This window comes from Polynucleobacter wuianus, from assembly GCF_001659725.1.
GTDB classification, from domain to species: Bacteria; Pseudomonadota; Gammaproteobacteria; order Burkholderiales; family Burkholderiaceae; genus Polynucleobacter; species Polynucleobacter wuianus.
On the sequence record NZ_CP015922.1, the window covers coordinates 1023363 to 1081033 of the forward strand.

Below are 57671 nucleotides of genomic sequence, written 5' to 3' on the forward strand. Positions count from 1 at the left end.
GTGGTGCGAGGAGGGGGACTCGAACCCCCACACCATTTCTGGCGTCAGGACCTAAACCTGGTGCGTCTACCAATTTCGCCATCCTCGCGAATATCCGCAAACACTGCCAAGCCTAGACTTCACTCTAAAGACCATAATTCTACAATGCTTAGGGTTTTAGAGGCTTTTTAGGCCTTGTAGAGCAAAGCTACTGCATGTACGGCTATGCCCTCACCCCGCCCCAAATGACCTAAGGTTTCGTTGGTTTTTGCCTTTAGGTTCACATGGCTTGGGGTAACAGCCAAATCAGCGGCAATGTTTTTAACCATTTCGGGCAAAAAATCAGCCAATTTAGGCTTTTGGCAAATGATAGTGGCATCCACATTTCCAACATGATAGCCAGCAGCTTGAACCTTCTGCAATGCAGCTCGTAGCAAGATTCGGCTGTCCATATCTTTGAACTGGGGATCAGTATCAGGAAATAGCTGCCCAATATCATTCAAACCAGCAGCCCCCAATAAAGCGTCAGTTAAGGCATGCAATAAAGCATCGGCATCAGAGTGACCTAACAAACCCTTTTCATAAGGCACATGAAGGCCACCTAGGATTAATTTACGGTCAGCAACAAGAGCGTGAACGTCATAACCTTGACCAATTCGAAATTGTGGAATGTGTGGGTTAGCTTGAGTCATGTTGAAATCTTTAGTTAATTTATTTTTACTTACTTGCACTCAAAAGCAATTGCATTAATTCCCAATCGGCAGGATGAGTGACTTTGAAATTTCGCGTAGCACCTTCAATGAGTAATGGCTTAAAGCCCAATAATTCCATTGCGCTTGCTTCATCCGTGACATGTGCTTCAAGCCTGATAGCGTCTTCTAAGGCATCGTGTAATTTTTTCAATGCAAACATTTGCGGTGTTTGAGCCTGCCAAAGATGATCACGAGGAATCGTTTTTTCAGCATGCGGTAGATTTCCAGCAATGGCTGCATCGAGGTCTGCTAGCTTTAAGGTATCTGCTAGTGGTACAGCTAGCAAGCCTCCCGCGGTAGATTGATGAACAGCTTGAATTAACTTTTCAATAAGTGTGGGTGTGATTCCCGGTCTGGCGGCATCATGGACCAAGATCCAATCGTCCACTGCAATCCCAGCCTTCATTAATTCACCCAGGGTATTGCGAACGGTTTCTTGCCTAGTTGGGCCACCTGTTGGTAAAAAATGAATGGGTTTATTGCCCATGGCTAAGCTTTTGAGAATCGGGTTGTCGATAAAATTAGGTGAAACACCAACCCAGATAGACTCAATCTGAGGGGATTGCACAAAAGCCTCAAGGGCATAGGCCAACATCGGCTTACCAGCTAGCTCTTGAAATTGCTTTGGCAATTCACCGCCAAGACGAGAACCCATTCCTGCCGTTGGCAAGAGTGCATGGCACTTCCTAGGTGATTGGTTTGCTGAGCCCATGCCTGATTCTATAATGAGCCTAGATGTCTGATGCATTAAATCTAGCACCCCCCATACCCGCGCCACGGGCTGGGCAGCGCTTTACCTTTACGGGGCTAGTGGGATCAGCTGATGCGGCCCTCCTCGCTCAATCCGCCCTGCGTTATCGCAATGATTTCTCCGTCATGGTGGTTTTTTGTGCCCAAGCCCAGGAAGCCCAAAGACTTGTTGAAGAAATCCCAGCATTTGCTCCGCAACTGAAGGTTCGCTTGTTGCCTGACTGGGAAATCCTGCCTTACGATCATTTTTCACCGCACCAAGATTTAGTCTCAGAACGATTGGCTACGCTTTATGAATTGCTCAATGGAAGCTGCGATATTGTTTTGGTTCCAGTGACAACTGCTTTGCAACGATTAGGACCGCCGCAATTTTTATCCGGCCACACCTTTTTCTTTAGGCAAGGCGACAAACTTAATGAATCTGCACTAAGACTTCAGTTGCAACAAGCGGGATATGATCCCGTAAGCGCAGTAATACGTCCCGGTGAATACAGTATTCGCGGTGGACTCATTGATTTATTTCCAATGGGCTCAAGCCTTCCCTATCGCCTCGATTTATTCGGCGATGAGATTGAGCAAATTCGTTCTTTCGATCCGGATACCCAACGCAGTTTGTATCCAGTCAAAGAAGTTCGCTTGCTACCTGGACATGAGTTCCCTTTTAATGATGAAGCTCGCACTGCCTTTAGAGGTCGTTGGCGCGAAGTATTCGAGGGCGACCCAACAAGATGCGCAATCTACAAGGATGCCAACCTAGGTATTCCGAGTGCTGGTATTGAGTCCTACCTGCCATTGTTCTTTGAAGGGCAATCCAATTTATTTGATTACTTTCCTAGATCAGGCGATCCAGTCTGGTTAGTCAATATTGGCGATGCAGAAGAAGCGATTCGTGGTTTCTGGAAAGATACTGTATCGCGTTATGAGTTTCTTAAGCACGATTTAGATCGGCCCATTCTTCCGCCAAAAGAATTATTCCTCGATGTCGATGAATTCTTCAGCACATCTAAACCTTATGCGCGTCTTGTTTTGGATAACGAGACCAATGAAGCAAAGCAATTTCTGCCAGTACCGGATATTGCCGTTCATCGTCGAGATGCCGATCCAATTTCCCGTCTGCGTAAGGTAGTTTCTCAAGAGAAATTACGCGTTCTCATTTGTAGTGATAGTGCAGGTCGTAAAGAATCGATCCGCCAACTTCTTGAGGAAAGCAATGCTGTTGCAGGCCAAGATGGGAAGCCCTTGTATCAACTCCAACCTGAGGGCTTCGAAGGCATTGCTGATTTTATTAAGAGTGCTGCCTTATTTGGGCTGGTGACCGCCCCACTGTTTAATGGCTTCTTATGGGAAGCTGAAAACTTACTGGTTCTAACAGAGGCGGAACTATTCACCTCAACAGCTAGACAAAGGCGCAAAAGTAAGGGGTCTGAGAGTGCCGATCCAGACATGCTCTTTAAGGACTTGTCTGAACTCAAGATTGGTGACCCTGTAGTTCATACGGAGCATGGCATCGGTCGTTATCAAGGTTTAGTGCTCCTCAATCTAGCACCCCCTAAAGAAGCGCCTATTTTTGAAGAGTTCCTGCATTTGCAATATGCAGGACAAGCCACTCTTTATGTACCTGTGCAACAGTTACAAATGGTTACCCGTTATGCAGGTTCCGATCCAGATTCTGCGCCATTACATCAGCTTGGATCTGGTCAATGGGATAAGGCTAAGCGTAAAGCTGCGCAACAAATACGAGACACGGCTGCAGAGCTGTTAGGCCTTTACGCGGCTAGAGCCATTCGTAAGGGCCATGCATTTGAATTCTCGGCTCATGACTACGCGGCATTTGCAGAGAGCTTTGGCTTTGAAGAAACGCCCGATCAAGCCAATGCGATTGCAGCAGTTATCGGTGATATGACCAGCGGGACACCTATGGATCGATTGGTCTGTGGTGATGTTGGTTTTGGTAAGACTGAAGTTGCCCTACGCGCCAGCTTTGTGGCTGTCATGGGCGGAAAGCAAGTAGCCATTCTTGCACCAACCACTCTGCTTGCTGAACAGCATGTTGCAACCTGGAAGGATCGCTTTGCAGATTGGCCAGTGCGCATTGTCGAGCTATCACGCTTTAAAACTACCAAAGAAATTAATGCTGCTCTTGAGGCTATTGCTAAAGGTGAGGCCGACATCATCATCGGCACACATAAGCTGTTATCAAAAGAAACTCAATTTGCCAATTTAGGATTGGTCATCGTAGATGAAGAGCATCGCTTTGGGGTGCGCCAAAAGGATGCCCTAAAAGCCTTGCGTGCGGAGGTGGATATCTTGACCTTAACAGCCACCCCTATCCCGAGAACTCTGGGAATGGCAATGGAAGGCCTTCGCGAATTTTCTATCATTGCCACAGCACCACAAAAACGCCTAGCAATTAAAACTTTTGTTAGACGAGAAGGCGATGGCGTGATACGTGAAGCCGTCCTTCGTGAAATTAAGCGTGGTGGTCAGGTCTACTTTTTACATAATGAAGTTGAAACGATTCAAAATCGCAAACATGCCCTTCAAGAACTGATTCCTGAAGCTCGTATAAGCGTGGCACATGGTCAAATGCATGAGCGCGAACTCGAGTCTGTCATGCGGGAGTTCGTCACACAACGCACCAATATTCTCTTATGTACAACCATTATTGAAACCGGTATTGATGTGCCTACCGCAAACACCATCATCATGCATCGTGCTGATAAGTTTGGTTTGGCACAGTTGCATCAATTACGTGGTCGTGTTGGTCGCTCTCATCATCAAGCATATGCTTACCTCCTAGTGCCCGATCCTGAAGCATTAAGCAAACAAGCCCAATTGCGTTTGAATGCAATTCAGGCTATGGAAGAGTTGGGTTCTGGATTCTATTTAGCAATGCATGACCTTGAGATTCGTGGTGCTGGCGAAGTCTTGGGCGATAAGCAGTCTGGCGAGATTCATGAAATTGGCTTTCAGTTGTATACCGAAATGCTGAATCGCGCAGTTAAATCATTACGCAGCGGCAAAGAACCAGACCTGCTATCTCCATTACAGGCAACAACCGATGTCAATTTAGGGGTTCCCGCCCTGTTACCTGAAGATTATTGCCCTGATGTTCATGAGCGATTATCTCTATACAAGCGCTTTGCTGGATGCAATGATTTTTCCGAACTCATGGGTCTGCGTGAAGAATTGGTCGATCGTTTCGGTGATTTGCCAGACCAAGCGAAATCCTTTTATGAGACCCATCGCTTACGTTTAGAAATGGCTAGCTTTGGTATTAAGAAAATTGATGCTACTACAGCAGCCATTCAGATTCAATTTATACCGAATCCACCGATTGATCCGATGAAGATCATTCAATTAATTCAAACATCAAAACACATTCAATTAAATGGTCAGGATAAATTAAAGGTTCTGCCACAAAAAGACCGGGAGTTTGAGAAGCTAGAGCAACGTCTTGATGCCATTAGACAGGTTTTACGTCGTTTAAATGAGTCTGCAGTTCTAACTATCGCTAAAGCCGACTGAGCATTAGCCGAACAATCTACTATCATTTACTTATGCAAATGTATCATAAGCACCTAACTATAGTCGCCCTATCTCGAGAGCCCATTGCTGACAAGTTCATTTTTGAACTTAAAGATCGCGCTTTGCAGTTCGGTGCGACCTTGCATAGTCTTGGCGGTCAATTATCAAATGGCACCTATCAATTTGAGCGCTGGAGCTGCAATCAAGATCTTGATATAAACCAAAGAGAATCTCTTCGATCCATTGCCAATGGCTACAGAATAGATCTGTGTTTTCTAAATCCTGATCTTGTGCCACAAGATATTCGTGTTTTGGCTATAGATATGGACTCCACCTTAATCAATATTGAATGTATTGATGAGATTGCAGACTTCACGGGTAAAAAATCTGCAGTTGCACAGATTACCGAAGCCACGATGCGCGGCGAGATTAAAGATTTTAAGGAAAGTTTGCGTAAACGCGTTGCCCTGCTTGAGGGTGTTCATGCTGATGCATTAGAGGCGGTCTATCGTGAACGCTTGCGCCCCAATCCTGGGGCAATTGAGCTTTTGGCTGGTGCCAATGATCGTGGTCTCTACACCCTACTCGTCTCTGGTGGCTTTACCTTCTTTACAGAAAAGTTGCGCGAACGTTTGGGTTTTAAGCAGACCCAAGCTAACACTCTCGAAATCATAGACGGCAAGCTGACAGGTAGGGTTCTCGGAGACATTGTCGATGGGGCAGCTAAAGCAGCACACTTAGATGAAGCATGCCGTAGCCTAGGTTATTCAAAAACCAATTCAATCACTGTGGGCGATGGCGCTAATGATCTGATCATGATGAGTGGATCTGGCATCAGCGTTGCTTACCAAGCTAAACCCGTAGTCAAAGAAAAAGCCGACGCGGCTTTTGACCATGTCGGCTTAGATGCAGCCTTGCTACTAATTACTTAGTGCAATTACATGCGTTCGAAGATTGTCGCGATACCTTGACCACCACCAATGCACATTGTGACCAAAGCATATTTGCCCTGAACACGCTGTAACTCATGAATCGCTTTAGTGGCGATCGCTGCACCTGAGCAACCAATTGGGTGACCCAATGCAATCGCACCACCGTTAACGTTAGTTTTCGCAGGATCTAAACCCAAGCCTTTTGTTACCGCTAAAGCCTGTGCCGCGAACGCTTCATTCGATTCAATCACATCCATCTGATCCAATTTCAAACCGGCACGCTCTAGAGCAAGTTTGGTTGCAGGAATTGGGCCTTCACCCATGATGTGGTTAGGAACGCCAGCCACCGCATAAGAAACTAGACGTGCAATTGGCTTATGACCAGCCTTCTTCGCTGTTTCAGCATCAGCCAATACAAAGAATGCAGCGCCATCATTAATACCAGAAGCATTACCAGCCGTTACTGAGCCGCCCTCTTTTTTGAATACAGCCTTCATCTTGCCCAAGGTTTCCATTGTGGTGTCAGGCTTGCAATGCTCATCAGTATCAAACACGATATCGCCCTTGCGAGACTTAATGGTGATGGGCACGATTTGTGATTTAAAGCGACCTTCCTTAATGGCATGCGCTGCACGACGGTGAGATTCCACAGCTAAGGCATCTTGCTCTTCACGAGTCAGCTTCCATTTTTCAACGAGGTTCTCTGCAGTGACGCCCATATGACCAACACCAAATGGATCGGTCAACACAGCTACCATCAAATCGAGCATCTTCGTGTCGCCCATACGAGCACCACTACGCATTGCTGGTGAACCGTACATACCGCGAGACATCACCTCTACGCCGCCGCCAACACCATAGTCACAGTCACCCAACATAATTTGCTGGGCCGTTGTCACAATCGCTTGCAAGCCGGAGCTACAAAGACGGTTCAAAGCCATCGCTACAGACTCCATTGGGAGGCCAGCTTGAATTGCTGCAACACGGGCAACGTAAGCGTAACGACTATCCGTTGGAATCGTATTGCCAACAGTGACGTAATTAATTAATGCGGGGTCTACACCTGAGCGAGTAACCGCTTCTTTCATGACGATTCCGCCAAGTTCAGAAGGCTCAAAACTGCTCAAAGAGCCGTTGAAAGCACCAATTGCGGAACGTACTGCACTTAAGACAACAACATCACGACTCATATCAATCCCCTTATCTATGCCTAAAATTTAGGCAGAATTTGTACTTACTAAATGACACAAACAGTATTTTTATAACAATCGTCAAGTTTCGGCTATTAGGTCATGCCCTTGGGAGCTAATAACCGTTGCGCGGATGATTTCGCCTGCCCGATAGCGTTTAGAGGGCTTGCTGGGCGGTAAAACCCGCACTAAACCATCAATTTCTGGGGCATCACCGATACTTCGACCGATTCCACCCGATTCATCAACGCGATCGATGATGACCTGAATACGCTTACCCACTTTTTTAGCCAAGCGCTTAATAGAAATTTCTTCAGCCTTGGCCATAAACCTGACTCTACGATCTTCTCGTACTTGATCGGGTACCGGATTATCGAGTTGATTGGCAAGTGCACCATCGACTGGAGAGTATGCAAAACATCCCGCGCGATCAATTTGAGCTTCGTCCAAGAAGTTGAGTAGATAGTCAAACTCCTCCTCAGTCTCACCCGGAAATCCAGCAATGAAGGTGCTACGAATCACTAAATCAGGACATGCCTGGCGCCAAGCTAAGATACGCTCTAAATTTTTCTCACCGCTTGCCGGACGCTTCATTCTTTTCAAAACATCTGGATGTGCATGCTGTAATGGGATATCCAAATACGGCAAGACGCCGTAGCCATGCTCAGAGAACTGGGCCATCAACGGCAGGATGTCATCAACATGGGGATAAGGATAAACGTAATGGAGCCTTACCCATGCTTGATGTTCACGTGCAATTTGATTTAAGGCATTTACCAAATCAAACATTCTAGTTTTGACAGGCTTACCATCCCAAAAGCCCGTGCGATATTGAATATCGACACCATAAGCACTGGTGTCTTGCGAGACTACTAGCAATTCTTTTACGCCAGATTCAAAGAGGCGCTTAGCCTCTAACAGCACTTCACCGATAGGACGTGATACTAGATCACCGCGCAAATTGGGAATGATGCAGAAAGTACAACGGTGGTTGCAGCCTTCAGAAATTTTGAGGTATGCGTAATGCTTGGGTGTAAGTTTCACACCAGCAGGCGGCACCAAATCCGTGAATGGATCATGCGGTTTAGGCAGGTGCAAGTGAATGGCTTGCATTACCTCCTCGGTGGCGTGTGGGCCAGTAACGGCAAGTACCTTAGGGTGAACACTCTGAATCAGATCACTACCATCCGCATTCTTGCGAGCGCCCAAACAGCCTGTCACAATCACTTTGCCATTTTCAGCAAGTGCTTCACCAATAGCAGAGAGACTTTCCTCTACCGCTGAATCAATAAAACCACAGGTGTTTACTACGACAAGATCTGCGCCCGAATAATCTTTAGCAGTCTCATATCCCTCAGCGCTCAGCTGCGTGAGGATCAGTTCAGAATCAACAAATGCCTTGGGACATCCCAAGGACACAAAACCAATTTTTCCCGCCACAACTATTCTTTTTCAGTTTTACTAGGCTGCGGGGTAAACGGAAAGCTTCCGAACATATTGTGCGAGCTTTGCATGTGCTCTTGCATTTTGACAAATAGATCTTTGCTTTGTTCCATATAGTTGCCCATCAAACCCTGCATTAGCGGGTTCTGAAGGTTCAACATTTGTGACCAAGCTTCAGGCGTGCTGCCAGCACCTAAGCCCTTAGTCTGATCACCCAGCTTATTGTGAATATCAACGAAAGACTGCATAGTCTTCTCAAGATAATTACCCATCAAGCCCTGCATGGAGTTTCCATAAAAGCGAATGATTTGGGAAAGCATTTGGGTTGAGAACACAGGTGCGCCACCAGCCTCTTCTTCCAAGATGATTTGTAGCAAGATATTGCGTGTCAGATCTTCATCTGTTTTGGCATCGACTACCTTAAAGCTCTCATTGGTCATGACCAAACCCTTGATGTCCGCTAATGTGACATATGTACTGGTCTGGGTATCGTAAAGACGACGATTGGGGTACTTCTTAATCAGCCGATCTTCACCAGCTCTTTTGGTACGGGTAGCCATTTTTTTCCTTACTGTTTACTGCAACGCAACATCAGCATAGTTTATCTCTTGTTTGACCAAAAGGTAAATAAGCTGTGTTGCGCCCAGACAAAAACTGCGTTTCTGACGAAATTAGCCAGTATGGATACCGCCATTCAGGGAGAAATCCGCTCCAGTAGCATATCCACCATCATCAGATGCAATCCAGCAGCAAATGGATGCGATCTCATCAGGCGTACCCAAGCGCTTGACTGGAATACCCGAAACAATCTTCTCCAAAACATCTTCACGAATTGCCTTGACCATATCGGTACCGATATAACCAGGGGAAACAGTGTTCACTGTCACACCCTTAGTAGCAACCTCTTGTGCTAAAGCCATAGTGAAACCATGCAAACCAGCTTTTGCAGTGGAATAGTTGCATTGACCAAACTGGCCCTTTTGACCGTTCACGGAAGAAATATTGATAATTCTCCCCCAGTTGTTATCAACCATACCGTCGATAACCTGCTTGGTCACATTAAACAAGGAATTTAGATTGGTATCAATAACTGCTTTCCATGCATCAGGAGTCATCTTGCGGAAAACGCTGTCACGGGTAATGCCCGCATTATTTACCAATACGTCTACCCGACCCACTTCGGCTTTAACCTTCTCAAAAGCTGCAACAGTGCTATCCCAGTCAGATACGTTACCTTCAGAGGCAATGAAGTCATAACCAAGCGCCTTTTGCTCACCAAGCCAGCGGTCTTTGCGTGGTGAATTAGGGCCACAGCCCGCGATTACTTTAAATCCATCTTTTGCCAAACGTTGGCAAATAGCAGTACCAATTCCACCCATACCACCAGTTACATATGCGACTTTCTGAGACATTGCTTTCCCCTTGTAAAAAACCTTCGTTAATTATTGATTTGATTAAGCTGCTTTTTCTTTAACGTAAATACCTGGAGCAGCTTCCATCTTTTTGTGCTTAGCATTACCAAAAGTAGTGCTTGCTGGTTTTTTCTCGCCGCCAAATTGCTCTAACCATTTCGTGTAGTTAGGCCACCAACTTCCAGGAATTTGTTTGGCGCCCTCTAACCATGCCTCGGCAGTTGGCTCAATTTTATTGTTCTCAAAGTAATAACGCTTGTTCTTGGCAGGTGGATTAATGACTCCGGCTATATGGCCTGATGCACCTAAGACAAAGCGGTTCTTGCCTTTGAGAATATGGGTCGATTCATAAGCAGATTGCCATGGAACAATATGGTCCTCTTGCGATGCATACAAATAGGCAGGACATTGAATTTTGCTCAGATCAATCTTTTCGCCGCAGATAGTGACTTTGCCAGGCTTAATCAAATCATTTTGCAAATAAGTATGGCGTAGATACCAGCAATACATATTGCCTGGCAGGTTCGTTGAGTCGCCATTCCAATATAAGAGATCAAATGGTGGCGGAGAATTTCCTTTCAAGTAATTCTCAACAACATAATTCCACACCAAATCATTAGGGCGCAAGAATGAGAAAGTATTGCCCAAATCAAGACCAGACATCATGCCGTATTTACCACCCTTACCGCCGATAGTATTCTCACGAAGTTCAACCATACCTTCGTCGATAAACACATCTAAGATGCCAGTATTGGTGAAATCGAGCAAAGTAGTAAATAGCGTCAAGCTTGCAGCAGGGTGCTGATCACGTGCTGCCAAGACTGCTAAAGCTGAAGTAGTTAGAGTTCCGCCAACACAGAATCCCAAAATATTGATCTGCTCGGATTCGCCAATGTCTTGCACCACTTCAATAGCTTTAATAACGCCCTTGCCTACATAGTCTTCCCAGCTAACTTCTGCCATTGATGCATCAGGATTTTTCCAAGAGACCAAAAATACCGTATGACCTTGGGAAACCATATGTCTCACAACCGAGTTATCAGGCTGCAAGTCCAAGATGTAGTATTTGTTAATACATGGAGGCACCATCAAATAAGGGCGCTTAAATACAGTTTCTGTTAGCGGGGTGTACTGAATCAATTCAAAGAGTTCATTACGAAACACCACATGACCTTCGGTAGTGGCAATGTTTTTGCCAACCTCAAAAGCGCTTTCGTCGGTAATCGAAACTTTGCCCTTTTTCATATCACTAAGCAGGTTCACAATCCCTTTTTGAATGGACTGCCCTTGAGTACTAATGATGTTCTCAAGAACCTCTGGGTTTGTTGCTATGAAATTAGATGGCGACAAAGCATCAATCATTTGCTCTGTAGTAAATAAAATCTTCTGACGGGTCTTCTCATCAGTCTCGACAGCTTTAGCTAGAGATAACAAATGCTTTGAATTAAGCAAATAAGTTGCAGCAATCACCTTACTCCATGAGGAATGCCAAGCCTTGCCTGAGAAGCGGCGATCCTTAACTTCAATTGCCTCTGGATTGGTAGCAATATGAGCTAACTCAGTGAAATATTCTTTTTGAATTTCAGCTAAGCGCTCTTGTGGAATTAGTGCCATATGGTGCGGTGCCAAAGATGGCGTTGCACCAGTATTCATACCTGCAAACATAGTTATCTCTTCATTTAAGAGAGACCATTCTCCATCCATAAGAGATATAGAGTTATACGCAATAACCCTAGCAAGACGGCGAATCTAGTGATAACCCTCACCTAGGTGAGCGTCAAAGACTCTCCTTAATTGCCATCAGCTATCCAAATAAGACTAACAAACCTTCCAGTAACGCCATCGCGCCGGTAGGAGAAAAACTGATCAGACTGGCTTACGGTACAAAATTGGCCACCGTAAATTTGCCCAACACCAGCAGCTTGTAGTCTGCTGCGCGCTAGCATATAGATATTAGCCAGATACTTCCCAGGCTTTTGAGCAATAGGGGTGAAGGCTTCTTGGGGGTAATTCACCCCAAAGTCATCAAACGCGTCCACCACATCCTGACCAACCTCAAATACTTCAGGACCTATCGCAGGGCCAAGCCAAGCTAGGATATTTTCTGAACCATGTAGATGTAAATTGCGCATCTCTTTCACAGTATTTTCAAGAACGCCTGCACATAAACCCCGCCAACCTGCATGAGCAGCGCCCACTTCCGTCCCAGATGTATTGGTGAATAACACAGGTAAACAGTCAGCTGTCATAATCGCCAGGACTTCATTTGCAACATTGCTCACAATTGCGTCCGCTTCGATTAAGCGATTGCTAGGTGTGCTGACTTGAGTACCATGGACTTGTTTTAACCAAATGGGCTCATTAGGCAAGGCTTTTCTGATGATCGCTCTATTGGTGAAGACATTTTCCGGAAGATCTCCAACATGATCACCCAAATTCAGGGATGAATATGGTGTCATGCTTACGCCACCATTTCTAGTGGTAACGCGCGTACGGATGGAAAGTGGCGCATCCCACTGCGCAGTAAGGACAGCCATATCCAATTTAGTCATGCGTACGTTCATTATGAATGGACGCCAACACTATTGCCTCTTGCGGGAGATCCGATTCTGTCATGTCGACTTGTGGCAATAGACTCATTAAATCTTCTGGTGGCAAGCGAAACCAGCTCACGAGCTCATTGCTTACGGGGTGCTGCAAACTCAGGGCAAAGGCATGTAAGGCCTGACGTTCAAAAGGCAAAGTCTTCGCAGCCCCTGGGGTCTTCTTCCGGTAAACGGGATCTCCAAGCAAGGGGTAACCCAATGATTCCAGGTGCACACGTATTTGATGAGTGCGCCCCGTTTCCAGTCGGCACTCCAATAAAGCCAATGTTGCATCGTTGAACGATCCTTTAGCTAATCGTCGGAATAGTGTTGCAGCAGGCTTGCCTTGCGGACTACCGGCCGCCATCTTCAAACGATCACGTTGATCTCGACCAACGCTTGCAAGCACTTTTCCTTGGCTTGGCGCTTCGCCCCACACCCACGCAAGGTAACGACGACCCACCGATCTATCTTGCAACTGTCTCACCAATGAAGTTTGTGCTTGCGCCGTTCTGGCAACCACCATCAGGCCCGAGGTATCTTTGTCTAAGCGATGCACAATACCAGCTCGTGGCAAGGATTGAAGTTCTGGGTACCTAAAGAGGAGGCCATTTAATAATGTGCCCGACCAATTTCCTGCGGCTGGATGAACCACCAAGCCTGGAGGCTTATTAATTACCAGGATAGCGTCATCCTCATAAACTACATCCAAAGGAATGTTTTCGGGACTAAAAGCAAACTGCTCTGGCATCTCCTGCGGGAAAACCTTAACGCTTTCACCCCCTCTGAGCAAATAGCGGGCTTTTGTGACCTTGCCATCGACCATGACGGCACCTGCCTCAACCCAAGTCTTGAGCCGATTTCGGGAATAATCTGGCAAAGAGCCTGCTAGCACCTTGTCTAGGCGTTCACCGGCCATCTCCATGGGAATTTCCAGGGAGATGAAATCCTCTTCATCGATATAATCAACAGGATTCGAATCAGGAGTTTGCGGCAATGCCACGCTTAAAGAGCCTTTCAGTTATGTCCGACGTAATATCAGACGCCAGTTTAAGGCTTGCTGGGCTATCCACCCTATTTTTATCGTGCCTATGCGCAGTATTGCTATTAAGTGGATGTGCTGGTAGCGACGGCCAAAAAGACGACACCGATATTTGGTCGGAATCCAAACTCTACTCAGAAGCTACCGACAAATTAAATGATGGTGACTTTGCCAAGTGTGGCAAATACTTTGACAAGTTAGAAGCCCGTTTTCCATTTGGACCCTATTCACAACAAGCGCAAATTAATGCTGCCTATTGTTACTGGAAGGCACAAGAACAAGCGCAAGCCTTGGTGGCAATCGATCGTTTTATTAAATTGCATCAAGGTAGTCCAACTTTAGATTACGCTTACTACCTTAAAGGCCTCATTACCTTCAATGATGACTTGGGTTGGTTAGGTAAATTTACTGGTCAAGATTTAAGTGAGCGTGATCCTAAGGCTGCCAAAGAAGCGTTTGAATCCTTCAAGACGGTTGTTGAGCGTTTCCCTGATAGCAAATATGCTCCAGACTCGCTGGATCGGATGCGCTATATCGTGAACTCGCTTGCTGAGGCCGATGTTATTGTGGCGCGCTTCTATTACCAGCGTGGGGCTTACCTGGCCTCTGCTAACCGCGCTCAGCTAGTTATCCGCGACTATGACCGCGCTCCTGCGGTTGAAGAAGCACTTTATATCCTGACCAAGTCTTATGAAAAGTTGGGCATGACGCAGCTTAGCAATGACACTGCGCGGGTATTCAAACTCAACTTCCCAGATAGCCAAATGTTAGAAACTGGCCAACGTGTTCAAAAAGAGCGCAAGTGGTGGCAGATCTGGAATAAATAATTCAGTAATCTAGTAATCCAAAAAGCGAAGCAAGTTTAACCGAGATGTACGTATAAAAAATCCTCTACTTAAGAGGATTTTTTATTGGGGGAGTCTTAAATAATTTTTACTGGAACCCTTGGGGCTACAGCACATAGCAATTCATAACCTATGGTGTCACTGAATTGCGCCACTTGATCCACGGGAACCTTGTCTCCCCACAGTTCGACAACACTTCCAATTTTGGCATTCGGAGCATTGCGTAAATCAATCGTTAGCATATCCATAGAAACGCGTCCCACGATTGGGCAAATAACGCCACCATTAGTATTGCTGTCATCATGCAACCAAACTGGTGTGCCATCTTTTGCTTGGCGAGGATAGCCATCAGCATAACCACAGGCAACAATTCCAACTCTCATCGCCTCAGGGGCTTCATAGCGTCCACCGTACCCAATACGATCGCCCGCCTGGAGATCTTGAATATCAATGATTTCGCTATGCAATTGCATGACTGATCTTAGGTTGGCATGTTCAATATCGGTATAAAAACCAGTAGGGGAAGCACCGTAGAGCATGATGCCTGGGCGCACCCAATCACCTAGAGCATTTCGATGCCAGAGAATTGCAGCAGAGTTAGCCAAAGAAGTTGGGCCTTCTAAGCCTTCAATAGTTTGATTAAATAATTCTTGTTGAGCGCCTACTGTTGGTAATTGGTCAACTTGATCGGCATTGGCAAAGTGAGTCATGTGATGCAAACGATAGCCAGCGGCATGCAATCGATGAAAGGCTGTCCTGTATGCTGCCGGCTTTAAGCCCAAGCGATTCATGCCCGTATTCATTTTCAGAAAGACACTAATCGATTTATGGACTTTGTCCGCATAACGCTCAAGCCATTCAATTTGGGCTTCGCAGTGAACCACTAAATCACAATGTAACTCTTGTGCGAGATCGAGTTCATTTTCATGAAATAAGCCTTCCAACAGCAGAATTCGACCTTGCCAGCCATGTTCTCTTAACCAAACGGCATCTTGAATATCGAGCAATGCAAAGCCATCAGTAGAGGCCAAACCCTGAAGTGCAGCATCAAAACAATGTCCGTATGCCCTAGCTTTGATGACAGCCCAAATTTTGGACTCAGGAGCAAGCTCGCGTACTCGGTTTAAGTTATGCTGAAAGGCCTGTGTATGAATAGAGGCCAAAATTGGTCTATTAATCAAGCTATTAGCTGAAGCACCCATTTTTACCCCTCCTTTCATGTTTTAATTCTATTAATGACTAGATTGTACGAATGAACCGTAGTTTTTACATCATTATGGCGGCGCAATTTTTTTCGTCGCTTGCTGATAACGCTCTGCTGATCGCAGCAATTGCTCTCTTGGCCCAGCTAAGTGCTCCGGCCTGGATGACCCCTTTACTCAAATTATTCTTTGTATTGTCCTATGTTCTGCTCGCTGCATTTGTGGGTGCCTTTGCAGACTCCCGCCCAAAGGGTAATGTAATGTTCATTACCAATACGATTAAGTTTGTTGGTTGCGTGGCTATGCTCTTTGGTGGGCACCCCTTGCTCTCCTATTCGATTGTCGGTCTTGGTGCAGCAGCATATTCGCCTGCTAAATACGGAATCTTGACCGAACTGCTCCCACCTGAAAAATTGGTTGCCGCAAATGGCTGGATTGAAGGTCTGACCGTAGGCTCGATTATTTTAGGGACAGTATTGGGTGGTGTTCTGATTAGCAGTACGGTATCTCAAAGCCTCTTAGCATTAGACATCCCAAGCATGGATACCGGTATTGATACTCCCGCAGAATCTGCCATTCTTATCATTATGATGATTTATGTCATTGCTGCATTAATTAATCTCAAGATTCCAGATACTGGTGCTCGTTACGTCTCTCAAAAAACCAACCCGATTGCATTAATTAAAGATTTTGCGGTTTGCTTTAAAACGCTTTGGGATGATCGCCTTGGTCAAATCTCTTTAGCGGTAACCACCTTGTTCTGGGGCGCTGGCGCAACTTTGCAGTTTATCGTGATTAAGTGGGCCCAAGTCGCTCTGCATATGACCCTTTCTCAAGGTGCAATCTTGCAGGCCATCTCTGCTGTGGGTGTAGCTGGCGGTGCTGTCTGGGCCGCTTGGCGAGTGCCACTGCGGAAGTCACTCAATGTTCTCCCCTATGGTATTGCTATGGGTCTTGTTGTGTGCGTCATGGCAATTTATAACTCAGACATGCTCCCTAACACAACGCTGTTCAGTGTTGGCAAACTAGAAGTAACTTTAAATTTATTACCAGCGTATTTCTTACTTGTGTTGGTGGGTTGGTTGGCTGGGTATTTTGTAGTTCCGATGAATGCCCTCTTGCAACATCGTGGTCACGTTCTCATGTCTGCCGGTCACTCAATTGCCGTGCAAAACTTTAATGAAAATATTTCGGTGCTAGCAATGCTTGCTATTTATTCATTGCTCATTTGGCTTGATTTACCAGTTCAATACGTGATTGTTGGATTCGGCATCGTAGTTAGCCTGATCATGTGGATGGTGATTAAGCGCCATGCTCGAAACCAAGCTGAGTATGACTCCATGCACCTCATTGGCGAACACAAGCACTAAGATCGCTTTCGACTCTTAGATATTCTGAAGTACAGATTTAGCCAACAAGAGATCTTGCCAGAGCATAGCCTTGTCTTTGGATTTACTTGCTAACTGAGCCAAATCAAAGGTAGCAATCACCGGAATCTCCTCATCATTACCAGTGTTTAAGGCCAGAATAGTCTCGCGTAACTGGGGCAATGGATCACGTTCGCCTGTAATTTTTTGTGCAGCGGGTCCACCAAAGGCAAAAGCAACAACAGGCATGCCGTTCTCAGGTAGATGCATTTTGGATAAATTATCGTTCGGACTCTTCCAAGACCATTCGTTGCTAGCTAGACCCAAAACACGTAGGACATTCTGGAACAAGATTTGAGCATCACCTTGAGGTTGAGCTCCAAAGAACCACCAATGAGCCCTAGCGGAATTGTGGGTGCCATCGGCAATCACATTCTGAGCTACTGAAACTTCACTAGAAACGACCTCTACTGAAGGCTCATCACGAGAGGTCCACTCAGTAATGCCCATTTCTTTTAAGAAGCTTGAATGTGTATTGCTCATAGCTCTAGCTTAATCGATTTAGCCATCACAATTGCATCTTCCCTATCCCTAGACTCTGTGCTGGCAGGATAGTAGTTTTTGCGGACTCCAATTTGCTCATATTTCAGCTTTTGGTACAGGGCTAAGGCCGATTCGTTACTAGGTCTGACCTCCAAAATAATGCGGGGTATTTTTTGCTGAGCCGCAACACCTTCAATGGCCGCCATCATTCGAGAGCCCAGTCCTAGCATACGGAGTTTTGGTGAAACCGTAATATTGAGAAGATGCAACTCATCAACTGCAGGAAATAAAATGCAGTATGCCCAGAGCACCTGGGGGTCTAAGAATGTTCCGGTCTCAATATTGGCCTGATCAGCTTGTGGCCGTATGCAGTAGGCCCAGTGACCTGCTGCCAACGAATCTGAAAAATTACCTCTAGTCCATGGATGAATATGAGAAACGCCTTCGATAGCCAACACGTCATCTAAATCAGCTACTTGCATGGGCATGAAGGATAGTTCAGCGCCACCTTGATTTGCAGGCATCCCGGTTAAACCCTTTTAAAAGCAATTTCACGCTCATCGGTTGTTAAAGCAACCTTATTGCGAATATAAAGGGGTTGCAAGTAGGCAACATTAATCTGTTGGCCATTTACCCACATCTGCTTTGCGCAATCTAAGATACCTAAGGCGGTGATATTCATGTCGGCATCCAGCGCATCATCAGGTAGAGAATATTGAGAAAATAATCGTTTTGCATAGGCTTTAATAGCGCTACCAGCCAAGTATTGAATCCCCGTCAGATCAATATCCTCAGGCTTTGATAGATGAATATCGCCAACGCGTACGGGTAGTAATTTAGGAGATTTCGTCTCGTACTTGGCCCAGTAAATCTCATCCATGCGAGCATCAACGGCAACGACAAAATAACTTGGATTAATTTTTGTAAAGCCTGAAGTCTTCACTACTTGAGATGCAATCGCATCTAGACTGGCAACAGGTAAGACAGGCATATTTGACGCTATTGCTAGGCCCTGTACAACAGCCACTCCTAAGCGAACCCCTGTAAATGCACCCGGCCCAATACCAATCGCAATCGCATTGAGATCGGATAATTTTTTATTGGATTGAGCGAGTAAATCTTCTACCCAAGGAAGCAAGAGTTGGCTAGCGCCAGCCGACACTAGCTCATGTCGAATTTCAGGTGCTTTATCACCTAAAGATAAAGCCACCGAACACCAAGCCGAGGAAGTGTCGATGGCCAATAATTGCGTCAATTCAGACTCGCTTTATTGGTTTTTAACGGAAAACCAAATTATGAACGCAATCCCGCAATTACTTCCGGAGGTGCTTGTACAAGCTCAATCAAGACGCCCTCACCACTGATTGGAAACTCATCGTTACCCTTGGGGTGTACAAAGGTGATGTCATGACCACCGGCACCCTTGCGGATGCCCCCAGGGGCGAAGCGTAAGCCATTGGCTGAAAGCCATTCGACCGCCTTCGGCAGGTCATCTACCCATAAACCAATATGGTTTAACGGAGTTTGGTGAACTGCAGGCTTTTTCTCAATATCCAAAGGCATCATGAGGTCAACTTCAATCTCATGTGCGCCAAAACCAATTGCGCAAATGTCTTCATCCACATTTTCACGCTCAGAAACAAAAGTACTCTTGTACTCAAAGCCAAGCATATCAACCCAAAGCTTTTTGAGGCGATCTTTATTTTCACCTCCAATAGCAATTTGCTGAATGCCTAAAATTTTAAATGGTTTAGCTATCATGATCGCCTTCTTATTCAAAACGAATGATGAGTTGATCTACCGCTAAACTATCGCCTTCTTTAGCGCAGATTTCAGAAACAACACCATCTTGAGCAGCAGAGATTGTGTTTTCCATTTTCATTGCTTCAATCGAGGCTAATTTTTGGCCAGCAGTAACCGCCTCACCAACCTTAACAGCGATCTTGGTCAATAAGCCTGGCATGGGTGACATGACCAACTTAGAGGTATCCGGTGGCAGCTTCACAGGCATACGGCGCTGAAGTTCTGCGCCCAATGGGCTTAGTACCATACACTCGTAATGCGCACCATCAAGCACTAAATAGAAGCGCGCACCCTTACGCTCAACTTGGGCTGTTATTTTGCTGGTGCGATTAATCGTGGCATGCAAAGCAAGTTGCCCAGGACGCCAGTCGCTCTCAATGTCATAACGGCTCACGCCGTCAGCATCGTCAATATAGACGGAGTAAATACCATCTTTTAGTTCAATGCGCACTGGCTCTTCATATGGATCATTCATTGAACCAGTCTTTTTGCCAGTCACTACAACAAATTTCTTGGCAATCACCATCTCATGACCTGCTAATTGGCCATCAATCATTTTGATGTGCTCAAGATATCTATAACGCATGAATGCAGCCAAAGCAGCTAGGCGCTTTGGATCAGCGGGCTGTACAGAATCCTTCTTAAAGCCTTCTGGATATTCTTCAGCAATGAAGCCGGTAGTGAAATCACCGTTCACAAAACGCGGATGTTGTAACAGGGCTGCTTGAAATGGGATGTTTGAATGAATACCCCGAATCACAAAATCATTTAATGCAGAGCGCATCTTCTCAATTGCCTCTGTACGATCTTTACCATGTACGATTAACTTCGCAATCATAGAGTCGTAGTACATCGGTATCTCACCGCCTTCATACACGCCAGTATCTACACGTACACCATTGATAGACTCTGGTGGACGGTATTTAACTAGGCGGCCAGTCGAAGGTAAAAAGTTGCGGAATGGGTCATCTGCATTAATACGGCACTCCATTGACCAGCCATCCAACTTTACCTCTTCCTGTTTGAACGCCAGCTTCTCACCTGCAGCCACACGAATCATCTGCTCAACCAAGTCTAAGCCAGTAATACTCTCAGTTACTGGATGCTCAACCTGTAAGCGAGTATTCATCTCAAGGAAGTAGAAAGACTTATCCTTACCAACCACGAATTCCACCGTACCAGCTGACTGGTAGTTCACCGCTTTTGCCAAAGCAACAGCTTGTTCACCCATAGCCTTACGAGTAGCAGGATCAATAAAAGGTGATGGGGCCTCTTCGATCACCTTTTGGTGACGACGCTGAATGGAGCAATCACGTTCGTTTAGGTAAACCACGTTGCCATACGAATCACCCAAAACCTGAATTTCAATATGGCGTGGGCCTTCAACAAATTTCTCAATGAAGATGCGGTCGTCACCAAAGCTATTCATGGCCTCGGTTTTACAAGCAGCAAAACCTTCAGCCGCTTCCTTATCGTTAAAGGCAACGCGCAAGCCCTTGCCGCCACCACCAGCCGATGCTTTGATCATCACTGGGTAGCCAATGCCTTGGGCGATCTTGACGGCCTCTTCGTTGGTATCAATGGCTTCGTTGTAACCTGGGATGGTATTGACCTTTGCTTCTAAGGCAAGCTTCTTGGATGCAATTTTGTCACCCATCGCTGCAATTGATTGATGCTTAGGGCCAATAAAGACAATACCCTCTTCTTCGCAACGTTTAGCAAACTGCTCATTCTCAGACAAGAAGCCGTAACCCGGATGAACCGCCTCAGCACCTGTATCTTTACAGGCCTGAATGATGCGATCCATCACGAGATAGGATTCACGAGAAGGCGCAGGTCCAATGCAGATAGCCTCATCAGCCATTTGTACGTGACGCGCCTCTTTATCAGCCTCAGAATAGACGGCAACCGTCTTGATGCCCATCTTCTTAGCGGTTTTCATGACACGGCAAGCAATCTCACCGCGGTTAGCAATCAAAATTTTCTTAAACATTTTTGTAGTCATTATTTGTCAGCGCCTTTACAGAGGAATGTTGCCGTGTTTACGCGCAGGATTCTTCAAATCTTTATCTTTGAGCATTGCAAGTGAGCGGGCAATGCGCTTACGAGTTTCATGCGGCAAAATAACATCGTCAATATAGCCGCGACGGCCTGCCACAAAAGGATTCGCAAACTTCGATTTGTACTCGGCTTCACGGGCAGTAATTTTTTCTGGATCCGATTTTTCTTCACGGAAGATAATTTCTACTGCGCCTTTGGGGCCCATCACTGCAATCTCTGCTGAAGGCCAGGCAAAATTGACATCACCGCGCAAGTGCTTCGAGGCCATTACGTCATAAGCACCACCGTAGGCTTTACGGGTGATCAACGTTACTTTAGGAACCGTGCAATCAGCGTAGGCGTAGAGTAATTTAGCGCCATGCTTAATAATGCCGCCATATTCCTGGGCAGTTCCCGGCATAAAGCCTGGCACATCAACCAAGGTCACTACTGGAATGTTGAAGGCGTCACAAAAGCGCACGAATCGTGCCGCCTTAATAGATGCCTTAATATCCAAGCAACCGGCTAGAACTAAAGGTTGGTTTGCAACGATACCAATCGAGCGACCTTCCATGCGTGCAAAGCCAATCACGATGTTCTTTGCATAGTCAGGCTGAAGCTCAAAGAACTCACCATCGTCAGCAATTTTTGCAATCAACTCTTTCATATCATAAGGTTGATTTGGGTTGGAAGGCACCAAGGTATCCAAGGAGAAATCTGGTTCTTCAGTGCGATTTGCGCCTTTGATTAAAGGTGGTTTTTCGCGATTCGATAAGGGTAAGTAGTTAAAGAAGCGACGCAACATCATGATCGCATCCACATCATTTTCAAATGCCAAGTCACAAACACCAGAAACCGTTGAGTGCGTTACTGCACCACCCAACTCTTCAGAGGTAACATCTTCATGAGTCACAGTCTTAACCACTTCTGGGCCCGTAACAAACATATAGGAACTGTCTTTGACCATGAAGATAAAGTCGGTCAACGCTGGTGAATACACCGCACCACCTGCAGATGGACCCATGATCAAGGAAATCTGAGGGATCACCCCTGATGCTGTCACGTTACGCTGGAAGATCTCTGCATAGCCACCTAAGGAAGCAACACCCTCCTGAATACGTGCTCCGCCTGAGTCATTTAATCCAATCACTGGTGCGCCAACTTTGAGTGCTTGATCCATGATCTTGCAAATCTTTTCAGCATGCGCTTCCGATAATGAGCCACCTAGAACCGTAAAGTCTTGTGAAAATACAAACACCAAACGACCGTTAATCATTCCATAACCAGTTACCACGCCATCACCTGGAACAGTTTGATCACCCATTCCAAAATCGTGGCAACGATGCTCAACGAACATATCCCATTCTTCGAATGTGCCAGCATCAAGCAAAAGTTCAATACGCTCTCGGGCAGTTAACTTACCCTTAGCATGCTGAGCCTGAATACGCTTTTGCCCGCCGCCTAAGCGTGCGAGCTCGCGCTTTGCTTCTAGTTGTTGAATGATTTCCTTCATTACCTACTCCTTAGAAAAATTCATGTCCCATGGACTCCAAAAGACGTCTTGCTGCTACTGAAGGCGCCATGGTTCCCTGATTAACTTGTGCTACTAAACTAGGTAGAAGCGACTGAACCGCCTCATTACTACGAAATGCGTTCTTAAGTCCTGCATCGATGCGATCCCACATCCAGGCACCAGCTTGTTGCTTGCGACGTGAGTCAAACTTGCCATTAGCACGCTGGAGTTTTTCAAAGTGGGTGACCTTGTCCCATAACTCAGGAACGCCTTTGCCCTCTAGGGCGCTGAGCGTCATAACGGTTGGGTGCCAGTAATTTTCATTATGTGAAGCATGATCAGGATTTCCCTGAAAGCCCAATAACCGCAATGAACTAGTAATAAAGAGTTGTGCGCGCATCGCCGCATCAGGGTCTAGGTCAACCTTGTTGATCACAATCAAGTCGGCAATCTCCATGACCCCTTTTTTGATTGCCTGCAGATCATCGCCAGCATTTGGTAATTGCAAGAGCAAGAACATATCTGTCATACCAGCCACAGCAATTTCACTTTGACCAACACCGACGGTTTCGACAATGATGATGTCAAAGCCAGCGGCTTCAGCGACTAACATGGCTTCACGGGTTTTCTCCGCGACTCCACCGAGCGTCAATGAAGACGGGCTCGGACGGATAAATGCATTCTCCAGAACAGATAAGCGCTCCATCCGGGTTTTGTCACCCAAAATAGAACCACCAGATAGACTGGATGATGGGTCAATCGCAAGAACGGCAACACGATGGCCCTTTTCAATTAAATACAGGCCCAGCGTTTCAATGAGAGTGGACTTACCAACCCCTGGAACCCCAGAGATACCCAAGCGAAAGGACTTGCCTGTTTTAGGTAAGAGCGTATTGAGCACTTCATCAGCGCGTTTACGATGATCTAAACGGGTTGATTCCAGCAAAGTAATGGCTTTGGCCAGTGCCCGACGCTGTTTTAGCGTTGGCGCACCAGTCAGATCATTTACTAATGCAAGATCAGCGGCTTCGAGCATGCTCACGGTGCTTTAAGCTTGGATTAAACCGGTTTTACGGATTTACGAATTTGCTCAAGCACATCCTTAGCCGAAGCTGGGATTGGTGTGCCTGGACCATAGATTCCTTTAACACCTGCTTCATAAAGGAACTCATAGTCTTGTCTTGGAATCACGCCTCCAACGAAGACGATGATGTCATCAGAGCCTTGCTTCTTGAGTTCGGCAATGATGGCTGGAACCAATGTTTTATGACCAGCCGCTAAAGTTGAAACGCCTAAAGCGTGGACGTCATTCTCAATCGCCTGTCGAGCACACTCTTCTGGAGTTTGGAACAAAGGTCCGATGTCAACGTCAAAGCCTAAGTCTGCATAGGCAGTAGCTACTACTTTGGCACCACGGTCGTGACCATCCTGACCAAGCTTGGCAATCATCACCCGCGGACGACGACCAAAGTCTTTAGCAAAGTCGGCGATTTCTGTTTGTAGTTTTGCCCAGCCCTCAGCTGAGTCATAAGCGGCTGCATACACTCCGGTCACCTTTTGAGTATCGGCGCGATGGCGCCCGTAAACTTTTTCCAATGCATCAGAGACTTCCCCAACGGTTGCACGCAAACGAATTGCGTTAACGGATAACTCCAATAAATTGCCAGAGTTGTCCTCAGCAGCCTTGGTTAATGCTTCTAACGCGGTCTCTACATTTTTACTATCGCGCTTAGCTTTGATATCTTTCAAACGCGCAACTTGACCTTCACGGACCTTATCGTTATCGATCATCAAGACATCAACGAGATCTTCTTTGCCGAGTTTGTATTTGTTAACACCAACAATGACATCTGAGCCTGAGTCGATCTTGGCTTGTTTTTCTGCTGCCGCTGCTTCAATCTTAAGCTTAGCCCAACCACTTTCTACAGCCTTCGTCATGCCACCCATGGCATCGACTTCTTGAATAATTTCCCAGGCCTTATCAGCCATCTCTTGAGTGAGGTTCTCCATCATGTATGAACCCGCCCATGGATCGATCACGCTAGTGATATGAGTTTCTTCTTGCAGAATCAACTGGGTATTTCGGGCAATTCGGCTTGAGAACTCTGACGGCAAAGCGATTGCCTCATCTAGAGAGTTGGTATGTAAGGATTGGGTGCCACCAAAGACCGCAGCCATGGCTTCAACAGTGGTTCTCACTACGTTGTTATATGGGTCTTGTTCTGTTAATGACCAACCCGATGTTTGACAGTGCGTACGCAACATCAAAGACTTTGGATTTTTAGGTTCAAATGATTTCATAATGCGCCACCACAACAAACGTGCCGCACGCAATTTGGCTACCTCTAAATAGAAGTTCATCCCAATTGCGAAGAAGAACGACAGACGTCCAGCAAAACCGTCAACATCCAAACCTTTTGCTAGCGCTGTTTTTACATACTCTTTGCCATCTGCTAATGTGAATGCTAATTCCAATACTTGGTTCGCACCAGCTTCTTGCATGTGATAACCCGAGATCGAGATTGAGTTAAATTTCGGCATGTGTTTTGCTGTGTACTCAATAATGTCACCGATGATGCGCATTGAAGGCTCTGGTGGATAGATATACGTATTGCGCACCATGAACTCTTTCAGAATGTCATTCTGAATCGTTCCTGACAAAAGCTCTTGCTTAACGCCCTGCTCCTCGCCAGCCACGATATAGCCCGCAAGCACGGGGAGAACAGCGCCATTCATGGTCATCGATACAGAAACTTTATCGAGCGGAATACCGTCAAACAAAATTTTCATATCTTCAACGGAATCAATTGCTACACCGGCTTTACCAACATCACCAGTAACGCGTGGATGATCAGAGTCGTAACCTCGGTGTGTTGCTAAGTCAAAAGCAACTGACACACCTTGACCGCCTGCATCCAATGCTTTGCGATAAAAGGCATTAGATTCTTCTGCAGTAGAAAAGCCTGCGTACTGACGAATCGTCCATGGACGAACTGAATACATCGTCGCTTGCGGACCGCGTACAAAAGGCTCAAATCCAGGCAGTGTATCGGTGTAATTCAGACCTTGGGTATCTGAAGATGTGTAAAGCGCTTTGAGTTGAATGCCATCGGGAGTTTTCCAACCAAGCTTGTCTACTTCGCCATTTGGAGCAGATTTTTGCGCTGACTTTTTCCATGCCTCCAGATTCGTTTCTGGAAATGATGGCCATGGGCTCGTTGGGGTTTTCTTTTCTGAACTCACAAAACACTCCTGTAAATTTTGTTGCATTGCATATAAGATTTTGTAATTCTGCTTGACTATTTAAAAATTGTCTAGTTATCATGTATTCATAATTATGAATACAAAAATGAATAATCGCCCACTTTACGAAGACGTCGCTGATCGACTTCGGGAACAAATATTTGCCAAACAATTACCACCTGGTAGCTGGTTAGACGAGCAAAGCTTGGCTGAACAATTTGGCATCAGCCGAACTCCAATGCGCGAAGCAATCAAGGTTTTGGCTTCTGAAGGGCTTGTTACCATCAAGATGCGTCGTGGTGCCTATGTAACTGAGGTAGCCAGGAAGGATTTAGAGCAGATTTTTACCATTCTCTCCCTGCTTGAAGGTGAAGCAGCTAGAGAAACAGCTGCAAAAGCAACAGAGGAAGAGTTAAACCAGTTGGATTATTGGCATCATCGTCTAGAAAAAGCTGCTGCAGATCGCGATATTGAGCAATTTTTTGAAATTAATGGGAAATTTCATGAATTAATCCAAGAAATTGCCGGAAATCGCTGGATGAACGGCGTTATTGCAGACCTGCGTAAGGTACTTAAACTGCACCGCAGAGACTCCCTAACCAGCACAGGAAGACTGCAAAATTCATTAATCGAACACAGAGGTATTCTAAATGCCCTACTTAAACGAGATCAGGCTAGTGCAGAAAGTGCCATGCGTAAGCATTTAGCAAGAGGTCTTGAGGCCTTGAAATAAAAAATTTACCTATAAGAAATAAAGGCTTAGAAGATTATTCTAAGCCTTTATTTTAAGTACAGCTCAGCGGGAATTACTTCTTAATAACGAAGTTTCCAGGCAAGGAAGCTACATAAGCAGCAATATCATGCAAGTCAGCGTCCGAGAATGCTTGAACTTGTGAACTCATAATCGCATTATTACGACCGTACTGAGCGTTGCCATTACCTACTTTGTACGCCTTTAAAGCGTAGTAGATGTAATCAGGATATTGACCTGCTAATTTTGGATAAGCAGGGATAATCGGAGCATTCAAACCAGCGCCATGGCAAGAAGCGCAATTCGCCTTCTCAACCAAAGCTTGGCCTTTATCTGCGCTAGCAGCATTGGCAACATTAATCAAACCAATACTGGAAAGCAGAACTGCGGTAACTAGTGCAAATTTCATAAACGTGCCTCTATCACTTCAATGGGTTGTTAGGTGAGCTGGCAGTCTGCGCAGCATAGTATTCGCCAATATCAGCCATGTCTTGGTCAGAGAGGCTTGTAGCAATTGAACGCATTGTTGGGTGCTTTCTTTCGCCCTTTTTGTACTCAGATAATGCAGTAGTAATGTAGGCAGCATTTTGGCCGCCCAACATTGGCACTCTGTAAACCAAAGGATAGTCAGCTCTATAGTCGGGTATAGAGTGGCAACCAACGCAGAGCCAAACTTTAGTGTTACCAGCGGCAGCACTACCCTTCACTTCGTCAGCCTGGGCAGAGAATCCAACAAAAACCAGACCAGAACAGACGAGCAATTTAGAAAGAATTGAGAGTTTTTTCATAGAAATCAGTATTAATAAGTTTGATTTAAATCAATCTGAAAGAGTATAGCGGACAGACGCCCTCTTAACCATTGTTTACCCAATCCTGAGCCCAAAATCATTAGAAATACTGAAAATTTAGCCTGATTTACCTATACTTGAACGTCCAATAAAAGACCTTTCGAACGCACCTAATGAACAAATTCGTATCCAAGTCATCACCTCCATCCTCAGGCCGTTTTGATGGGAGTCAAAGCTACATTGCGACCGATGACCTCAAACTTGCCGTCAATGCAGCGATGGCACTACAAAGACCTCTACTAATTAAAGGTGAACCCGGCACAGGAAAAACGATGTTGGCTGAAGAAGTTGCAGCCGCTTTGAATATGCCGCTCTTGCAGTGGCACATAAAATCCACTACCAAAGCGCAACAAGGTTTGTATGAATACGATGCTGTCAGCCGTTTGCGTGACTCACAACTGGGAGATGAGAAAGTCAAAGATATCCGCAACTACATTGTGAAAGGTGTTTTGTGGCAAGCCTTCGAAGCGGATGAGCCTACAGTACTCCTGATTGATGAAATTGATAAAGCCGATATTGAATTTCCGAATGACCTGTTGCGTGAAATTGATCGCATGGAATTTTATGTATACGAAACACGAGAACTGATTAAGGCCAAGCACCGCCCTCTAGTCATCATTACTTCGAATAATGAAAAAGAATTACCAGATGCTTTTTTACGCCGTTGTTTCTTTCATTACATCACCTTCCCAGATGCTCAAACCATGCAAAGCATCGTGGACGTACATCACCCCAATATCAAGCAGGATCTATTAGATGCGGCCCTCAAAGCTTTCTATCAGATCCGCTCCCTACCGGGACTTAAGAAGAAACCCTCTACATCAGAGTTAATAGACTGGCTCAAGCTCTTGCTGGCTGAAGATATTCCCCCTGAGGCGCTTTACAGCCAAGATGACAAGATAGTGGTGCCCCCTTTGCATGGCGCTTTGTTGAAGAATGAACAAGATATTCATTTATTTGAACGTCTAGTCATGATGAATCGCAACCATCGTTAAATCAGTTTAGAGCAAGCACATGCTGATTCAATTCTTTCTCAATTTGAAGGAGGCTAAAGTGCCTGTTTCCGTGAGAGAGTTTTTAACCCTCCTAGAAGCTCTTAAGTCAGGCGTCATTCAACCATCGATTGATAAGTTTTATCAACTCTCACGTATGACTTTGGTAAAGGATGAACAACACTTTGATCGCTTTGATCAAGTATTTGGGAGCTACTTTAAAGGCGTTGAGCAAATCATTGCTTTATCTCCCGATATACCAATGGATTGGCTAGAGAAGAAATTACAACGTGTCTTAACGGATGAGGAAAAGGCGGCGCTGCAAAAATTGGGCGGCCCAGAAGCACTTAAGAAGCGACTTGAAGAGTTGTTCAAAGAGCAAAAAGAGTGGCATGGCGGAGGTAACAAATGGATTGGGGCTGGTGGATCCTCTCCTTTTGGTCACAGCGGCTATCACCCAGAAGGAATCCGGATTGGTGGCGAGAGCGCTGGCAACCGGACTGCTATCAAGGTCTGGGAAGCTCGAGAATTTAAAGATTACGACGGTGATTTAGCCCTAGGCACACGCAATATTAAGGTTGCATTACGTCGCCTCCGCCGCTTTGCTCGGGAAGGCTCAGTGCTGGAGCTTGATCTAGATAAGACGATTCACTCTACGGCTGCTAATGCTGGTATGTTGGATATTCAGATGCGCCCCGAGCGTCATAACCAGGTCAAAGTGTTATTGCTGATGGATGTTGGCGGATCTATGGACGACCATATTAAGCAGATCGGTGAGCTCTTCTCCGCCGCTAAAGCTGAGTTCAAGCATTTAGAGTATTACTACTTTCATAACTGTATTTATGAAAACCTTTGGCAAAGCAATCGCCGCCGCAGAGATCAGCTTACCTCCACTCAAGACATCATTAACAAATATGGTCCGGATTACAAGCTGATTTTTGTGGGTGATGCCACGATGTCGCCTTACGAGATTCTGAGCGCCAATGGCTCGGTGGAATACAACAATAAAGAAGCTGGCGCAGTTTGGGTCAATCGCCTCTTAAATCATTTCCCACATTTTGTCTGGCTTAACCCAGAACCTGAGTCGATTTGGCAGTATCGCCAATCCATCGACATTATGAAAAATCTCATGAAAGATCGCATGTATCCAGTCACCCTTAGTGGCCTTGAGAGCGCCATGCGTACGCTTTCAAAGTAATTTACCAGTAAGATTGCTACTCAATTTATTTACTTACACAGAAATATCACTATGAGCAATATTAGCGAACGCCTGAAAGCCCTTGGCATTGATTTACCACCTCCTGGGCCTCCTGCTGCTGCCTACGTGATGGCTGCAACGACTGGCAATACTGTATTTTTGTCTGGCCATATTGCCAAGCGTGATGGCAAGCCTTGGGTTGGTAAGCTAGGTAAAGATATGGACACCGAGACAGGCAAAGCTGCCGCTCGCTCTATTGCCATTGATTTAATATCTACACTACAAAATCATCTGGGCTCACTCGACAAAGTCAAGCGCATTGTTAAAGTCATGGGCTTAGTGAACTCCACAAGTGAATACACTGAGCAACATCTCGTTGTGAATGGTTGCTCAGAGCTGCTGTTTGAAGTATTTGGTGATGCGGGTAAACATGCTCGCAGTGCTTTTGGTGTAGCCCAAATCCCATTGGGTGCCTGCGTTGAGATTGAATTAATCGCTGAGATTTAAGCGCGTGTGATTCCGAGCTTTTGAATATCTGCTTCGGTATCGGCATCCAAAACATAGGCTGGATTATCAATTTCACAGACTGTGATCAGCTCAGGATGCTGATCCATATAAGCTCGGCAAACCATACCTGGTATTGACAAAATATTCTCCACAGCCTTTTTGGAAAAGAGTACGGGGTTGCCACGTTGCCCATTTACTTCGGGCATGATGATTTCTTGATTAGTCTGGCGTTTTGAAAATTGTCCAAGCAAATACTCAATCTCCTCATGCCCAATATTAGGCTGGTCACTGAGGCAGACCGCAAGCACATCAAACTGAGACTGCAAACTCTCTAGCGCTAGTCGTACTGAAGAACCTTGGCCATTCTGTGCATTGAAATTATGTTGAACAGTCACAGCAATATTGAGTGCTTTGCCAATCTTTGCCAGCTCAGCCTCAATCGCCTGCGCATGAAATCCCGTAAGCACCACAAACTCAACCGGTCTTAGCTCTTGCACCATCTCACAAAAGCCTTGCAGCAGAGTTTTGCCATCCTTCAGTAGCAAGGCTTTTGGAATGGAGCCCATGCGGCTGCCCTCACCGGCTGCCAATAGAACAATTGCCAGCCTCGGGTCTGAAGATATACGGGTTGCACTCATTAGAGTGATAATAAATAAGAAAATAGAACTCACTACGAAATATCAAAAGAACTTGAATGAATAGCACCGATTTAAGCGTCCTCAAATCCGCAGTTAGCTGGCTCAAAGCCGGCCACCCTGTTGCCATCGCTACCGTGGTACAAACTTGGGGCTCGGCACCTCGCCCTGTAGGCTCCTGGTTAGCAATTCGGCATGATGGTCAGGTAGCAGGCTCCGTTTCTGGTGGCTGCGTTGAGGATGATCTTATTAGCCGAGTTCAATCTGAAATTCTCACGCGCAATACTCCAGAAATGGTTGTCTATGGCGTGAGCCAAGAGGAAGCCGCTAGATTTGGTCTTCCCTGCGGCGGAACGCTTCGTCTTCTTGTAGAGCCTAAGCCTCAATTAGCAATTTTAGAAAAACTTCTAGTAGGCATTTCTTCGCACCAAGTAACAAAACGTATTGTCAATATTGCTAGCGGCAAATCGACCTTAGAAGCTGGTAACCGTAACGATGAATTTACGTATACGGACTCTGAAATGAGCACGACCTACGGTCCACGTTGGCGCATGGTCATCATTGGTGCGGGCCAACTATCTTTGTATACGGCTGACTTTGCATTAGCCTCCGATTTTGAGGTCATCGTGATTGACCCTCGAGAAGAATATGCCGAAGGCCTTAACCGAAACGATGTGACCTTCATTAAAGGAATGCCAGACGATGTATTGCTTGCAATTGGAGTTGACCCACACACCGCTGTCGTGGCTTTAACGCATGATCCCAAGCTTGATGACATGGCATTGATGGAAGCGCTCAAGTCCCCTGCTTTTTATGTGGGCGCTTTGGGTAGTCGAAAAAATACTCAGAAACGCAAAGAGCGTTTACTCGATTTTGATGTAAGCAAAGAAGAGGTGGAACGCTTACATGGCCCAGTGGGTCTTAATATTGGCGCCCTCACTCCACCAGAAATCGCAGTATCGATTTTGGCGGAAGTGATTGCCGTGAAGTACGGCATTACCGTGCCAAAGAAAATCTAAGCTATTCATTCGCGTTGTTAGTTTGCTTTGAGCTTTCCATCCTTAAGGCGTGGCTCAACAAAGTGCCCCTTACGTGCACGGTTACCGGCAAAAGATTTGAGTGTTTTAGCATCTAAACTCAGTTCAGTTGGCTTACCTGCACGTCCCGCCCCAGAGTATGTAGCCCCATTAGGGCCTACCGCAATGGCTGACGCTATAAATTCTTTATCGTCTAGGCCCATCAAGATGACGCCTTTACCACCAGTTGGTAAGCGCTTGAGTTCATCTAATGGGAATACCAATAACTTAGAAGCTTGAGACAAGCAAGCAACCTGCTTCATACCAACCTGCACCTTGGTTGCGCCCAATGGCGCATCACCAGGAACCTTGGCATCTAAAGTGATAAAGGATTTACCAGCCTTATTTCGTGTACTCATATCGGCCACATTAGCCAAGAAGCCGTAACCAGCTTTTGTAGAAAGTAAAACTAAGTCGTCCGGTTGACCTGCGTAATACGCCACCATTTGTGAACCAGGAGCTAGATTAACAAAGCTAGTCAATGGCGAACCGTCACCGCGAGCACCCGGCAACTCGCTCACAGGCACGGTATAGACCCGACCATCACTGCCAAAGCCTTGTATTACATCCACTGTTCGAACCTCAAAGGTTTCATAAAGGGCATCGCCAGCCTTAAAGCTAAATTGCGTTGCATCATGCTCATGACCTTGACGTACTCGCACCCATCCCTTTTGAGAGACGATCACGGTTACTGGCTCATCGATCACCTTGGTTTCTGCAATTGCACGCTTATCTTCTTGTATTAAGGTGCGACGATCATCACCAAAGTCTTTGATATCGGATTCAATTTCTTTGATGATCCGTTTACGTAAAACCGTATCGCTCTGCAACAAGCCTTCTAGATCATCGCGCTCTGATTTGAGCTCTTTGAGTTCTTGCTCAATCTTGATGCCCTCTAAACGCGCTAATTGACGCAAGCGAATATCTAGAATGTCTTCGGCCTGGCGATCAGTAAGCTTAAATTCTTTAATCAAATCGGCTTTTGGCTCATCGCTATTGCGAATGATCTTAATCACCTTATCGATATTCAGAAGAACCGTTAAGCGCCCTTCCAATATATGCATCCGGTCTTTGACTTTGCCCAAACGGAACTGGGTACGACGAGTAACCGTGGCCACTCGGAACTCAATCCACTCAGAAATAATCTCTTTAAGGCCTTTTTGACGTGGACGCCCGTCATTACCAATCATCACCAAGTTCATTGGCGCATTAGATTCAAGCGAGGTATGAGCTAATAAGAGATTAACGAACTCATTAACATCAATATTCTTACTCTTTGGCTCAAATACCAGACGCACAGCAGCATCCTTGCTGGATTCATCACGAACGCCATCAAGTACATTCAAGATTGTTGACTTGAGGTTGTTTTGCTCTGGAGTTAAGGTTTTCTTGCCAACTTTCACCTTAGGATTGGTGATTTCTTCAATCTCTTGCAATACACGTTGAGAAGATGCAGATGGAGGCAGTTCGTTGACGACAACTTGCCATTGACCACGCGCCAACTCCTCTACTGACCAACGCGCACGAACTTTAACGCTACCACGACCGGTTTCATAGATCTGAGCAATCTCTGCAGCAGAAGAAATGATTTGACCGCCGCCTGGATAGTCTGGTCCTGGCATGATTTCAAGTAAATCAGCCGTCGAGAGCTTAGGTGACTTCATCAAAGCAATCGCAGCTAAAGCAACTTCACGCAGGTTATGCGAAGGGATCTCAGTAGCCATACCTACTGCAATACCAGAAGCACCGTTTAACAATACAAATGGCAAACGGGCTGGTAGCAACTTCGGCTCTTGGAAAGAACCATCATAGTTCGGCGCAAAGTCTACCGTGCCTTCATCAATTTCACTAAGCAGCAGGCCAGCAATTTTGGTTAAACGGGCTTCGGTATATCGCATCGCCGCTGCACCATCCCCATCACGGGAACCAAAGTTACCTTGACCATCAATTAATGGGTAGCGAAGCGAGAAGCTTTGTGCCAAGCGCACAAGTGCGTCATACGCAGATTGATCGCCGTGAGGATGGAATTTACCTAATACATCACCAACCACACGAGCGCTCTTCACGGGTTTAGCATCTGCTCGCAAGCCCATTTCACTCATCGAGAACAAAATACGGCGCTGGACAGGTTTCTGACCATCCGATACATCTGGTAGGGCACGCCCTTTGACTACGCTAATCGCATAATCTAAATAGGCGCGCTCTGCGTACACAGCAAGTGTCAGACTATCTTTATTGTCTTCATTCAAATCTATGGTCTTTGGATCATGCGGATCTTTAGGGCCATTGGGAGTGTTGGTTAAGCTCGCCTTGGGTACTGAAGCCTCATCGACTTCAACAATCTCCATCTCTTCAATGGGAGATGAAAATAAATCTGCTTGTTCTGCTGCTGGCTTCTTGCCCGTGGTCTTTTTCGTTGCCATTAAATATCTGCCTCAACTTCATTGCCGCGCTCTTCAAGCCAATCACGGCGTGCACCTGACTCAGATTTGCCCATCAACATATCCATTGTTTTAAAAGTTTCATCTTCGGTCCAAGAACCCAGAGTTACTGGTAGCAAACGGCGCGTATCCGGATTAAGAGTGGTATCCCATAATTGTTCTGCACTCATCTCACCCAAACCTTTAAAGCGGGAGATTTGCCATGCGGATTCTTTTACGCCGTCTTTGCGCAACTTATCCTCGATTGCTTGAAGTTCATTAGCATCAAGTGCATAAATCTTTTGCGCTGGCTTTTTGCCGCGTGCCGGAGCATCAACTCTAAATAGAGGTGGTCGTGAAATATGAACATGACCCAACTCAATTAGTTTAGGGAAATGTTTATAGAACAGCGTCAATAGCAATACTTGAATATGTGCGCCATCGACGTCCGCATCAGACAGGATGCACACTTTGCCGTAACGTAAATTCGATAAGTCTGGGTTGTCGTTAGGCCCATGCGGGTCGACGCCAATGGCCACGGCAATGTCATGCACTTCATTATTGGCAAACAAACGGTCGCGCTCTGCCTCCCAGGTATTCAAAACCTTGCCGCGCAGGGGCAAAATCGCCTGATATTCCTTATTACGACCCATCTTAGCCGAGCCGCCCGCGGAATCGCCCTCAACTAAAAAGATTTCGTTTTGAGCGATATCTTCGCTCTCGCAATCCGTGAGTTTCCCAGGAAGTACGGCCACACCAGAAGATTTTTTCTTCTCGACTTTTTGTCCAGCGCGGGTTCTTGCTTGGGCTTGTTTGATCACCAAGTCCGCCAATTTACGACCATAGTCAACGTGTTGATTGAGCCAAAGCTCTAGTGCAGATTTTGCGTAACCAGAAACTAAACGCACCGCATCACGAGAATTTAAACGTTCTTTGATCTGGCCCTGGAATTGTGGATCCAATACTTTGGCAGACAAAATAAAGGAAGCGCGTGCAAAGACATCTTCCGGCATCAGCTTCACACCCTTAGGTTGTAATGCGTGCATTTCAATAAAACCTTTAACGGCATTAAAGAGGCCTTCACGCAAACCACTTTCATGCGTTCCACCAGCTGGAGTCGGAATCAAGTTCACATAACTTTCACGCACTGGTGCGCCATCTTCTGTCCAGCTTACAACCCATGCTGCGCCCTCGCCTTCAGCAAAGGAATCATCTTCACCAGTACCAGTGGCATATTGCTCACCTTCGAATGGTGGAATGACCTCGGGCCCATGACCTGCTTGAGCAATTGCCTCATTGAGGTAGCCACGCAAACCTTGTGCATATTGCCAAGTTTGGCTATCACCTGACTTCTCTTGAATTAACGTTACCTTCACACCAGGCAACAAAACAGCTTTCGATCTCAGCAAACGAATCAAGTCTGCCATTGGGATAGCAGAGCTATCAAAATACTTGCCATCTGGCCAAGCGCGTACGCGTGTGCCATGTGACTTATCTTCTTTAGAAGAAGGTTTGGATTTCAGTTTCTCAATCACTTTGCCATCGGCAAATGTCAACGTAGAAACTTGGCCATCACGCCATACAGTCACTTCTAATCGTTTTGAGAGCGCATTAGTCACTGAAACGCCAACGCCATGCAAGCCGCCAGAGAATGCATAAGCACCACCGGTACCTTTTTCAAATTTGCCACCAGCATGCAGCTGTGTAAATACAATTTCAACTACGGGCAATTTTTCAGTGGGGTGCATTCCAACAGGAATACCACGACCGTCATCTTCCACACTGACGCTACCATCTGAATGCAAAGTAACGATGATTTGCTTACCAAAGCCACCTAAAGCCTCGTCAGAAGCGTTATCCAAGACCTCCTGGATGATATGAAGGGGGTTGTCAGTTCGGGTGTACATCCCAGGCCGCTGACGGACTGGTTCCAGCCCTTTTAGGACCTGAATCGATGATTCGCTGTATTCAGAAGTTTTACGGGTAGCCATGCGCGCAAATTGTAGTCATGTCTGAGTCTAAGTCCGAACTTTTCCCGAATTCCCCTGCCATCCATGCCAAAATTGGGGTATGGGAGCCTTAAGTCATATTCGTGTTTTAGACCTCAGCCGCGTGCTTGCGGGTCCTTGGTGTGCTCAGAACCTAGCGGATTTGGGCGCTGACGTAATTAAAGTTGAGCGTCCTGGCGCTGGAGACGACACGCGCCATTGGGGCCCTCCCTTTGCCAAAGATGCCAATGGCCATGAAACTGAGGAATCTGCCTATTTTATTTGTATCAACCGCAATAAGCGCTCCATCACAGTTGATATCAGCAAACCCGAGGGTCAGGACATCATTCGACAGCTGGCAGCAGAATCCGATGTCGTCATCGAAAATTACAAAGTAGGCGATCTGGCTAAATACGGCCTTGATTATGAAAGCCTGAAAAAAATTAAACCCGATCTGATCTACTGCTCAATTACCGGCTTTGGTCAAACAGGTCCTTATTCGCATCGCCCTGGTTACGACTTCATTATTCAGGGTATTGGTGGCTTCATGAGTGTGACAGGTGAAGCGGATGACTTTGAAGGGGCTAGCCCTCAAAAGTCTGGCGTTGCAATTGCCGATATCTTTACGGGTATGTATGCTTCGACCGCCATCCTTGCAGCAGTAGTGCATCGCGATCACACTGGCGAAGGTCAATACATTGACATGTCTTTGCTCGACACGCAAATTGCAGTGATGGCGAATATCTCTAGCGCTTACTTAACTTCAGGTGAAGTTCCGCGCCGCTGGGGCAATGCCTCACCCATCATCGTTCCCTACCAGACTTTTCCAACCTCTGATGGCTGGATGATCGTAGCAGCAGGCAATGATGGGCAGTATCGTCATTTTGTGACTGCTGGTGGCGAGGCTCATCTGGCAGACAATCCGCTTTACCTAACAAATCCTTTGCGTGTGCAGCATCGTAAAAAATTAGTTCCATTACTAGAGGCAATGACCCGTAAAAAAACCAAAGGTGAATGGATTGCGCTACTGGAACAAGCAAATGTTCCGTGCGGCCCAATTAATAATTTCAAAGAAGTATTTGAGAACGAACAGGTGATCGCCAGAAATGTGCAAATTAATGTTCCGCATCCAACGGTAGGCAATATGAAATTAGTAGCCAGCCCAATGAAACTCTCTAAGACCCCCACAGAAGTGCGGATGGCACCACCTACTCTCGGCCAACATACTGAAGAAGTGCTGCATGAAAGACTGCATTTAGATGATGAGTCTATTAAAGACCTTCGCACCAAAGGAATCATTTAATGAGCGCTAGCCCTAAGCCCTCACTCACCATGAAACAAGTCCTGATTTATGGCGGACTCATGGTCACACTGTCGATGGGCATCCGCCATGGATTCGGATTATTTAATTTACCAGTCACCATGGCTAACGGCTGGGGTCGTGAGACCTTTGCTTTAACGATTGCATTGCAAAATTTGATTTGGGGTGCGGTACAACCTATCACTGGTGCTTTAGCAGATCGTTATGGCGCATTCAAGATCATGATTGCTGGTGGCGTACTTTATGCGCTTGGTTTAGCTGGCATGGCAATTTCTACAGACGCACTCAATTTTACGATTGCAGGTGGTTTGTTGATTGGCCTAGCGCAAACTGCCACCACCTATAGCGTGGTTTATGGAATTCTAGGTCGCAATGTTCCTGCTGATAAAAGAGTCTGGGCAATGGGTATTGCGGCAGCCGCTGGTTCATTTGGTCAGTTCCTTATGATTCCGGCAGAACAAGGGTTGTTAAGTGCGTTTGGCGCACAAGATGCACTCTTAATGCTGGGCTTGATGGCCAGCCTCATGATTCCAACAGCATTTATGCTGCGCGAGAAAAACTTTGTACACAATCACAATCTAGGCGATCAAACAATTAAAGAAGCATTGAAAGAAGCCGTTGGCAATCCAAGTTTTCAGTTGCTGACATTAGGTTACTTTGTTTGTGGTTTCCAGGTTGTCTTTATTGCAGTGCATTTAGCACCCTACCTCAAAGATCTCTCTGCGGTTTACCCAGCCGTAGGAGCGCCTGTGGTAGCCACTACCGCACTCGCCCTAATTGGACTCTTTAACATCTTTGGCACTTATAGCTCTGGGTATCTCGGGCAACGCTTTCCGAAGCGGTATTTACTTTCAAGCATTTATTTAGGTCGTGCGTTTGCGATTACTGCATTTTTATTAATACCACCTAGCCCCATAAGCACCTATGTATTTGCGGCAGTCATGGGCTTTCTTTGGTTGTCCACCATTCCATTGACAAATGGGATCGTGGCCCAAATCTTTGGTGTGAAGTATTTAACGATGCTTTCAGGTTTGGTGTTTTTCTCTCATCAGCTTGGTAGTTTCTGTGGCGCTTTCTTAGGCGGCTATTTATTTGATCGCACAGGATCCTATTTGATCGTTTGGGAAATTGCTATTGGACTAGGTGTTTTTGCTTCGCTGGTAAATCTACCCGTAAAAGAACGTGCAATCGTCCGAACTGCAAATGCTTAAACAACAAAAAGCTAGTATTTGGAAGTCGATCGCTTATGGTTTTGCATTACTCATCTTCTTATTCATTTTTTCTGCATACTACGCGCCAGATATGATGATCGCCATTAGTACTCAAGTTTGGGCTTTATGTGGTTGGTAAAAGGTCAATTAATCATTTATAAATTGCATTGCAATCAGGTTTTCCCTAGCACGATTGTTGTATCAAGCTAGAAAATATTGACAACTCGCCGTAGCACAATGGATAGTGCACATGCCTCCTAAGCGTGGGATACAGGTTCGATTCCTGTCGGCGGGACCATCAAAATAATCAGAGTTATCCACAGGCTATGTGGATAAATCCACAAAAGTTTTCGTAAGTCGCAGATTTGTATAGACTGATCTAGCTTGCTTAAATAATCAGCAAAAGTCATGAAGATTTTTTGCAAGTGCAAAAAAATATTTCTTGATGTCGATGTGTTAGGAATCATTGACAAATGCCTGCGGATTAAGCCAAGTTCCCTTAAACTCCAATCAATGACTGCTTTATCTACCAGTACTATTGCCGCCCTTGAGGAAATGCTCCAAAACACGGCTCGCTCTGCTCCCGCAGATTACATGCCCATTTATTTTGCACGCGAGTCTACTGAAGAACAGGCAATTGGACATTTAAATCCGGATTTCATTCCCTATTTACAAGGGTCACTTAAAAAGCAAGCGGTTCCACTCATTTTCATGGGAAATGATCGTTTAACAATTCACTTGGGCAAACCAAGGGAGCTATCAGCAAGCCTTAATCAGTTAGCCAACTTCATGCGCTTAGGTGGTTTTATCCCTGGATGGCGTAACGAAGATTTTGCTTGGGTAGACCAAAATGGGCACAAGTATTTTCGACTTGAGCGTGCTGCGTTTCGCACCTTTGGATTTCGGAGTATGGCAACCCATATCAATGGGTACACGAAGAACAACACCATTTGGCTTGGCAGGCGTAGTGAAAATAAACCCACCGATCCTGGCAAGCTAGATAACATTGCTGCCGGCGGAATTACTGCAGATGAAACTCCTTGGGTGAGCGCAAGGCGTGAACTTTGGGAGGAAGCGGGTGTACCACCCCAAATTGCCGATGAAATCGAACCTGTTGGGCGCATTCATATGCGCCGTCCGATCTCAGGCAGAGGCTTTCATGATGAGCAGCTCTTTGTCTACGACCTTGAGCTTGCCAATAATTTCATACCCACTAACCATGATGGCGAAGTCAGCGGTTTTATTGAGGTTTCATATGCAGAAGCTGCTGCCCGTATCTTGGCCGATGAATTTACTAGCGATGCGGCGTTTGTTACGGCAGATTTCATTCTGCGGCGCAATAAGTAGCCATTTCAGCTTACGTTTGGCCCTCTTGATCAACGTCATGCGACCGTGACCCTTTTCGTGGTTAAATCTCACTTAAGGATGAAACAGGGGTGCCCTTAAGAGCGGATTTAGCTCCGAGGTGCTGAGAAAGACCCTAGAACCCGATCCAGGTAATGCTGGCGTGGGGAGTTACATCAGACCGACACCCGGTTTCGTCCATCTAAAACAGTAAGGAGATGGACGTGAGCAAAGATAACCAAAAAACCAAACATGAAATTCCAAGTCTGAAAAGTTTGGAGCGTGACTTCGGTCAAAAATTTGCCTACCCGGCCTCAACGAAAACCTACTTGCAAGGTTCACGTGCCGACATTAAGGCACCGATCCGCATGATTGAGCAATTACCAACTCGGGTTGGTGAAGAGTTGGTTGCTAATCCGCCTGTACCTGTTTACGATACCTCGGGTCCTTATAGCGATCCAGAAATTGTCATCAACCTTGAAAAAGGTTTACCAAGATTACGTGAGACCTGGATTAAAGAACGCAATGACACAGAGCAACTTGCGGGTCCTAGCTCTGAATACGGCGTTGCGCGCTCAAAAGACGAAGCAACACAAAGTTTACGCTTTGCTCACATTAGCGCACCTCGGGTTGCTAAATCAGGACATAACGTCAGCCAAATGTATTACGCCCGTAAGGGCATCGTTACTCCTGAGATGGAATACGTTGCCCTGCGTGAATCCATGGGTCTGGAGCAATTACGCAAAGACCCTGCTTACAAACAACTACTCAAACAGCATCCTGGCAAAGGGTATGGGGCCAACCTGCCTGACATTGTTACCGGTGAGTTTGTGCGCTCCGAGATTGCTACTGGACGCGCCATCATTCCTGCCAATATCAATCACCCTGAACTTGAGCCAATGATTATTGGTCGCAACTTCCGCGTAAAGATCAATGGCAATTTAGGTAACTCTGCGGTGACCTCCTCCATCAACGAAGAAGTAGAGAAAATGGTTTGGTCGATCCGTTGGGGTGCAGATACCATCATGGATCTATCCACAGGTAAGCACATTCATGAAACCCGTGAGTGGATTATTCGTAACTCACCTGTACCCATTGGTACGGTTCCGATTTATCAGGCATTAGATAAGACCGGTGGCATTGCAGAAGATCTCACATGGGAGATGTTCCGCGATACCCTAGTCGAACAAGCAGAGCAAGGTGTTGACTACTTCACCATTCATGCTGGTGTCTTGCTACGCTATGTACCGCTAACAGCCGATCGCATCACCGGCATCGTTTCACGCGGCGGCTCTATCATGGCTAAATGGTGTCTTGCACATCACAAAGAGAACTTCCTCTACACCAAGTTTGATGAGATTTGCGAAATCATGAAGGCTTATGACGTCTCCTTTAGTTTGGGTGATGGTTTGCGTCCTGGCTGTATTGCAGATTCGAATGATGCCGCACAATTTGGCGAACTCCATACCCTTGGTGAACTCACTGCTAAAGCATGGAAGCATGATGTTCAAGTCATGATTGAAGGTCCTGGTCACGTTCCAATGCAACGCATTGAAGAGAATATGACCGAAGAGCTCAAACATTGTTTAGAAGCCCCCTTCTACACTCTTGGACCATTGATTACCGACATCGCCCCTGGCTATGATCACATTACCAGTGGCATTGGCGCAGCTCAAATTGGTTGGTATGGCACAGCGATGCTTTGCTATGTCACACCGAAAGAGCATTTGGGCTTACCAGACAAGGAAGATGTTCGTGAAGGCATCATTACCTACAAGATTGCCGCTCATGGCGCTGACCTTGCAAAAGGCTTGCCTGGTGCTCAAGTGCGCGATAACGCCCTTTCCAAAGCACGCTTTGAGTTCCGCTGGGAAGATCAATTTAATCTAGGCTTAGATCCAGAGCGTGCACGTGAATATCATGATGCAACTTTGCCAGCGGAAGGTGCCAAGATTGCACATTTCTGCTCCATGTGCGGTCCGAAGTTTTGCTCCATGAAGATCACTCAAGAAGTACGTGACTATGCAGCGACATTGGATGCTGATGGCAATCCTAAGCAAGGCTCTAAAGTGATTCCGATTGCTGAAGTGACAGAGGCCACTAAGGGCATGGAAGAAATGTCTGCTGAGTTCCGCAAACGCGGTAGCGAAATTTATCAGTAAGCCTCATGAATCAGCCTGCCATGCATAGCAAATATGCCATCGTTGGCGCCGGCCTCATGGGTCGGCTGCTAGCGGTTGCGCTTGCGCAGCGTGGTGAAAAGGTTGATGTATTTGATCAAGGCAGCTCTGATGCCAGCACTGCAGCAGCTCGCATTGCTGCGGCTATGCTGGCCCCGCTTGCGGAATCCGCGATTACCGAAGACTCTGTCGTACGTATGGGCATACATAGCTTGCCACGCTGGAAACAGTTAATTGAACAGCTTTCTTCGCCAGTATTTTTTCAGCAAGATGGCACGCTGATTTTGTGGCACAGACAAGATGCGAATGAAGCTGAACGCTTTACGAAACATTTAGAAAAAAATTGTCGTAACAATTCTCAACTAGCGCTTCCTCAAAAACTGAATAGTTCAGACATACGAGATATTGAACCTGGTGTTGCTGATCGCTTTATGCAAGGCTTGTATTTACCAAATGAAGGGCAGCTCGATAATCGTCAACTACTCGACGCCCTTTTACATGAACTCAATACCCTAAAAGTCAATTGCCATTGGAATATGGCGGTTGATCCAGAGCAATTACGTGCAGATGGCATTTATCAATCGGTTATAGATTGCCGTGGCAATGGCGCTAAGAATGCTTGGTCATCGTCCGTCAATAGCTTGCGTGGTGTGCGAGGCGAAGTTATACGCTTGTATGCGCCTGAGGTTAAATTGCGTCGCCCCACTCGTTTAATTCATCCTCGCTACCCAATTTATATTGCCCCAAAAGAGAATGATGTCTATGTTGTTGGCGCAACTGAAATTGAGTCAGATGATCTTTCCGAAATGAGCGTGCGCTCGGCTATGGAATTATTGAGTGCGGTATATACCGTCCACAGTGGCTTTGCGGAAGCCCGCATCTTGGAAATGGCCACCCAATGTCGCCCTACCTTAAAAAATAACTTACCAGAAATTCGGATTCAGAAAGAGAAAGGGTTATCGGATTTGATCATGATCAATGGCCTATATCGCCATGGATTTATGATTTCTCCTGCAGTTTTAGATTGCACATTGGAGATCCTGGAAAGCGGTCAAAGCAATACGGCTCTTGAATTAGGTCTCAACCTAACGAGTAATCTTGGTTTAATTGGAAATACCAGTAGTAAAGAGGCAGGCTTATGCGTGTAGTGGTGAATCAAATTGAATATGAACTTCCGGGTCAGAGCATGATCTCGGATGCACTTTCTTTGATTAATGCCAAGCCACCGTTTGCAGTAGCTGTTAATTTGAATTTTGTACCCAAGACTCAGTACGATCAATTCACCTTAAATGAAAATGATCAGATTGAAGTCATTGCCCCTGTTACAGGCGGTTAAGATAGCTTATCCATTTTATGAACGCCCCATTACCCAACAAGCTCAACAGTGTCGATGCCCTCGTTCTTTACGGCGAGAGTTTTGCTAGTCGCTTGCTTTTAGGCACCTCTCGCTATCCATCCCCACAGGTTCTAGAGAATGCTGTAGAAAGCGCGAATCCCGCGATGATTACGGTTAGCCTACGTCGTCAAGGCACCAGCACTACTGAAGCGCACAGCGGTTTTTGGGACTTACTCAAGAAGATGGCCGTACCCGTATTGCCAAATACCGCTGGCTGCCACAGTCCTCAAGAAGTAATCACGACCGCTCATATGGCGCGCGAAGTTTTTGAGAGTGATTGGATTAAGTTAGAGCTTATTGGTGATGATTACACTCTGCAACCCGACACCCTACGTCTTGTGCAAACGGCAGAAATCTTGATTAAAGAGGGTTTCAAGGTTCTGCCATACTGCACTGAAGATTTAATTTTGTGCCAACGCTTAGTTGATGTGGGTTGTCAGGCAATCATGCCTTGGGCAGCACCGATTGGCACAGGTCAAGGCCCGCTCAATCCCTATGCAATGAAATTATTGCGTGACCGCATTAAAGTGCCCTTGATTGTTGATGCTGGACTAGGCCTACCTTCACATGCTTGCACTGTCATGGAATGGGGCTTTGATGGTGTGTTACTCAATACTGCCGTTGCCCTATCCAACGATCCTGTTGCCATGGCCAAATCATTTGCAATGGCAGTCGATGCTGGTCGCACCGCTTACCTTTCTGGCGCAATGAAGCCCCAAGAATCTGCACAAGCAAGTACACCACTAGTAGGCACCCCCTTTTGGCATCAAGCTTAAGGACAAACAGATGAGTCTCATACGCGACCTTGCCGATCAAATTATTCAGGCTCATCGTAGCAACGATCTTTGCATTCCGATTCCCGCATTTTCAATAAACTCACCACCGCCACGAATTGATAATGAAGCAGCTGCCGATCATTACGAACTTGCTGGTGCTCTCGCTGCAATTGAGATGGGCTTTATTGAGTCCGATGCCAAAGTATTAGGCAAGGCTTGGTCTCGCATGACCTTGCACGATGGGGGCTTTGATCCGTTTAAATGGCCCAGCAGACCAGAGCAATTTGATTTACTGCCCTGGACTCGCAATATGAACCCCAATGCATTTAAGGAATGTCCAAAGCGTCTGGGACTCTATGGTGTCATGCCAGATGCCGACTGGGTAAAGCGCATGGTTGATGCAGAAATCCCTACTGTGCAATTACGCTTTAAGTCTGAAGATCGATACAAAATTAGAAGGCAAATTAAAGAGTCTGTGAAAGCGGTTGAGAGTAGCAAGACCCTGCTCTTTATTAATGACTACTGGGAAGAAGCAATTGACGCAGAAGCTTATGGGGTTCATCTGGGTCAAGAAGATTTAGAAACTGCTGATCTGGAGAAAATTCGGGGGGCAGGATTAAGACTCGGCTTAAGCACTCATGGCTATTCAGAGCTTGTGATTGCGGATCGTTTTTGCCCTAGCTATATTGCAATGGGTGCTATCTTTCCAACCAATCTCAAGAAAATGCCCACTGCCCCACAAGGACTTGGTAGGCTTTATCAATACGCTAAATTAATGAGTCACTATCCATTAGTAGCGATTGGCGGAATCGACCAAGACAGTATTCATGCGGTATCTAAGAGTGGCGTAGGCTCGGTTGCGGTAGTAAGAGCCATTACCCAAGCTAAGGACCCTAAGGCTGCGGTGAAGCACTTACAGGAATTAATGCAAGCTTGAGCTTCGCTTAAAGTAATTAGTTTTTCTCTTTCTCGTCTAACAAAGCCGTTGGGTAGAAATCATGCATATGCCACAGGGGCCCTGGGCCCTCTCCAATACTGAGAAAGCGCCCAGCTTCTAGTCCAGCTTCTACATAGGCAATTGCTTTAGCAACCGAGTGAGGTAAATCATGACCATCCGCTAGGTAAGTTGCAATCGCAGAAGCAAGCGAACAGCCTGTACCGTGGGTATTGGCAGTATTAACACGATAATGTTTGAACTCTTTCGATTGAACGACCTCAAGACTATCTTCAATCGTTCGCCACATTAAGTAATCAGTAAGTTGAGTATGTGTTGCGTCAAGATGACCACCTTTAATTAAAACTGCTTGTGGGCCCATATCCAGTAATTCTTGCGCTGCCAATTTGAAATCATCTGGGGCAGCAATATCTCGGCCCAATAACAAAGATGCCTCATCTAGGTTAGGTGTAATGAGCGTTGCTATTGGAAATAAATCAGCGATCATCGCTTGAGCAGTATCGTCACCACCCAAACTGGCGCCAGAAGTAGCGCGTAATACAGGATCTAAAACTATTCGCTTGATGCCATATTTGCGCAATGTTTTGGCAACTGTGCGAACGATTTCTGGACTGGCCAACATGCCGATCTTGACGATATCAGCACCTATATCCAATAAAACTGCATCGATTTGAGCCTCGACAACATCGAGATCAATATCCTGAATGCGTGTGACTCCGAGGGTATTTTGAGCAGTAATTGCCGTGATCACAGACATCCCATACCCACCAAGAGCGGTGATGACCTTAATGTCAGCCTGAACCCCTGCCCCGCCACCACTGTCTGAGCCAGCAATGGTGAGTACTTTGGGGATCTGTACGGATGTCGGAAGTAGTGAACGCATCTTGCTATAATATCGGCTTATTCCTCGATAGCTCAGTCGGTAGAGCGCCGGACTGTTAATCCGTAGGTCCCTGGTTCGAGCCCAGGTCGAGGAGCCAAATATGTGAAGGGTCCAGAGAAATCTGGGCCCTTTTTCATTTATAGTCCCTCAATTTGCTCTGTTATGCTTAAATTAAGACATTAGAAATCATCATCAGAATGATTCCAATAAATAGGAGATAGCAATGATTTACAGCAGTCTTTTTAGTGTGTTTGGGCGAACAGTACAACTATTCTCTGTACTTGCTGTATTGCTGGGGGGCACTCAAACCTCTTTCGCACAATCTGATTACCCAAATAAGCCAATCCGGTTTGTAGTGCCTTTTCCTGCAGGTGGCGCTACCGACAATATTGCTAGACCTTTACAAAATGAACTTCTCAATACCGTGAAGTGGAACGTGGTTATTGATAACAAACCGGGTGCTGGCGGCAATATCGGCGCTGAGGTTGTTGCCAAATCATCGCCCGATGGTTACACCTGGTTAATGGCATCTGTTGGCACGCACGGCATTAACTTACCGCTCTACACTCAAGGTGGTGGAAAGATGCCGTTTGATCCGATCAAGGATTTCACGCCCATTACTTTGGTTGCTGAATTACCAAACGTCTTGGTTCTGAATCCAGAATTTGCTTCTAAAAATAATATCAACAGCGTGAATGATTTGATTGCTTATGCCAGAGCCAACCCAGGTAAAGTCAATATGGCATCCAGTGGTAATGGCACTTCAATCCATATGGCCGGTGAGCTCTTTAAGTCAATGACTAAAACCTATATGGTTCACTTGCCATATAAAGGCAGCCCTCCTGCAGTGACTGATTTGATGGCTGGTAACGTAGACATCATGTTTGACAATCTGCCCTCTTCAATTAATTACATTCGTGCTGGACGTCTAAAAGCATTGGCAGTAACAAGTGCTAAACGCTCACCTGCCTTTCCAGATTTACCCACCATTGCTGAAGCTGCCAATTTGCCAGGCTATGAAGCAACCTCATGGTTTGGCGTTGTTGGTCCTGCAAATATGCCTGCCGATATTCTGATGAAAGATAGCACTACATTGATGGCTGCAATTAATAGCCCATCAGTCAGAGAAAAGTATCTAGCAATGGGTGCGCAACCCGTTGGCAATACACCAGCACAGTTCGCAACCTTCATTAAAAATGAAATTGCGAAATGGACTAAGGTTGTAAAAGACTCTGGGGCAAAAGTAGATTAACCCTCTAATTTGCCAAACAAAAAGAGGAGCCCAGCTCCTCTTTTTTATTGCCCTTTTGCTTTACTGTTTAGCTTATGTTCTATTTGCCCAACTGGGAAAGCAGCTTACTTGGTGATATAACCTCTTGATCGAGCACAATTTCAATTAATGCTCCCTTTTTGCTTGCAAGTGCCTTAGCAAAGATAGGCGCAAACTCTTCTGTCTTGGTAATCCGATAGCCGGGCATCCCAAAGCTATCTGCAAACTTTACAAAGTCAGGGTTCGTTAAACCAGTCGCAATCACGCGGGACTTAAATTCTCTCTCTTGATGCATACGGATTGTTCCGAGCATACTGTTGTTAACAATAAAGACAATCGGGAAGGCATCATAGCGCGCTGCAGTTGCTAGCTCCTGACAGTTCATCATAAAATCGCCATCGCCGCAAACTGCAATAGCCACTTTTTCAGGGCTAACAATCTTTGCAGCAATAGCTGCAGGCAAACCGTAACCCATAGAGCCATTGGCTGGAGCCAATTGAGTTTTATAGGGGCCATAAGGATAAAAACGGTGCAACCAAGTTGCAAAGTTACCTGCTCCATTTGTGAGAATGGAATCACGAGGGATAGATTTTGGTAATGAGCTCATAATCTGGGCCAATTGCATGTCGCCCGGAACGGTCATCGGGCTTGCAAATGCCAAATACTCTGCATGAGCTGCCTTCATTGCCTCCGAATCATGACCCTTAGCCATCCTCACTGACTTCAATGCCGCACAGAAATTTTCTGGACTGCAATTGAGCGCAAAATCTGGACGATAAACGCGGCCCAACTCTTCGGGACCAGAAAGTACATGAATTAAGGTCGCTCTCGTCTGTGGAACAGACAAGATGCTGTAGCCAGCCGTGGTCATTTCTCCTAGGCGCTCACCAATCACAAGAACAACGTCCGCTTCTTGAATACGTTTTACTAGGGCTGGATTGGCACCGATTCCTAAATCACCCGCAAATGCTGGATCAAGGTTATCCATGATGTCTTGAGAGCGAAAACTCGTGGCAATAGGTACACCTTCGCTATTTGCCCATGCTCTTAAATCTTCACAAGCTGATTGATTCCAGTTACCGCCACCGGCAATCACTATCGGTTTTTTTGCTGTTACAAAAGCTTGCATTGCTTGAGCAAAAGCATTCGTATCTAAACCCGGTTGCACAATATGTGCAGGCTTGACTGGGTTTTCTTGTCCAGACATATACAGAACGTCTTCGGGCAACGCCAAAACTACGGGACCTTTACGGCCTGCCTGTGCCACATGAAATGCATGGGAAACAAATTCATCAATGCGGTCTACACGATCAATGCTCCCTACCCACTTTGCGCATTCGGAATACATGCGGCGATAGTCAATTTCTTGAAACGCTTCGCGCTCCACCATATCAGTGCCAACTTGACCTACCAATAACACCATTGGAGTTGAATCTTGATAAGCGGTGTGCATACCAATCATCGCATTGGATGCGCCCGGTCCACGGGTAACCATCACTACACCTGACTGACCTGTTAATTTAGCGTAGGCCTCTGCCATATACGCAGCACCACCTTCTTGCCGACAGGTAATAAAACGAAAGTTGGAGTGATCCACCAAACCATTTAATAGAGGCAAGAAACTTTCGCCAGGAACGCCAAAGGCAGTATCTACTCCCTGCCTGACAAGTGCGTTTGCCAGAATTTGGCCACCGTTAAGCATCATGCTTGGCGTCTCCATCGTTTTCTTATGCCTTTTTATTTATGGTGTTCTTTGATAGTGCTTGCTAGAAAGTTATCACACTTTAATCACTCGGGGGCAATCCTAGGGCCTGTTTAGGCAACCTGCGAGCACTATTAACTGACATATACTGATGGGACTAACAAGAACTAAACCAATCCAATTGGTAATGAATCGGAGATACAGACATGCGCTTATTTGGTTTTAAGGGCTCCAATGGTTATGAGAGTGTTGGAGCACTTTCAAAAGGTAATGCAGACAGCTATATCGATTTATGTGCTACTGACCCCCTTCTCCCCAAAAACTTACAAGACATGATTCATTCAAAAGAAATCATGGATCGCGCAGCGGCAGCGCTAGCTAATGTCAATGCAGTAGGTGGAAAGCTCAGCGCCATAACTTTTAAAGTACCTATCGAAAGACCAGGGAAAATTGTCTGTATGGGCCTGAACTATGCCGACCATGCAAAAGAAGGTGGTAACGCACGGCCCGAGTACCCGAGTTTTTTCATGCGCGGCCCTAGCTCAATGACCGCACATCTTTCTCCTATCCTGCGCCCCAAAGTTTCAGACAAACTGGATTACGAGGCGGAGTTAGCTTTTGTTGTTGGTAAAAAAGTGCGGCACCTCACTTTAGACAATGCATTAGATTGCATTGCTGGTTACAGTATTTTTAATGACGGTAGTATTCGCGACTACCAGCGCAAGACAACTCAGTGGACGATTGGTAAAAATTTTGATCAGACCGGCGCATTTGGTCCTTGGCTAGTGACGCCTGATGAGCTTCCAAGCGCTTGCCATGGACTTAATATTCAATCGCGTTTAAATGGTCAAATCATGCAAAACGCTAACACCAAAGATTTTCTCTGGGGTGTTGCAGAAACCATTGTGTTGATTTCTGAATGCATGACTTTAGAACCAGGCGATGTAGTGATCACGGGAACCCCTGCAGGTGTTGGCTACGCTAGAACACCCCCTGTCTTTATGAAACCTGGTGATATCTGCGAAATTGAGATTGAATCCATTGGCATTCTGCGTAACAGCATCGCTGACGAATAGATAATTTGCCTTGTCCCCCTTAAATTGGGTATTTTGGACCTAGTTTAGGGTGATTGATCTGTAAGCAAATCGGCTAAGCAGGCATTAAAATAGCCTCATGATGAAAACGCCAGAACTCCTAGCCCCTGCGGGCAGTCTTCAAATGCTCGAAACCGCTTTTGATTTTGGAGCGGATGCCATTTATGCCGGACAACCTCGCTACTCCTTGCGAGTTCGTAATAATGATTTCGGCAAAATAGAAGTTCTCAAACAAGGTATCGATACCGCACATGATTTAGGCAAGAAGTTTTATCTTGTTTCTAACTTATTACCGCACGGCGGCAAGACGCGTACTTACATTCGAGATATGTCACCCGTTGTAGCACTGAAACCCGATGCACTAATCATGTCTGACCCAGGCCTAATCATGATGGCGCGAGAAGCATGGCCAGATATGCCAATTCATTTGTCAGTTCAAGCCAATACAGTTAACGGGGCTTCTGCTAAATTTTGGCGCTCCGTAGGTATCAGTCGCGTCATTTTGTCTCGTGAACTGTCTTTTGATGAGATTGAAGAGGTTCGCCAAGATTGTCCAGAGATGGAACTTGAAGTATTTGTCCATGGTGCGCTGTGTATCGCCTATTCAGGTCGCTGCCTACTGTCGGGTTACATGTCTCATCGCGATTCAAATCAAGGGGCTTGCACGAACGCCTGCCGCTGGGATTACAAAGTAAAACCTGGTCAGCAAAACCAAAGTGGTGATGTGGTTCTACTCCAGGAAGCCAGAAGGCCGGATGAATTAATGCCGATGGAAGAAGATGAGCATGGTACCTACATCATGAACTCAAAAGATTTGCGTGCCGTTGAGCATATTGAAAGACTAAGCAAAATGGGTGTGGATTCTTTCAAGATTGAGGGCCGCACTAAATCCCCTTATTACGTTTCACGTACCGTCCAAGCTTATCGCTCAGCTATTGATGATGCTGTTGCTGGCCGACCCTTTGATACAAGCCTGCTCGGCAATCTTGAGGGTTTAGCAAACCGTGGTTATACCGACGGATTTTATGAACGCCATCATGACAAGGACTATCAACTCTACATGCGAGGTTACTCACTCTCAGGCAGAAGCCTGTATGTAGGTGAAACCTTGGATGTTGATCAAGCTAGCGGTCGTGTAAAAGTGGATGTCAAGAACCGTTTCTCCGTTGGCGATAAGCTCGAAGTAATTGAACCTCACGGCAATCAGGATGTCGTACTGGATGCAATGTGGAATATGGCTGGTGAGCCTATCACTGTTGCCCCTGGATCAGGACATTTTGTTTGGATCAAGATATCGCTCAAAGGCAAAAAAGCCTACATCGCTCGCTATACACATGAGCCTGCACCCGTTGAAACTTCTTCCGCTTGCTCCAGCGGCGAATCTTGTTGCAACGCTTAAATATTTAATTCTTATATGACCAATACCTCGACTACGTCTCCAATAAAACATAGCTTTAAGGAAGGATTAATAGAGGAGGCCAAAAAGGCATTTGCCCTAACGGTTTATTTTGGAACCTGGTTTTGCTCCTTAACTTTTCTGGCTTTGACCTCTCTTGATGAGCGACCTATTCCATTGGCTCCATTTGGGATGTCCTTAATTAAAGCAGCATTATGTGCAAAATTTATGCTGATCGCTCAAGCGGTATTTCCAATTAAGGTCGACAAGAACAATGGGATTATCAAATCTCTTTTTATTGAATCAATGCTGTACTTAATTATTGTTCTCATGCTGAACTATCTAGAGGCTGGTATCGATGGGCTTATTCATGGAAAAGAGTTTTTAATCTCCATGACTGCATTTGGCCAAAATAATCCGCTGCGTGTTTTTGCAATGGCAATGGTTTATTGGTTAATTGTTTGGCCCTACTTAGTGTTCATTGGTATGAAACTCAAGCTTGGGTCAAACGCTACTGTAGCCATTCTATTTGGCTCCAAATCCTAACTTGATCCTGTATTACAAACTAACCAGCAAGACCAAACTCCCTGCCGGTCGCTTTCTAAGCCTGCTATTTGGGGCTTTGCTAGCATTCGCCTCCATCAGTTCATATGCTCAAGAGATCGAGGCACGCGCCTATTCCAATGCACCGATTGGCATGAGCTTTGTCACTGGTGGAATTGCACAAGCTAAGAGTGGTTCTTACACTCTGAATACTCAAGCACTTAGCCTCACACATGTGATTGATGTTGCAGGTCAATCTGGCAGACTCACCTTGGTTGTGCCTTATTCAGAGCTCACAGGTACTGGTCGGGTTGGCGGACAAACCATTAACGCCTCTGCCGAAGGTTTATCCGATCCGATGATCAAAGCTTCTGTCAATCTCTATGGCGCTCCCGCTCTAACAAATAGTGAGTTCCAGAACTACCAACAAGACCTCATTATTGGGGCGAGCATTGCTGCGACCATCCCATGGGGCGAGTACAACAACAATCAAATGATTAATGTTGGCGCCAATCGCTCTTTGATTCAGCCAGCCATGGGATTTTCTCAAGCCGTCGGCCCATGGAGACTAGAACTTGCTGGCATGGCAACGATTTACACCAGTAATACCAGTTATTTGGGTAGTAATACCCTTTCACAGAATCCAATCTACTCTGGCGAAACCCATGTAATTTATTACTTCCCCAATACCGCATGGATTTCAGCTGATGCAACATACTATACGGGCGGGCAAACCTATATCAACGGTAATCCAGTCAATGGCGTTCAAGAAAACTGGCGCTTTGGTAGCACCCTTTCCTATCCAATTAATAAACAGAACTCCATTCGCCTCAGTGGTAGCAAAGGGGTCTATTCGCGCACGGATACAAGCTATAACGCAGTTGGGATATCTTGGCAGTATCGCTGGGGTGGCACACCCTAGGTGAGGCATGGCTAGGATGGCTACAATAATCAAAACAGCCTTTTAATCATCATTATTCGAGACAACAATGAGCTCTAAGCCTAAAGATAATAAAACCCCACCTGAGACCGGTTTACGAAAAGGTTTAACAAGTTATGGTGATAAAGGCTTCTCGCTCTTTTTGCGCAAGGCATTTATCAAAGGTGCCGGCTACACAAATAGTGCTTTGGATAGACCAGTGATTGGCATTATCAATACTGGTAGCGCCTATAACCCTTGTCACGGAAATATGCCCCAACTATTAGAGGCTGTTAAACGTGGTGTGATGTTGGCTGGCGGCCTTTCCATGGAGTTCCCCACAATTTCCATTCATGAGAGTTTTGCCGCCCCAACCAGTATGTATTTGCGCAATCTCATGTCTATGGATACTGAAGAGATGCTACGTGCACAACCAATGGATGCCGTAGTGATGATTGGCGGTTGCGATAAGACTGTTCCCGCTCAAATGATGGGCGCAGCATCTGCTGGTCTGCCAGCGATTCAATTGATTACAGGGTCCATGCTGACTGGCTCTCATCGCAGCGAACGGGTTGGTGCGTGCACAGACTGTCGTCGCTACTGGGGCAAGTTCCGTGCCGGCGAGATTGATGAAACAGAAAAAGATGAAGTGAATGACCAGTTGGTTGCTAGCGTAGGTACCTGCTCAGTCATGGGTACTGCTAGCACGATGGCTTGCATCTCTGAAGCGCTGGGAATGACTGTGCCGGGTGGAGCAACACCGCCTGCAGTCACAGCAGATCGTATCCGGGTTGCTGAAGAAACGGGTGCATGCGCAGTGCAGATGGCAAAAGAGGGGTTAACCATCGACAAAATACTCACTGCCGATGCATTCGAGAATGCCATGCGTGTCTTACTTGCAATTGGCGGATCAACCAACGGTATTGTTCACCTAGCTGCCATTGCTGGACGCATGGGTCTAGAGATAGATTTAGATGCGCTCGACAAAATGGGTAATGAGACTCCGGTCTTGGTCGACTTAAAGCCTTCAGGCGATCATTACATGGAAAACTTTCATGATGCTGGTGGTATGACGACACTTTTAAGAGAGCTCAAGCCACTTTTAAAGCTAAACACTATGACGGTTACCGGTAGAACACTTGGCGAAGAGATTGATGCAGGACCTCCAAGCTTTAAACAAGATGTCGTTCGTAAAATTGATAATCCAATTTATCCACGCGGCAGTATTGCAGTACTTCATGGCAATCTTGCTCCTGGCGGCGCCATCATCAAGCAGTCCGCTGCTAATGAAAAACTAATGGAGCACGAGGGTCGTGCTGTTGTCTTTGAAAACTCAGAAGACTTAGCAAACCGAATTGATAGTCCAGACTTAGATGTCTCGGCAGATGACATCATCGTCCTTAAAAATATTGGACCTAAAGGTGCACCAGGAATGCCAGAGGCTGGATATATTCCAATACCGATGAAGCTAGCGCGTGCTGGCGTAAAGGATATCGTACGTATCTCTGATGGTCGAATGAGTGGCACTGCTTTTGGAACCATTGTGTTGCACGTGACCCCTGAATCCGCTATCGGTGGCCCTTTGGCTTATGTGCGCAACGGCGATCGCATTCGACTCAGCGTTCAAAACCGCGAGATCAGCCTGCTAATATCGGATGAAGAGTTAGCAAAGCGTGCAAATGAGAATCCCATTACCCCGCCTACAGCCGAACGAGGTTATAAAAAGCTTTTCCTCGATACGGTTACCCAAGCAGATAAGGGCGTGGACTTTGACTTCTTGAGGGCCGCTAAGATGGTGGGCAAGACACCTAGCAAGTAATCATGTATCTAGTATTAGACAGCAGAGAACTCAAATATTTCGGAGTTCACGGCGCAGGATCTTACCAACATTGGACTTAGGAAGCTCGTGAATAAAGACGACTTTTCTAGGTCGCTTATAACTAGTGAGATGCTCTTTGCAGTATTGCAAAATGTCGGACTCAGTGATGTGGTGATTTGATTTGACAACATAAGCCTTCACTATCTCACCCAACTTGCGGTGTGGAACGCCAATGACTGCGCACTCTTTAATTCCCTGCATTTGAGATAAAACATCCTCCACATCATTTGGGAATACCTTAAAGCCAGCCACCACAATCATGTCTTTTTTACGATCTACGATTTGGATATGTCCTTCTGGAGTAATGAGACCTATATCTCCAGATTTGAAGTACCCGTCTTTAGTCATGCAGTGCGAAGTTTCTTCAGGTTTATTCCAGTAGCCTGCCATGACTTGGGGGCCCTTAATACAAATCTCACCAGGAGTGCCTTGTAAAAGCTCTACTTCATCATCATCCAAAATCACGACATCAGTGCTCGGCATGGGCATGCCGATATGCCCTGTGAAATGGCGCTCTAGAGGGCTGTTGACGCAAACCACCGGTGAAGTTTCAGAGAGGCCATAGCCTTGAGCTATCGGGCAGCCAGTCAGTGCCTGCCAATGATCGGCAGTTTTCTTATGCACTGCCATGCCACCACCAATCGTGACTAATAAATTGGGAAGCTTGACCCGTTTAAATTCAGGACGGTGTATCAATGCATGAAAGAGTGTATTGACACCTGGGAAGATATTAATCTGAGGATGCTTCATTAATGACTTAATGAAGCCATCGATATCTCGTGGGTTTGCAACCAATACCAATAAACCGCCCTTAGCAATTCCCAAAAGTGCGCATGCTGTTAAGGCAAAGATATGCGTCATGGGTAAGGCGCATAAGAAATTCAGCTGCTGATCAGGTTTGTGTTTTAAACCTGGGTTTAACCAGGCTTCAATCTGAATTACATTTGAGAGAATATTGCGATGGAGCAAAACTGCCCCTTTGGATGTACCAGTTGTGCCGCCGGTGTATTGCAAAAAGGCAATATCATCTAACCCAATTACTGGCTTATGAAAAACATGTTGACTCCCTATCTCAAGCGTCTCTTTAAATTGAATATGCTGCAGATCCCAAGCAGGAATCATCTTTTTAATATTACGCGCCACCCAATTAACAATGGAGCCCTTAATACCCAATAACTCACCAGGACTACTAATAATGACCTGCTTTAGTGGAGTTTGTTCTGCAATCTGCTGATAGGTATTGGCAAAGTTTTCCATCATGATCAAGACACTGGAACCACTGTCGTGTAGTTGAGCTTCGAGCTCACGTGGGGTATAGAGCGGATTGATATTGACAACCACATAGCCTGCTCGCAAGGTACCCAACATCGCGATGATGTATTCAATGACGTTTGGGTACATTAGCGCTACACGAGCACCCTTTTCTAAACCCAAAGTGTGTAAATAAGAAGCGAAGTCTCTTGAAAGTCGATCGATCTGCCTGTAGGTGAAAAACTTGCTCATCGACTCTACTGCTTTGCGATTACCGAAGCGCTCAAAACATTCCTCTAAAAATTCAGTGAGAGAGGCATAAGAAGGCTCTCCAATCTCAGAGGGGACCCCATCAGGATAATTCTTTAGCCAAGGTTTTGAGTTACTCATACTCTTTATGATTCAGCACTAGCTCAATAACTGCTTGAGTCGATCGATAAATAAATCTTGGCCTTGATTGACTTTATCCTGCCAATCATTTGCCGAGTTTTCGTTAGCATCATCGGTAATATATTTGAGTGCTTGCCAGGGAATATCATGCTGGTGGGCTGTGGCGGCAATAGCAAATAACTCCATATCCACCACATCAACCCCTTGAGACTGAAGCCAAGGATCATGTGAGGTAACAAAGCTATCGCCGGTACCACAAACGTATTTCCCAAAAGAGAGATATTGAGAAGGCTTATTACAAAAAGGCGTTTGCCCACGAGGAGCCAAAGGCTCGGTATTCATATCACGCTGAATGACCTTCGCAATATCTAATAAGCCATGGAGTTGAGAATTGACTTTGCCAGCGGTACCAAAATTAATAATGTGCTGCGGAGCATATTGATGAATCGCTTTGATACTCGCAATCGTGGCGTTGATCTTGCCAATGCCGGAATAGACTATATCCACGCCCAATGGAAGTGCCGAGCGCTTGAGCTCGCTCTCTAATGCGGTAATAATGAGGTAATTCGTTTTCATG

Annotated in this window: 51 protein-coding genes, 3 tRNA genes and 1 riboswitch (1 of these 55 only partly in view); of the genes, 26 read left to right on the top strand and 28 right to left on the bottom strand. The window is 46.0% G+C overall.

Annotated features, from left to right (window positions below; translation table 11 throughout):
* Position 1: 1 nt before the first annotated feature.
* The 3 genes from A8O14_RS05380 to ispD all read right to left on the bottom strand — a co-directional run bounded on the left by A8O14_RS05380 (position 2) and on the right by ispD (position 1443).
* Positions 2-88, bottom strand: a tRNA-Leu gene (locus tag A8O14_RS05380).
* A 79-nt stretch (positions 89-167) separates the two neighbouring features.
* Complete coding sequence (ispF, locus tag A8O14_RS05385) at positions 168-671, bottom strand: 2-C-methyl-D-erythritol 2,4-cyclodiphosphate synthase (protein WP_068949729.1); 504 nt, start codon at positions 669-671, stop codon at positions 168-170.
* Between the two features lie 25 nt (positions 672-696).
* Positions 697-1443: a 2-C-methyl-D-erythritol 4-phosphate cytidylyltransferase gene (gene ispD / locus A8O14_RS05390; protein ID WP_068948580.1), complete on the bottom strand. Its 747-nt coding sequence runs from the start codon at positions 1441-1443 to the stop codon at positions 697-699.
* Positions 1444-1466: 23 nt separating this feature from the next.
* On the opposite strand from ispD, the gene mfd reads away from it, so the two are divergent.
* Positions 1467-5009, top strand: a complete 3543-nt coding sequence (gene mfd / locus A8O14_RS05395; RefSeq protein WP_068948581.1) for a transcription-repair coupling factor — start codon at positions 1467-1469, stop codon at positions 5007-5009.
* Between the two features lie 32 nt (positions 5010-5041).
* Positions 5042-5941, top strand: a complete 900-nt coding sequence (gene serB / locus A8O14_RS05400) for a phosphoserine phosphatase SerB (protein ID WP_228385116.1) — start codon at positions 5042-5044, stop codon at positions 5939-5941.
* 5 nt (positions 5942-5946) lie between these two features.
* Here the strand turns inward: serB and A8O14_RS05405 are convergent, their stop codons facing one another.
* The 7 genes from A8O14_RS05405 to A8O14_RS05435 all read right to left on the bottom strand — a co-directional run bounded on the left by A8O14_RS05405 (position 5947) and on the right by A8O14_RS05435 (position 13574).
* Complete coding sequence (locus tag A8O14_RS05405; protein WP_068948582.1) at positions 5947-7131, bottom strand: acetyl-CoA C-acyltransferase family protein; 1185 nt, start codon at positions 7129-7131, stop codon at positions 5947-5949.
* An 81-nt stretch (positions 7132-7212) separates the two neighbouring features.
* The gene (gene rimO, locus A8O14_RS05410; RefSeq protein WP_068948583.1) at positions 7213-8571 is read right to left on the bottom strand and encodes a 30S ribosomal protein S12 methylthiotransferase RimO; all 1359 of its coding nucleotides are present in this window, start codon (positions 8569-8571) and stop codon (positions 7213-7215) included.
* A 2-nt stretch (positions 8572-8573) separates the two neighbouring features.
* Positions 8574-9134: a polyhydroxyalkanoate synthesis repressor PhaR gene (gene phaR / locus A8O14_RS05415; protein WP_068948584.1), complete on the bottom strand. Its 561-nt coding sequence runs from the start codon at positions 9132-9134 to the stop codon at positions 8574-8576.
* Between the two features lie 111 nt (positions 9135-9245).
* Entirely contained in the window at positions 9246-9986 is a 741-nt protein-coding gene (locus tag A8O14_RS05420; protein WP_068948585.1) for a 3-ketoacyl-ACP reductase, read from the bottom strand.
* Positions 9987-10028: 42 nt separating this feature from the next.
* The gene (phaC, locus tag A8O14_RS05425) at positions 10029-11651 is read right to left on the bottom strand and encodes a class I poly(R)-hydroxyalkanoic acid synthase (protein WP_068948586.1); all 1623 of its coding nucleotides are present in this window, start codon (positions 11649-11651) and stop codon (positions 10029-10031) included.
* 125 nt (positions 11652-11776) lie between these two features.
* Positions 11777-12538 carry a peptidoglycan editing factor PgeF gene (gene pgeF / locus A8O14_RS05430; RefSeq protein ID WP_068948587.1) on the bottom strand — a complete coding sequence of 254 codons (762 nt, stop codon included), beginning with the start codon at positions 12536-12538 and terminating at the stop codon, positions 11777-11779.
* Positions 12531-13574 carry an RluA family pseudouridine synthase gene (locus A8O14_RS05435; protein WP_216217798.1) on the bottom strand — a complete coding sequence of 348 codons (1044 nt, stop codon included), beginning with the start codon at positions 13572-13574 and terminating at the stop codon, positions 12531-12533. Before A8O14_RS05435 ends, pgeF begins: the two co-directional genes overlap by 8 nt.
* A 20-nt stretch (positions 13575-13594) precedes the next feature.
* Here A8O14_RS05435 and A8O14_RS05440 point away from each other — a divergent pair, with 20 nt between their 5' ends.
* Positions 13595-14440 carry an outer membrane protein assembly factor BamD gene (locus A8O14_RS05440; protein WP_068949732.1) on the top strand — a complete coding sequence of 282 codons (846 nt, stop codon included), beginning with the start codon at positions 13595-13597 and terminating at the stop codon, positions 14438-14440.
* Positions 14441-14535: 95 nt separating this feature from the next.
* On the opposite strand, the gene alr is transcribed toward A8O14_RS05440, so the two are convergent.
* Positions 14536-15660 carry an alanine racemase gene (gene alr / locus A8O14_RS05445; protein ID WP_216861545.1) on the bottom strand — a complete coding sequence of 375 codons (1125 nt, stop codon included), beginning with the start codon at positions 15658-15660 and terminating at the stop codon, positions 14536-14538.
* A 50-nt stretch (positions 15661-15710) separates the two neighbouring features.
* Between alr and lplT the strand changes: the two genes are divergently transcribed.
* A complete protein-coding gene (gene lplT / locus A8O14_RS05450; RefSeq protein WP_068948588.1) occupies positions 15711-17030 on the top strand; it encodes a lysophospholipid transporter LplT in 1320 nt (439 codons plus the stop codon).
* A 15-nt stretch (positions 17031-17045) separates the two neighbouring features.
* On the opposite strand, the gene A8O14_RS05455 is transcribed toward lplT, so the two are convergent.
* From A8O14_RS05455 to scpA, 8 genes are read right to left on the bottom strand one after another with little or no spacing between them, the layout of a single operon-like run.
* Positions 17046-17570: a DNA polymerase III subunit psi gene (locus A8O14_RS05455; RefSeq protein WP_068948589.1), complete on the bottom strand. Its 525-nt coding sequence runs from the start codon at positions 17568-17570 to the stop codon at positions 17046-17048.
* A complete protein-coding gene (gene rimI / locus A8O14_RS05460; RefSeq protein ID WP_082913107.1) occupies positions 17567-18094 on the bottom strand; it encodes a ribosomal protein S18-alanine N-acetyltransferase in 528 nt (175 codons plus the stop codon). Before rimI ends, A8O14_RS05455 begins: the two co-directional genes overlap by 4 nt.
* Before the next feature lie 5 nt (positions 18095-18099).
* Positions 18100-18825, bottom strand: a complete 726-nt coding sequence (gene tsaB / locus A8O14_RS05465; RefSeq protein WP_068948590.1) for a tRNA (adenosine(37)-N6)-threonylcarbamoyltransferase complex dimerization subunit type 1 TsaB — start codon at positions 18823-18825, stop codon at positions 18100-18102.
* 38 nt (positions 18826-18863) lie between these two features.
* Positions 18864-19331, bottom strand: coding sequence for a VOC family protein (locus A8O14_RS05470; RefSeq protein WP_068949735.1), 468 nt, complete (start codon positions 19329-19331; stop codon positions 18864-18866).
* A gap of 10 nt (positions 19332-19341) precedes the next feature.
* Positions 19342-21378: an acetyl-CoA carboxylase biotin carboxylase subunit gene (accC, locus tag A8O14_RS05475; protein ID WP_068948591.1), complete on the bottom strand. Its 2037-nt coding sequence runs from the start codon at positions 21376-21378 to the stop codon at positions 19342-19344.
* Between the two features lie 15 nt (positions 21379-21393).
* Positions 21394-22926 carry an acyl-CoA carboxylase subunit beta gene (locus A8O14_RS05480; RefSeq protein WP_068948592.1) on the bottom strand — a complete coding sequence of 511 codons (1533 nt, stop codon included), beginning with the start codon at positions 22924-22926 and terminating at the stop codon, positions 21394-21396.
* 10 nt (positions 22927-22936) lie between these two features.
* Positions 22937-23962 carry a methylmalonyl Co-A mutase-associated GTPase MeaB gene (meaB, locus tag A8O14_RS05485; RefSeq protein ID WP_068948593.1) on the bottom strand — a complete coding sequence of 342 codons (1026 nt, stop codon included), beginning with the start codon at positions 23960-23962 and terminating at the stop codon, positions 22937-22939.
* 23 nt (positions 23963-23985) lie between these two features.
* Positions 23986-26169, bottom strand: coding sequence for a methylmalonyl-CoA mutase (gene scpA / locus A8O14_RS05490; protein ID WP_370623005.1), 2184 nt, complete (start codon positions 26167-26169; stop codon positions 23986-23988).
* A gap of 94 nt (positions 26170-26263) precedes the next feature.
* Between scpA and A8O14_RS05495 the strand changes: the two genes are divergently transcribed.
* Positions 26264-26902 carry a GntR family transcriptional regulator gene (locus A8O14_RS05495; protein WP_068948595.1) on the top strand — a complete coding sequence of 213 codons (639 nt, stop codon included), beginning with the start codon at positions 26264-26266 and terminating at the stop codon, positions 26900-26902.
* A gap of 73 nt (positions 26903-26975) precedes the next feature.
* On the opposite strand, the gene A8O14_RS05500 is transcribed toward A8O14_RS05495, so the two are convergent.
* Positions 26976-27329, bottom strand: a complete 354-nt coding sequence (locus A8O14_RS05500; protein WP_068948596.1) for a c-type cytochrome — start codon at positions 27327-27329, stop codon at positions 26976-26978.
* A gap of 13 nt (positions 27330-27342) precedes the next feature.
* On the bottom strand, positions 27343-27708 hold the full coding sequence (locus tag A8O14_RS05505; protein ID WP_068948597.1) for a c-type cytochrome: 366 nt from the start codon (positions 27706-27708) through the stop codon (positions 27343-27345).
* 173 nt (positions 27709-27881) lie between these two features.
* Between A8O14_RS05505 and A8O14_RS05510 the strand changes: the two genes are divergently transcribed.
* Genes A8O14_RS05510 through A8O14_RS05520 form a run of 3 tightly spaced genes read left to right on the top strand, consistent with a single transcriptional unit; the run spans position 27882 to position 30465 of the window.
* Positions 27882-28763 (top strand): AAA family ATPase, encoded by an 882-nt coding sequence (locus A8O14_RS05510; protein ID WP_068948598.1) that lies wholly within the window; start codon positions 27882-27884, stop codon positions 28761-28763.
* Positions 28764-28782: 19 nt separating this feature from the next.
* Positions 28783-29958, top strand: coding sequence for a vWA domain-containing protein (locus A8O14_RS05515; protein ID WP_068948599.1), 1176 nt, complete (start codon positions 28783-28785; stop codon positions 29956-29958).
* A 51-nt stretch (positions 29959-30009) separates the two neighbouring features.
* Positions 30010-30465 (top strand): RidA family protein, encoded by a 456-nt coding sequence (locus A8O14_RS05520; RefSeq protein WP_068948600.1) that lies wholly within the window; start codon positions 30010-30012, stop codon positions 30463-30465.
* On the opposite strand, the gene A8O14_RS05525 is transcribed toward A8O14_RS05520, so the two are convergent.
* On the bottom strand, positions 30462-31103 hold the full coding sequence (locus A8O14_RS05525; protein WP_216217797.1) for a nucleotidyltransferase family protein: 642 nt from the start codon (positions 31101-31103) through the stop codon (positions 30462-30464). The genes A8O14_RS05520 and A8O14_RS05525 overlap by 4 nt on opposite strands.
* 56 nt (positions 31104-31159) lie before the next feature.
* Between A8O14_RS05525 and A8O14_RS05530 the strand changes: the two genes are divergently transcribed.
* Positions 31160-32119 (top strand): XdhC family protein, encoded by a 960-nt coding sequence (locus tag A8O14_RS05530; protein WP_068948601.1) that lies wholly within the window; start codon positions 31160-31162, stop codon positions 32117-32119.
* Between the two features lie 17 nt (positions 32120-32136).
* Here A8O14_RS05530 and parC read toward each other — a convergent pair whose 3' ends face one another.
* Positions 32137-34524, bottom strand: coding sequence for a DNA topoisomerase IV subunit A (gene parC, locus A8O14_RS05535; protein ID WP_228385129.1), 2388 nt, complete (start codon positions 34522-34524; stop codon positions 32137-32139).
* Between the two features lie 74 nt (positions 34525-34598).
* A complete protein-coding gene (locus tag A8O14_RS05540) occupies positions 34599-36587 on the bottom strand; it encodes a DNA topoisomerase IV subunit B (protein ID WP_068948602.1) in 1989 nt (662 codons plus the stop codon).
* A gap of 79 nt (positions 36588-36666) precedes the next feature.
* Here A8O14_RS05540 and A8O14_RS05545 point away from each other — a divergent pair, with 79 nt between their 5' ends.
* The 10 genes from A8O14_RS05545 to thiE all read left to right on the top strand — a co-directional run bounded on the left by A8O14_RS05545 (position 36667) and on the right by thiE (position 45749).
* Positions 36667-37887, top strand: a complete 1221-nt coding sequence (locus A8O14_RS05545) for a CaiB/BaiF CoA transferase family protein (RefSeq protein WP_068948603.1) — start codon at positions 36667-36669, stop codon at positions 37885-37887.
* Positions 37887-39116, top strand: coding sequence for an MFS transporter (locus A8O14_RS05550; protein WP_068948604.1), 1230 nt, complete (start codon positions 37887-37889; stop codon positions 39114-39116). The genes A8O14_RS05545 and A8O14_RS05550 overlap by 1 nt, the downstream gene beginning before the upstream one ends.
* The gene (locus A8O14_RS11750; protein ID WP_161484808.1) at positions 39109-39255 is read left to right on the top strand and encodes a hypothetical protein; all 147 of its coding nucleotides are present in this window, start codon (positions 39109-39111) and stop codon (positions 39253-39255) included. The genes A8O14_RS05550 and A8O14_RS11750 overlap by 8 nt, the downstream gene beginning before the upstream one ends.
* An 84-nt stretch (positions 39256-39339) precedes the next feature.
* Positions 39340-39414, top strand: a tRNA-Arg gene (locus A8O14_RS05555).
* 215 nt (positions 39415-39629) lie between these two features.
* The gene (locus A8O14_RS05560; protein WP_068949738.1) at positions 39630-40463 is read left to right on the top strand and encodes an NUDIX hydrolase; all 834 of its coding nucleotides are present in this window, start codon (positions 39630-39632) and stop codon (positions 40461-40463) included.
* A gap of 75 nt (positions 40464-40538) precedes the next feature.
* Positions 40539-40647: riboswitch (TPP riboswitch) on the top strand.
* A 70-nt stretch (positions 40648-40717) separates the two neighbouring features.
* Positions 40718-42622 carry a phosphomethylpyrimidine synthase ThiC gene (thiC, locus tag A8O14_RS05565; protein WP_370623029.1) on the top strand — a complete coding sequence of 635 codons (1905 nt, stop codon included), beginning with the start codon at positions 40718-40720 and terminating at the stop codon, positions 42620-42622.
* Between the two features lie 5 nt (positions 42623-42627).
* A complete protein-coding gene (locus tag A8O14_RS05570; protein WP_068948606.1) occupies positions 42628-43788 on the top strand; it encodes an FAD-dependent oxidoreductase in 1161 nt (386 codons plus the stop codon).
* The gene (gene thiS, locus A8O14_RS05575; protein ID WP_068948607.1) at positions 43779-43976 is read left to right on the top strand and encodes a sulfur carrier protein ThiS; all 198 of its coding nucleotides are present in this window, start codon (positions 43779-43781) and stop codon (positions 43974-43976) included. The genes A8O14_RS05570 and thiS overlap by 10 nt, the downstream gene beginning before the upstream one ends.
* Positions 43977-43993: 17 nt before the next feature.
* On the top strand, positions 43994-44812 hold the full coding sequence (locus tag A8O14_RS05580) for a thiazole synthase (RefSeq protein ID WP_068948608.1): 819 nt from the start codon (positions 43994-43996) through the stop codon (positions 44810-44812).
* Positions 44813-44822: 10 nt separating this feature from the next.
* Positions 44823-45749 (top strand): thiamine phosphate synthase, encoded by a 927-nt coding sequence (gene thiE / locus A8O14_RS05585; RefSeq protein WP_068948609.1) that lies wholly within the window; start codon positions 44823-44825, stop codon positions 45747-45749.
* A gap of 16 nt (positions 45750-45765) precedes the next feature.
* Here thiE and thiD read toward each other — a convergent pair whose 3' ends face one another.
* Entirely contained in the window at positions 45766-46650 is an 885-nt protein-coding gene (gene thiD, locus A8O14_RS05590) for a bifunctional hydroxymethylpyrimidine kinase/phosphomethylpyrimidine kinase (RefSeq protein WP_068948610.1), read from the bottom strand.
* Between the two features lie 21 nt (positions 46651-46671).
* On the opposite strand from thiD, the gene A8O14_RS05595 reads away from it, so the two are divergent.
* Both A8O14_RS05595 and A8O14_RS05600 read left to right on the top strand, forming a co-directional pair.
* A tRNA-Asn gene (locus A8O14_RS05595) sits at positions 46672-46747 on the top strand.
* Between the two features lie 126 nt (positions 46748-46873).
* Positions 46874-47902: a Bug family tripartite tricarboxylate transporter substrate binding protein gene (locus A8O14_RS05600; protein WP_068948611.1), complete on the top strand. Its 1029-nt coding sequence runs from the start codon at positions 46874-46876 to the stop codon at positions 47900-47902.
* Between the two features lie 79 nt (positions 47903-47981).
* Here A8O14_RS05600 and A8O14_RS05605 read toward each other — a convergent pair whose 3' ends face one another.
* Positions 47982-49625, bottom strand: a complete 1644-nt coding sequence (locus A8O14_RS05605) for a thiamine pyrophosphate-binding protein (RefSeq protein WP_255531335.1) — start codon at positions 49623-49625, stop codon at positions 47982-47984.
* Positions 49626-49828: 203 nt separating this feature from the next.
* Between A8O14_RS05605 and A8O14_RS05610 the strand changes: the two genes are divergently transcribed.
* The 5 genes from A8O14_RS05610 to A8O14_RS05630 all read left to right on the top strand — a co-directional run bounded on the left by A8O14_RS05610 (position 49829) and on the right by A8O14_RS05630 (position 55393).
* Positions 49829-50698, top strand: coding sequence for a fumarylacetoacetate hydrolase family protein (locus A8O14_RS05610; RefSeq protein ID WP_068948613.1), 870 nt, complete (start codon positions 49829-49831; stop codon positions 50696-50698).
* Between the two features lie 97 nt (positions 50699-50795).
* Positions 50796-52115 (top strand): peptidase U32 family protein, encoded by a 1320-nt coding sequence (locus A8O14_RS05615; RefSeq protein ID WP_068948614.1) that lies wholly within the window; start codon positions 50796-50798, stop codon positions 52113-52115.
* Positions 52116-52130: 15 nt separating this feature from the next.
* Positions 52131-52658 (top strand): hypothetical protein, encoded by a 528-nt coding sequence (locus tag A8O14_RS05620; RefSeq protein ID WP_068948615.1) that lies wholly within the window; start codon positions 52131-52133, stop codon positions 52656-52658.
* A complete protein-coding gene (locus tag A8O14_RS05625; protein WP_228385117.1) occupies positions 52642-53577 on the top strand; it encodes a transporter in 936 nt (311 codons plus the stop codon). Before A8O14_RS05620 ends, A8O14_RS05625 begins: the two co-directional genes overlap by 17 nt.
* Positions 53578-53644: 67 nt before the next feature.
* Complete coding sequence (locus A8O14_RS05630; RefSeq protein ID WP_068948616.1) at positions 53645-55393, top strand: IlvD/Edd family dehydratase; 1749 nt, start codon at positions 53645-53647, stop codon at positions 55391-55393.
* 30 nt (positions 55394-55423) lie between these two features.
* Here the strand turns inward: A8O14_RS05630 and A8O14_RS05635 are convergent, their stop codons facing one another.
* On the bottom strand, positions 55424-57094 hold the full coding sequence (locus A8O14_RS05635; RefSeq protein ID WP_068948617.1) for an AMP-binding protein: 1671 nt from the start codon (positions 57092-57094) through the stop codon (positions 55424-55426).
* Positions 57095-57112: 18 nt separating this feature from the next.
* Positions 57113-57671, bottom strand: the 3' portion of a protein-coding gene (locus tag A8O14_RS05640; RefSeq protein ID WP_068948618.1) for a 5'-methylthioadenosine/S-adenosylhomocysteine nucleosidase family protein. 8 nt of this gene lie beyond the right edge of the window; the window shows 559 of its 567 coding nt (coding positions 9-567); the start codon falls outside the window, past its right edge; its stop codon occupies positions 57113-57115.

Excerpts from the sequence above, each read along its gene's own strand:
- meaB (WP_068948593.1), bottom strand. The coding sequence starts at position 23,962 with ATGCTCGAAGCCGCTGATCTTGCATTAGTAAATGATCTGACTGGTGCG.
- A8O14_RS05620 (WP_068948615.1), top strand. The coding sequence starts at position 52,131 with ATGACCAATACCTCGACTACGTCTCCAATAAAACATAGCTTTAAGGAA.
- accC (WP_068948591.1), bottom strand. The coding sequence starts at position 21,378 with ATGACTACAAAAATGTTTAAGAAAATTTTGATTGCTAACCGCGGTGAG.
- thiS (WP_068948607.1), top strand. The coding sequence starts at position 43,779 with ATGCGTGTAGTGGTGAATCAAATTGAATATGAACTTCCGGGTCAGAGC.
- A8O14_RS05605 (WP_255531335.1), bottom strand. The coding sequence starts at position 49,625 with ATGATGCTTAACGGTGGCCAAATTCTGGCAAACGCACTTGTCAGGCAG.
- ispD (WP_068948580.1), bottom strand. The coding sequence starts at position 1,443 with ATGGGCTCAGCAAACCAATCACCTAGGAAGTGCCATGCACTCTTGCCA.
- phaR (WP_068948584.1), bottom strand. The coding sequence starts at position 9,134 with ATGGCTACCCGTACCAAAAGAGCTGGTGAAGATCGGCTGATTAAGAAG.
- A8O14_RS05610 (WP_068948613.1), top strand. The coding sequence starts at position 49,829 with ATGCGCTTATTTGGTTTTAAGGGCTCCAATGGTTATGAGAGTGTTGGA.
- pgeF (WP_068948587.1), bottom strand. The coding sequence starts at position 12,538 with ATGACTAAATTGGATATGGCTGTCCTTACTGCGCAGTGGGATGCGCCA.
- A8O14_RS05615 (WP_068948614.1), top strand. The coding sequence starts at position 50,796 with ATGATGAAAACGCCAGAACTCCTAGCCCCTGCGGGCAGTCTTCAAATG.
- A8O14_RS05540 (WP_068948602.1), bottom strand. The coding sequence starts at position 36,587 with ATGGCTACCCGTAAAACTTCTGAATACAGCGAATCATCGATTCAGGTC.
- A8O14_RS05600 (WP_068948611.1), top strand. The coding sequence starts at position 46,874 with ATGATTTACAGCAGTCTTTTTAGTGTGTTTGGGCGAACAGTACAACTA.
- A8O14_RS05440 (WP_068949732.1), top strand. The coding sequence starts at position 13,595 with ATGTCCGACGTAATATCAGACGCCAGTTTAAGGCTTGCTGGGCTATCC.
- alr (WP_216861545.1), bottom strand. The coding sequence starts at position 15,660 with ATGGGTGCTTCAGCTAATAGCTTGATTAATAGACCAATTTTGGCCTCT.
- A8O14_RS05470 (WP_068949735.1), bottom strand. The coding sequence starts at position 19,331 with ATGATAGCTAAACCATTTAAAATTTTAGGCATTCAGCAAATTGCTATT.
- A8O14_RS05530 (WP_068948601.1), top strand. The coding sequence starts at position 31,160 with ATGAATAGCACCGATTTAAGCGTCCTCAAATCCGCAGTTAGCTGGCTC.
- A8O14_RS05525 (WP_216217797.1), bottom strand. The coding sequence starts at position 31,103 with ATGAGTGCAACCCGTATATCTTCAGACCCGAGGCTGGCAATTGTTCTA.
- A8O14_RS05510 (WP_068948598.1), top strand. The coding sequence starts at position 27,882 with ATGAACAAATTCGTATCCAAGTCATCACCTCCATCCTCAGGCCGTTTT.
- A8O14_RS05635 (WP_068948617.1), bottom strand. The coding sequence starts at position 57,094 with ATGAGTAACTCAAAACCTTGGCTAAAGAATTATCCTGATGGGGTCCCC.
- A8O14_RS05515 (WP_068948599.1), top strand. The coding sequence starts at position 28,783 with ATGCTGATTCAATTCTTTCTCAATTTGAAGGAGGCTAAAGTGCCTGTT.
- thiD (WP_068948610.1), bottom strand. The coding sequence starts at position 46,650 with ATGCGTTCACTACTTCCGACATCCGTACAGATCCCCAAAGTACTCACC.
- A8O14_RS05630 (WP_068948616.1), top strand. The coding sequence starts at position 53,645 with ATGAGCTCTAAGCCTAAAGATAATAAAACCCCACCTGAGACCGGTTTA.
- A8O14_RS05580 (WP_068948608.1), top strand. The coding sequence starts at position 43,994 with ATGAACGCCCCATTACCCAACAAGCTCAACAGTGTCGATGCCCTCGTT.
- A8O14_RS05480 (WP_068948592.1), bottom strand. The coding sequence starts at position 22,926 with ATGAAGGAAATCATTCAACAACTAGAAGCAAAGCGCGAGCTCGCACGC.
- serB (WP_228385116.1), top strand. The coding sequence starts at position 5,042 with ATGCAAATGTATCATAAGCACCTAACTATAGTCGCCCTATCTCGAGAG.
- A8O14_RS05500 (WP_068948596.1), bottom strand. The coding sequence starts at position 27,329 with ATGAAATTTGCACTAGTTACCGCAGTTCTGCTTTCCAGTATTGGTTTG.
- phaC (WP_068948586.1), bottom strand. The coding sequence starts at position 11,651 with ATGTTTGCAGGTATGAATACTGGTGCAACGCCATCTTTGGCACCGCAC.
- A8O14_RS05455 (WP_068948589.1), bottom strand. The coding sequence starts at position 17,570 with ATGAGCAATACACATTCAAGCTTCTTAAAAGAAATGGGCATTACTGAG.
- A8O14_RS05505 (WP_068948597.1), bottom strand. The coding sequence starts at position 27,708 with ATGAAAAAACTCTCAATTCTTTCTAAATTGCTCGTCTGTTCTGGTCTG.
- parC (WP_228385129.1), bottom strand. The coding sequence starts at position 34,524 with ATGGAGATTGTTGAAGTCGATGAGGCTTCAGTACCCAAGGCGAGCTTA.
- A8O14_RS05420 (WP_068948585.1), bottom strand. The coding sequence starts at position 9,986 with ATGTCTCAGAAAGTCGCATATGTAACTGGTGGTATGGGTGGAATTGGT.
- A8O14_RS05550 (WP_068948604.1), top strand. The coding sequence starts at position 37,887 with ATGAGCGCTAGCCCTAAGCCCTCACTCACCATGAAACAAGTCCTGATT.
- thiE (WP_068948609.1), top strand. The coding sequence starts at position 44,823 with ATGAGTCTCATACGCGACCTTGCCGATCAAATTATTCAGGCTCATCGT.
- A8O14_RS05560 (WP_068949738.1), top strand. The coding sequence starts at position 39,630 with ATGACTGCTTTATCTACCAGTACTATTGCCGCCCTTGAGGAAATGCTC.
- A8O14_RS05405 (WP_068948582.1), bottom strand. The coding sequence starts at position 7,131 with ATGAGTCGTGATGTTGTTGTCTTAAGTGCAGTACGTTCCGCAATTGGT.
- A8O14_RS11750 (WP_161484808.1), top strand. The coding sequence starts at position 39,109 with ATGCTTAAACAACAAAAAGCTAGTATTTGGAAGTCGATCGCTTATGGT.
- A8O14_RS05520 (WP_068948600.1), top strand. The coding sequence starts at position 30,010 with ATGAGCAATATTAGCGAACGCCTGAAAGCCCTTGGCATTGATTTACCA.
- mfd (WP_068948581.1), top strand. The coding sequence starts at position 1,467 with ATGTCTGATGCATTAAATCTAGCACCCCCCATACCCGCGCCACGGGCT.
- rimI (WP_082913107.1), bottom strand. The coding sequence starts at position 18,094 with ATGCCTGCAAATCAAGGTGGCGCTGAACTATCCTTCATGCCCATGCAA.
- A8O14_RS05570 (WP_068948606.1), top strand. The coding sequence starts at position 42,628 with ATGAATCAGCCTGCCATGCATAGCAAATATGCCATCGTTGGCGCCGGC.
- A8O14_RS05545 (WP_068948603.1), top strand. The coding sequence starts at position 36,667 with ATGGGAGCCTTAAGTCATATTCGTGTTTTAGACCTCAGCCGCGTGCTT.
- ispF (WP_068949729.1), bottom strand. The coding sequence starts at position 671 with ATGACTCAAGCTAACCCACACATTCCACAATTTCGAATTGGTCAAGGT.
- lplT (WP_068948588.1), top strand. The coding sequence starts at position 15,711 with ATGAACCGTAGTTTTTACATCATTATGGCGGCGCAATTTTTTTCGTCG.
- A8O14_RS05495 (WP_068948595.1), top strand. The coding sequence starts at position 26,264 with ATGAATACAAAAATGAATAATCGCCCACTTTACGAAGACGTCGCTGAT.